Annotated in this window: 39 protein-coding genes (1 of these 39 running past the window's edge); 33 read left to right on the plus strand and 6 right to left on the minus strand. The window is 47.1% G+C overall.

Going from position 1 to position 47,650, the window contains the following annotated elements; all coding sequences use genetic code 11:
- From nadB to AAV90_RS02380, 13 genes are all read left to right on the plus strand, one after another.
- Window positions 1–362, plus strand: partial view of an L-aspartate oxidase gene (nadB, locus tag AAV90_RS02320; RefSeq protein ID WP_046495383.1) — the final stretch only. 1,237 nt of this gene lie to the left of the window's left edge; the window shows 362 of its 1,599 coding nt (coding positions 1,238–1,599); its start codon lies beyond the left edge, outside the window; its stop codon occupies window positions 360–362.
- A 260-nt stretch (window positions 363–622) separates the two neighbouring features.
- A complete protein-coding gene (gene nadC / locus AAV90_RS02325; protein ID WP_046495385.1) occupies window positions 623–1,456 on the plus strand; it encodes a carboxylating nicotinate-nucleotide diphosphorylase in 834 nt (277 codons plus the stop codon).
- A 78-nt stretch (window positions 1,457–1,534) separates the two neighbouring features.
- Window positions 1,535–2,308: a type III pantothenate kinase gene (locus tag AAV90_RS02330; RefSeq protein WP_046495387.1), complete on the plus strand. Its 774-nt coding sequence runs from the start codon at window positions 1,535–1,537 to the stop codon at window positions 2,306–2,308.
- A gap of 373 nt (window positions 2,309–2,681) precedes the next feature.
- Complete coding sequence (gene dusB, locus AAV90_RS02335) at window positions 2,682–3,692, plus strand: tRNA dihydrouridine synthase DusB (protein WP_046495388.1); 1,011 nt, start codon at window positions 2,682–2,684, stop codon at window positions 3,690–3,692.
- A gap of 42 nt (window positions 3,693–3,734) precedes the next feature.
- Window positions 3,735–5,078 (plus strand): ArnT family glycosyltransferase, encoded by a 1,344-nt coding sequence (locus AAV90_RS02340; protein ID WP_052729547.1) that lies wholly within the window; start codon window positions 3,735–3,737, stop codon window positions 5,076–5,078.
- Window positions 5,075–5,938, plus strand: coding sequence for a decaprenyl-phosphate phosphoribosyltransferase (locus tag AAV90_RS02345; protein WP_046495394.1), 864 nt, complete (start codon window positions 5,075–5,077; stop codon window positions 5,936–5,938). Before AAV90_RS02340 ends, AAV90_RS02345 begins: the two co-directional genes overlap by 4 nt.
- 36 nt (window positions 5,939–5,974) lie before the next feature.
- Complete coding sequence (locus AAV90_RS02350) at window positions 5,975–6,331, plus strand: DMT family transporter (RefSeq protein ID WP_046495397.1); 357 nt, start codon at window positions 5,975–5,977, stop codon at window positions 6,329–6,331.
- A 349-nt stretch (window positions 6,332–6,680) separates the two neighbouring features.
- Window positions 6,681–7,211, plus strand: a complete 531-nt coding sequence (locus tag AAV90_RS02355; protein ID WP_046495400.1) for a hypothetical protein — start codon at window positions 6,681–6,683, stop codon at window positions 7,209–7,211.
- Window positions 7,212–7,239: 28 nt separating this feature from the next.
- The gene (locus tag AAV90_RS02360) at window positions 7,240–8,154 is read left to right on the plus strand and encodes a hypothetical protein (RefSeq protein ID WP_046495403.1); all 915 of its coding nucleotides are present in this window, start codon (window positions 7,240–7,242) and stop codon (window positions 8,152–8,154) included.
- Window positions 8,147–9,115: a hypothetical protein gene (locus AAV90_RS02365; protein WP_046495405.1), complete on the plus strand. Its 969-nt coding sequence runs from the start codon at window positions 8,147–8,149 to the stop codon at window positions 9,113–9,115. The genes AAV90_RS02360 and AAV90_RS02365 overlap by 8 nt, the downstream gene beginning before the upstream one ends.
- Before the next feature lie 238 nt (window positions 9,116–9,353).
- Window positions 9,354–9,839: a transcription elongation factor GreA gene (gene greA, locus AAV90_RS02370; protein ID WP_046495408.1), complete on the plus strand. Its 486-nt coding sequence runs from the start codon at window positions 9,354–9,356 to the stop codon at window positions 9,837–9,839.
- Window positions 9,840–10,151: 312 nt separating this feature from the next.
- Window positions 10,152–11,636, plus strand: a complete 1,485-nt coding sequence (lysS, locus tag AAV90_RS02375) for a lysine--tRNA ligase (protein ID WP_046495410.1) — start codon at window positions 10,152–10,154, stop codon at window positions 11,634–11,636.
- A 131-nt stretch (window positions 11,637–11,767) separates the two neighbouring features.
- Entirely contained in the window at window positions 11,768–13,312 is a 1,545-nt protein-coding gene (locus tag AAV90_RS02380; protein ID WP_052729548.1) for a glycoside hydrolase family 26 protein, read from the plus strand.
- Between the two features lie 454 nt (window positions 13,313–13,766).
- On the opposite strand, the gene AAV90_RS02385 is transcribed toward AAV90_RS02380, so the two are convergent.
- The 3 genes from AAV90_RS02385 to csaB all read right to left on the minus strand — a co-directional run bounded on the left by AAV90_RS02385 (window position 13,767) and on the right by csaB (window position 18,676).
- On the minus strand, window positions 13,767–15,776 hold the full coding sequence (locus AAV90_RS02385; RefSeq protein ID WP_046495413.1) for a DUF5693 family protein: 2,010 nt from the start codon (window positions 15,774–15,776) through the stop codon (window positions 13,767–13,769).
- Window positions 15,776–17,287 carry a murein biosynthesis integral membrane protein MurJ gene (gene murJ / locus AAV90_RS02390; RefSeq protein ID WP_046495415.1) on the minus strand — a complete coding sequence of 504 codons (1,512 nt, stop codon included), beginning with the start codon at window positions 17,285–17,287 and terminating at the stop codon, window positions 15,776–15,778. The genes AAV90_RS02385 and murJ overlap by 1 nt, the downstream gene beginning before the upstream one ends.
- Before the next feature lie 309 nt (window positions 17,288–17,596).
- A complete protein-coding gene (csaB, locus tag AAV90_RS02395) occupies window positions 17,597–18,676 on the minus strand; it encodes a polysaccharide pyruvyl transferase CsaB (protein ID WP_046495417.1) in 1,080 nt (359 codons plus the stop codon).
- A 248-nt stretch (window positions 18,677–18,924) separates the two neighbouring features.
- On the opposite strand from csaB, the gene AAV90_RS02400 reads away from it, so the two are divergent.
- Both AAV90_RS02400 and AAV90_RS02405 read left to right on the plus strand, forming a co-directional pair.
- Window positions 18,925–19,992: a glycosyltransferase family 4 protein gene (locus tag AAV90_RS02400; RefSeq protein ID WP_046495418.1), complete on the plus strand. Its 1,068-nt coding sequence runs from the start codon at window positions 18,925–18,927 to the stop codon at window positions 19,990–19,992.
- A gap of 124 nt (window positions 19,993–20,116) precedes the next feature.
- A complete protein-coding gene (locus tag AAV90_RS02405) occupies window positions 20,117–21,187 on the plus strand; it encodes an LCP family protein (protein WP_052729549.1) in 1,071 nt (356 codons plus the stop codon).
- Window positions 21,188–21,575: 388 nt separating this feature from the next.
- On the opposite strand, the gene AAV90_RS15575 is transcribed toward AAV90_RS02405, so the two are convergent.
- The gene (locus AAV90_RS15575) at window positions 21,576–21,701 is read right to left on the minus strand and encodes a hypothetical protein (protein ID WP_278279291.1); all 126 of its coding nucleotides are present in this window, start codon (window positions 21,699–21,701) and stop codon (window positions 21,576–21,578) included.
- A gap of 308 nt (window positions 21,702–22,009) precedes the next feature.
- Between AAV90_RS15575 and AAV90_RS13910 the strand changes: the two genes are divergently transcribed.
- The 7 genes from AAV90_RS13910 (at window position 22,010) to AAV90_RS02440 (ending at window position 28,655) form a co-directional block, all read left to right on the plus strand.
- Window positions 22,010–24,433: an N-acetylmuramoyl-L-alanine amidase gene (locus AAV90_RS13910; RefSeq protein ID WP_052729550.1), complete on the plus strand. Its 2,424-nt coding sequence runs from the start codon at window positions 22,010–22,012 to the stop codon at window positions 24,431–24,433.
- Window positions 24,434–24,524: 91 nt separating this feature from the next.
- Window positions 24,525–24,917, plus strand: coding sequence for an HD domain-containing protein (locus AAV90_RS02415; protein ID WP_046495420.1), 393 nt, complete (start codon window positions 24,525–24,527; stop codon window positions 24,915–24,917).
- Window positions 24,866–25,459, plus strand: a complete 594-nt coding sequence (locus AAV90_RS02420) for a hypothetical protein (protein ID WP_278279292.1) — start codon at window positions 24,866–24,868, stop codon at window positions 25,457–25,459. The genes AAV90_RS02415 and AAV90_RS02420 overlap by 52 nt, the downstream gene beginning before the upstream one ends.
- Entirely contained in the window at window positions 25,446–25,991 is a 546-nt protein-coding gene (locus AAV90_RS02425; RefSeq protein ID WP_046495426.1) for a hypothetical protein, read from the plus strand. The genes AAV90_RS02420 and AAV90_RS02425 overlap by 14 nt, the downstream gene beginning before the upstream one ends.
- A gap of 63 nt (window positions 25,992–26,054) precedes the next feature.
- The gene (locus AAV90_RS02430; protein WP_046495428.1) at window positions 26,055–26,720 is read left to right on the plus strand and encodes a sugar transferase; all 666 of its coding nucleotides are present in this window, start codon (window positions 26,055–26,057) and stop codon (window positions 26,718–26,720) included.
- 61 nt (window positions 26,721–26,781) lie between these two features.
- Window positions 26,782–27,441 carry an acetyltransferase gene (locus tag AAV90_RS02435; protein ID WP_046495429.1) on the plus strand — a complete coding sequence of 220 codons (660 nt, stop codon included), beginning with the start codon at window positions 26,782–26,784 and terminating at the stop codon, window positions 27,439–27,441.
- A gap of 62 nt (window positions 27,442–27,503) precedes the next feature.
- Window positions 27,504–28,655 carry a DegT/DnrJ/EryC1/StrS family aminotransferase gene (locus AAV90_RS02440; RefSeq protein ID WP_046495433.1) on the plus strand — a complete coding sequence of 384 codons (1,152 nt, stop codon included), beginning with the start codon at window positions 27,504–27,506 and terminating at the stop codon, window positions 28,653–28,655.
- A 191-nt stretch (window positions 28,656–28,846) separates the two neighbouring features.
- Here AAV90_RS02440 and AAV90_RS02445 read toward each other — a convergent pair whose 3' ends face one another.
- Both AAV90_RS02445 and AAV90_RS02450 read right to left on the minus strand, forming a co-directional pair.
- The gene (locus AAV90_RS02445) at window positions 28,847–29,380 is read right to left on the minus strand and encodes a DUF4411 family protein (RefSeq protein ID WP_046495435.1); all 534 of its coding nucleotides are present in this window, start codon (window positions 29,378–29,380) and stop codon (window positions 28,847–28,849) included.
- Window positions 29,373–30,515, minus strand: a complete 1,143-nt coding sequence (locus tag AAV90_RS02450) for an ImmA/IrrE family metallo-endopeptidase (RefSeq protein WP_046495438.1) — start codon at window positions 30,513–30,515, stop codon at window positions 29,373–29,375. Before AAV90_RS02450 ends, AAV90_RS02445 begins: the two co-directional genes overlap by 8 nt.
- A 257-nt stretch (window positions 30,516–30,772) precedes the next feature.
- On the opposite strand from AAV90_RS02450, the gene AAV90_RS02455 reads away from it, so the two are divergent.
- The 11 genes from AAV90_RS02455 to AAV90_RS02505 all read left to right on the plus strand — a co-directional run bounded on the left by AAV90_RS02455 (window position 30,773) and on the right by AAV90_RS02505 (window position 47,364).
- The gene (locus AAV90_RS02455; protein WP_046495442.1) at window positions 30,773–31,729 is read left to right on the plus strand and encodes a ParA family protein; all 957 of its coding nucleotides are present in this window, start codon (window positions 30,773–30,775) and stop codon (window positions 31,727–31,729) included.
- Window positions 31,730–31,732: 3 nt separating this feature from the next.
- A complete protein-coding gene (locus AAV90_RS02460) occupies window positions 31,733–32,518 on the plus strand; it encodes a hypothetical protein (protein WP_046495445.1) in 786 nt (261 codons plus the stop codon).
- A 191-nt stretch (window positions 32,519–32,709) separates the two neighbouring features.
- Window positions 32,710–33,168 (plus strand): hypothetical protein, encoded by a 459-nt coding sequence (locus AAV90_RS02465; RefSeq protein WP_046495449.1) that lies wholly within the window; start codon window positions 32,710–32,712, stop codon window positions 33,166–33,168.
- A gap of 275 nt (window positions 33,169–33,443) precedes the next feature.
- Window positions 33,444–34,028, plus strand: a complete 585-nt coding sequence (locus AAV90_RS02470) for a hypothetical protein (protein WP_046495451.1) — start codon at window positions 33,444–33,446, stop codon at window positions 34,026–34,028.
- Between the two features lie 96 nt (window positions 34,029–34,124).
- Complete coding sequence (locus AAV90_RS02475; protein WP_207642029.1) at window positions 34,125–34,916, plus strand: REP-associated tyrosine transposase; 792 nt, start codon at window positions 34,125–34,127, stop codon at window positions 34,914–34,916.
- Window positions 34,917–35,194: 278 nt separating this feature from the next.
- Entirely contained in the window at window positions 35,195–37,510 is a 2,316-nt protein-coding gene (locus AAV90_RS02480; RefSeq protein WP_046495453.1) for a copper amine oxidase N-terminal domain-containing protein, read from the plus strand.
- A gap of 142 nt (window positions 37,511–37,652) precedes the next feature.
- On the plus strand, window positions 37,653–38,756 hold the full coding sequence (locus tag AAV90_RS02485) for a TolC family protein (RefSeq protein ID WP_046495456.1): 1,104 nt from the start codon (window positions 37,653–37,655) through the stop codon (window positions 38,754–38,756).
- Between the two features lie 185 nt (window positions 38,757–38,941).
- A complete protein-coding gene (locus AAV90_RS02490) occupies window positions 38,942–40,072 on the plus strand; it encodes an efflux RND transporter periplasmic adaptor subunit (RefSeq protein ID WP_046495459.1) in 1,131 nt (376 codons plus the stop codon).
- Window positions 40,072–43,215 (plus strand): efflux RND transporter permease subunit, encoded by a 3,144-nt coding sequence (locus tag AAV90_RS02495; RefSeq protein ID WP_046495462.1) that lies wholly within the window; start codon window positions 40,072–40,074, stop codon window positions 43,213–43,215. Before AAV90_RS02490 ends, AAV90_RS02495 begins: the two co-directional genes overlap by 1 nt.
- A 336-nt stretch (window positions 43,216–43,551) precedes the next feature.
- On the plus strand, window positions 43,552–44,127 hold the full coding sequence (locus AAV90_RS13915) for a TetR/AcrR family transcriptional regulator (protein WP_052729551.1): 576 nt from the start codon (window positions 43,552–43,554) through the stop codon (window positions 44,125–44,127).
- 39 nt (window positions 44,128–44,166) lie between these two features.
- Window positions 44,167–47,364: a S8 family serine peptidase gene (locus AAV90_RS02505; protein WP_046495466.1), complete on the plus strand. Its 3,198-nt coding sequence runs from the start codon at window positions 44,167–44,169 to the stop codon at window positions 47,362–47,364.
- The last annotated feature ends 286 nt before the right edge of the window (window positions 47,365–47,650 follow it).

The raw sequence follows: 47,650 nt of genomic DNA on the forward strand, positions 1-47,650 counted from the left end.
AAGCCGCCGAAATTTATAAATCATTTCAAAAAGGTCTTATATATACTCCGCTTAGCCCCAGCATCAATCCGGAAACTGCCCGGACGCGCTTACAGGCGGTTATGTGGGAAAATGTGGGCATAATAAGGAGTGAGCAGGGATTAAAGGAGGCCCACCAGGAGATTGAATACCTCTACAACCACCTGGCCGATGCTCAAGACCCGCTGGCCTACCTGGAAATGGTGAATATGCTGACCGTTGCACATGTTATCATCCAGGCCGCTCTGTGGAGGCGGGAAAGCCGCGGCGGACACTTTCGCTCTGATTATCCCCAACGCGATGACATAAGGTGGCTCAAACATACCAGTTTTGTAAACTGCTGACCGGTTACAGCCAGTCCTTAGAGGAATAAGACAATAGGATTTTTGACAATGAAGGGCACTGATTTTTATAATAATAACACTGTAAATTTTTATAAAAGACCGCAAGCCAAAGCTTTAAAGACGTATTAACCCCCTGCTCGCAGGACCCGACTTTGTATGAGATTGCGTTACTGCGGGTTTTTAAGACTTTAGAAGCCTTGCCATAATTAAGGTGGCAGTGTTGTCTGAGACTATCTTTTGTATTTAAGGAGGTAAATCAGTTGATTTATCCAGGATTACATGATTTAATAAAGCGCTGTTTAGAAGAAGATCTAGGCCACGGGGATATTACCACCCAGAGTCTGGTTCCCAACGAACAGGTCTCCCAAGGTGTAATATATGCCAAGGCAGAAGGGGTTATTGCCGGAATAGAAGTCTGTCGGGCCGTTTTTTCGTATCTGGATCCTGCCCTCAGTATGCTGGTCTTAAAAAATGACGGCGATGAAGTAAGCTTTGGCGATACGATTGCCCAATTGGAAGGTAACAGCCGCGCTCTGCTTACCGGGGAGCGAACCGCCCTGAACTTTTTGCAGCACCTATCCGGTATTGCCACCCAGGCCAGACAGATGACCGAATTGATTAAATACAGTAAGGCGGAGCTTTTGGATACCCGCAAGACTACTCCCGGGTTAAGGATACTGGAAAAATATGCGGTATCGGTAGGAGGGGCCCGCAATCATCGTTTTGGTCTGTATGATGGTGTCATGATCAAGGACAACCATATAAAGGCCATCGGCAGCATAAAGAAAGCTGTCTCCCTGGTGCGCCAAAAAGTGCCTCATACCGTCAGGATAGAAGTCGAAGTGGAAAACCTGGAGCAGTTGCAGGAGGCCCTGGAAGCCAAGGCGGATATTATCCTGCTGGATAACATGGATACAGCCACAATGAAAGAAGCCGTAGCTTTAACTAACGGTCAGGCCTTGCTGGAGGCATCGGGCAAAATTACGGCTGCCAACCTGGCCGAAGCTGCCAAGACCGGGGTTGATTTTATTTCCATGGGGGCATTAACCCATTCCGCACCTAACCTGGACATAAGTTTTGATATCCTGGTATAGTTTCCCCCAAGATTAATTAGGATTATCCTGATCATTAATAAGGCTGAGCCAATTCTATCAAGATGGGGAGGGATTTTTTTGATCCTGGTTTTTGATGTAGGCAATACCAATATGGTTATCGGTGTCTTTGAAAAAGAACAACTGCTTAACCATTGGCGTATCCGCACTGATGTGCAGCGAACCTCTGATGAATATGGAATCATGCTGGAGGCACTATTTCATTATCATAACCTAGATTCCAGCCTTATTAAGGCCGTCATTATTTCGTCGGTAGTGCCCACTCTGAATATGGAATTAGAGTGGATGAGCCAGCGTTACTTTAACTGCAAGCCCATTGTGGTCGAACCCGGTATAAAGACCGGCCTGCCGATCAAATACGATAACCCGCGTGAAGTAGGTGCCGACCGGGTCGTAAATGCGGTGGCGGCTTACCATAAATACGGAGCTCCATTAATTATTGTGGATTTTGGAACCGCTACAACCTTCTGTGTCATCAGCAAATCGGGCGAATATCTGGGAGGAGCCATTGCACCCGGAATCAGGGTTTCCACCGAAGCTCTGGTATCTCGCGCCTCCAAACTGCCGCGGGTGGAGCTTAACATCCCTAAAAGCCTGATTGGCAAAAATACTGTAATGAGTATGCAGGTAGGCATTATGTACGGCTTTGTAGGACAGGTGGAAGGCATAATAAATCGGATGAAAAAAGAAATAGAAGGTCAGGTGAAAGTTATCGCCACCGGCGGCCTGGCGCAGCTAATCGCCAGCGAAACCGACTGCATCGATGTAGTGGATGAGTTTCTGACCCTGGACGGATTGCGCCTCCTCTACGAACAAAACCAACCCCACAGTTAAAAAAATAGACGCGGATAACGCGGATTTACACAGATTCACGCGGTTAAATTAGACACTGACATTTTAAAATAGACACAGATAACGCAGTTTTTTATTGATTAAAAAAAGTTTTCCGGTGAATAATCTAAAAAAATTCAGGGCAATAAGATCCTCGTCCTTCAGAACTGCCGGATAATACTATCTATCTCAGCCCCAACGGTTGAATAAATAGAAAAAATCCCCCTGCGGGGACTACTGGTGCTCCCTAACGGTCGCTATTAAGGTTGCACCCTACGGGTACTACTGATATGAACTGCGTTCATAATTAAGGTTGCCGCGTGAATCCGCGCAAATCTGCGTTATCCGCGTCTATTAAAACCCAAAGGAGATTAAGATGTTTAGGATTGGTGGAGTTGAGATAGAAAATAGGGTAGTGGCGGCGCCCTTGGCCGGGGTTACAGATCGGGCGTATCGCCTGATACTAAAATCCATGGGCTGTGGGCTGGTATTTACTGAAATGATCAGTGACATGGGGCTAGTCCATAACGGTACTAAAACCCAAACGATAGCCGACACCAGCGGGGAAAAAAGGCCGGTAGCTGTGCAGATATTTGGCTCCCAGGCTAAAACCATGGCTCAGGCAGCCCAAATTGTTACGGCTATGGGGGCCGATATCGTAGATATCAACATGGGCTGCCCGACTCCTAAAATCGTCAAAAACGGCGAAGGAGCCGCCCTTATGCTGGACCTTAAGCGCAGCCGGGAGATAATACGCGCGGTAGTGGAGGCTGTACAGGTGCCGGTTACCGTAAAAATGCGCACCGGTTGGGATGAAGATAATATCACCTGCCTGAAACTGGCCGAAATCGCTACAGAAGAAGGGGTAAGTGCGATTACTTTGCACCCCCGCACCCGGATGCAGTTTTTTTCCGGTCAAGCAGATTGGAATATGATCCGCGAGCTTAAAAAACGAGCTGCTGTTCCGGTGATCGGCAGCGGCGATATATGGAAAGCGGAAGACGCTGTGCGCATGCTTGCTGAAACCGGCTGTGATGCGGTTATGATCGGTCGGGCTTTGATGGGCAATCCTTTTCTTATCCGGGAAGCGGTTGAACTGGTGGAGAACAATCGCATTATAGACCCTCCCGGCTGGGAGGAGAAATTCGCGCTGATCCATCACCATTTGGATCTGGCCATAAAGTATAAAGGCGAGCGGATAGCCGTAAGGGAAATGCGCAAACATGTGGCGTGGTACATTAAGGGTATGCGTGCTGCCGCCCGGCTCAGGGAAAGCGTCAATAAGGCCTGCACTCGAGAAGAAATGTTGGCTGTGCTTTATGTTTTGTCGGTAGCATCTGGGAATGGTATAATGCCTGAAGATACTTACAGTTGGCGTAATGCCTGAAAATCACTTAAATTCCTATAAACATAAAAGGATGAGATGTATTTGCAGCCAAAAAGACGTACGGCCTATATTTATTGGGTGTATTTTGCGCTGGTAACCGTACTGGCGGTATATTTGCGTTTCTGGTTTGTAGCCTCTATACCGACCGAACAGCTATATGATTTTAATACATATCAGGAAATTGCCGCCAATATATTCAAATACCATAGTCACAGCCTCTGGGGACAGCCGGTGGCTTGGCAGGGTATGGGCTATTCCACAGCTCTGGGGATATTTTATATCTTAATGGGTAATGCCCAGGTACAGACCGCCCAGCTTTTTAATTGTCTGCTATCGACACTGTCGTTGCCCTTAATGTTTTTGGTATTTAGAAAACTCAGTTCCCATTTTGGTGTCGTTTTGGGGGCTTATACGATAGCGGCTCTGCTACCCAACCATATAGCCTATAACAACGTGGTAGGCACGGAAGTGTTTATTACCTTTCTGTTTCTAATCATCCTGGTACTACAGCTATATGAATTTGATAACCGTTTTCGCTATCCGTTGTTGGGCATATTTATCGGCCTGGCCGCCCTGACGAAACCATTTTTCCTGGCCTACCCGGTGGTTTTAGCCCTCTGTCATTGGCTGCACAGCAAGGATCTGCGCCGGACTGCGCTGATGCTTATTTCGACCAGCCTCCTTATGGCAGCGGTCGTATCACCCTGGACCATACATAATTATAAGAATTTTAACAGCTTCATTCCGGTATCCTACAATTCCGGCTATGTGCTTTTCATAAACAATAACGACCAAAACGTCAACGGTATGTGGATGCCCCTGGAAAATGTTCCCGCCTCGCCGCAGCTAAAGAAGGATATTAAGCGGGAGCTGAACCGCAACCAGGACAATGTCAAATTAGCCCCCGGCCTGGATAAAGTTTTAAAACCGGCCGCCAAACAATGGATCGGCGAGAATCCTGGTGACTTCATGAAGCTGGGTTTACTGCGTCTTAAGCAGACCTTCTTTTCCGGTGCTCAGGATATCAGTGCCTGGGCAATGAACGATTTCCAGTCCAATCCGGGGCAAAAGGAATCACCGCGTTTTAAACGCAATCTAAACTTTTTTTACGGGGCAGCCGATATACTGGTCTATATCCTGTGCTCAGCCGGGATCCTGTACCTGCTTTTAAACCTGGGATCCATATTCAAAAGCCTTTTTTCCCGGGATCTAACCCTTAGTAATGCGATACTTGTGCCCAGCATCAATACGGCTTTTTTCCTGGCGGTATATTTTGTTTTTGAGGGCCAACCTCGCTATAATTTCCCCCTGCTCTTTCTTTTTGCCATTACTTTAGGCATAATTATGCATAAAACCAGCCAAGGTTTACAAAGGAGCGAATCATGAAAACTATCCGCCTGATTATAAAACAGATGCGTCCCAAGCAGTGGACCAAAAATTTATTGGTCTTTGCCGCCCTGATATTTACCATACCCTATATTGATGCCGCCATGATTTATTTGGCTGTGGCGGGGTTTTTCTTATTCTCCTTCGTTTCCGGGTGTGTATATATCTTAAATGATTTTATCGACTTGGAGCTGGATCGGCAGCATCCAGACAAAAAAAACCGCCCCATGGCTTCAGGAGAACTATCCCCCACCCTGGCAATCAGCCTGGGGATAATAATTTTAAGCGTTTCCTTATGGGTCGGTTCAATGCTTAATATTAGGTTTGGCCTGGTTCTATGCCTGTATTTTATCCTTAATGTGGCTTACTCCCTGTATTTAAAAAAAGTCGTCATTATAGACGTAATGGTGATAGCCACCGGCTTTGTACTGCGGGCGGTGGGCGGAGCTTATGTGATTGACGTTCCCGCCACGCCCTGGTTTATTATCTGTACTGCGCTCCTGGCACTCTTTCTAGCCATAAGCAAACGCCGCCATGAATTAATCCTCTTTCAAAACCAGGAGGGCGATTATCGGCCGGTATTAGACTCCTACTCACCCAAACTCCTGGACGAAATGAACGGCATTGTAACCACGGCTACTATAATAAGCTACGCTTTGTTCACGTTTACCTCCGGAAGAACCATCAACCTGATGTGGACGATTCCTTTTGTCATTTACGGTATCTTTCGCTATCTATATTTAATACATATAGAAAATAAAGGCGGACAACCGGATGAAATACTATTAGAGGACAAACCCATTCTCATTACCGTACTGCTGTACTCGCTTACCCTGATAGTGATACTGCTTTATTTTTAGGGGACAGTCCCGGCCGAAATTGAAAGGAGCCGAACCATGCATCCTTATTTTTTGATTATCATTTCCGTTGTTCTAGGGGCCTGCGGGCAAGTCGTTTTGAAGATGGGAACGTTAAAGCTTTCAGTCGCCGGTTTGAGCCTGCTGGAGCAGTTTGTAAAATATTTTACCAGCCTGCCTATCCTGGCCGGTTTGCTGCTTTATACTCTGTCGGCTGTGGTATGGGTGTTTGCCATTGCCCGGGTGCAACTTTCCATCGCCTACCCCATGGTGGCCTCCGGCTATGTACTGGTGGTTCTCCTCTCCTACCTGCTTCTTCATGAACCCGTATCAGGACTAAGAATCCTGGGTCTCCTCATAATCGTTACCGGTGTAATAATAATAGCCAACTCCTAACCCGGCAGGACTTAATAGACACAGATAACACAGATTGACACAGATTAACACAGATTTTTTCTATTTATTCACCCGTTTGGATTGGGATGGTAAAGCTTTATCCAGCGGTTTTATTTATTTATAAAGCTATTAAGCGTAAATTTGCGCAACAAATCCGTTTAATAACGCTAAACACGCTCGGCAGTATTATTTTGCTTATCAGGCATCTGACCTAGTTTGCCAACTATTTAAGGAAGAAAATCTGTGTAAATCCTTTAAATCTGTGTTATCTGTGTCAATTACCCCACTTGTATTGCCATTGGACGGATGATAAAATACCTGTATACAAAGTTGTGCGCAAGGAGGCCGTATGGATTTTATCCGCATTCAGGACAAGATTATTAGCTGGCAAAAAATCGAAAACACTCTGCAAAAGGTACTTAGCATGAGGGCCAAGGGTTTTTCACAGCAGGAGGTGGCTGACCGTCTTTCTATCGACCGTACCTTTATCTCCCGCCTGGAAGGGATAGGTGAGCTGCGCAAAGGTCAAAGCATAGCCTGTATAGGTTTTCCCTTAAGCAACAAGGAGGAGGTAAATGCCATCCTGGAAAGGGAAGGCGTTGATTTTATTCTGCTGATGACTGAACAGGAAAGACTGGACTTTGTAAACCAGCGATCCGGCAAGGAGCTATTAAACGAACTAATGGATCTTATTGCCGAAGTCCGCCGCTATGAAGTGGTTATCTGCATCGGTTCGGATGAACGCCTGAAATTGATGTCCGGGGTTTTGGACAGTCAGGTGATCCGTATTGAGATCGGTACCTCACCGATTACCGAGGATAAATGGCTGGATCCCGGTGTGCTGCACAAGGTCTTAAGGTCGATTCGCTCGGCCCGCTAAGCAAAACTAATCAATGGGAGGTTTTTAAATGAAACATATCGTAAGTGTCAGCCTGGGTTCTTCCAAACGTGACCATGCATTTGAGACCGACTTTTTAGGCGAACAATTTCGTATTGAGAGAATAGGAACTGATGGAGACTGGGACAAGGCCATCCAATTGATCCGTGACCTGGATGGCAAGATTGATGCCTTCGGGATGGGAGGCATTGATTTATACATTCATTTAGCCGGAAAACGTTATGTTATCAGGGACGCCAAAAAGCTGGTGGCTGAAGCCAAAAAAACCCCCATGGTGGATGGCAGCGGTTTAAAAAACACCTTGGAGCGCAAATGCATCCTGGATATACAGCGCGAAGGGGTCTATGATCTGCGCGGCAAAAATGTGCTTATGGTATGCGGCGTAGACCGCTTCGGAATGGCGGAAGCCTTTGAAGACGTAGGCGCGCATCTGACCTTGGGAGATTTTATATACACGGTGGGGATTCCTATGCCCATCCACTCCTTAAAAACGATGCGGATTGTAGGGGGATTGGCAGCGCCAATCATTGTGAAAATGCCCTTTGATAAACTATACCCGACCGGAGAAAACCAGGAAGTCATAATTCCCAAGCATTCCAAATACTATTATAATGCGGATGTGCTGGCGGGTGATTTTAACTATATACGCCGTTACCTGCCGGAAAAACTAAACGGACAGGTGATAGTTACCAATACCACCACCCAGGACGATATGATTATGTTAAAAGAGCGCGGGATCAGCAAAGTTATTACTACCACTCCGGATATGGGCGGTCGTTCCTTTGGCACCAATGTTATCGAGGCCTTAATGGTTACATTGATGAACAAACCGATTGATCAGATCAAGCCTGAGGATTATTTTGGCATGTTAAAGGAATTAGACATGAAACCGGGTGTGGTTGATTTGGAGAAATTTAGTGCTTGAACTTGATTTTGCCTTTTTGAATATGATGGCTCACAACCGGCAGGGGCTGGCCGCCCGGAAATATTTCCTGGACAGGCTGGCTCCTTTTTTATATTCACCCCGAATAGAGCACCTGATTTATTTTGGCGATCTGGGAGTAAAAGGCTGCAATATTTTTATACCCTTGGGGGAAGGTAACTTCAAGCAGCTAGAAGCCGGCAACCGGGCCCTGATGCTGGGAAAATCAGAGGTAATCCTGCGGGAATATGATATAAATAAATTGGCCGCTGATCGCAGTTTGAAAAACACCCTAGCCGCTACCAGGGTGGAATTCCCTCTGTTTTTTGGAGATCAGTTTATTAACGCCCTGGCGGCGGTATTGGTCAGACAGGTGCTGGAACTAAGAGACATCAAAAAGCTTATACTAATAGGAGATATGCCGGAATTGATGCCTCTATTGGAGAATCTGAGCGCTTATCAGCTGCCCATTTCAGTACAAAATATTAATCCCACTCATTCTGAGACGACGGCCTATCAGTTGCTCTACGCCAAAGGACTGGCTGTTACCAACAGTTATATATCCCCGCAGAGTTGGAAAAAAGATGATTTGATCATGCTGTTTGAGTCCCGTTATAAACGCATGACCATGGCTTCTCCGCAGCGTTTTTATATAGAGTTAACAGATGATAGCCAGGGTTTAGCCCCGAGTTTGGAGATGGCTTTAAGCCTGGCGGGGTTGGATAACCGCCTTAAGACCTTGGCGCCGATTTTGGAAAGCTGTTTGTATGCCCAAGCAGGAATTTCTAAGACCAATACCGAAAGAAAAGAACTTGACTACTGCATGTTAAATAATGGTGAAGATGTAAAGATGCTCATAGCCAGGGGGGATGAGATGGGCATATGGGAGCCTTTCCTGTTTAACCGCCCGGCCGGCTTCCTTGACAAGGGCATAGGAGGTCTTTATAATACCATAAAGGATTAGAGAATAGATAAATATAAAATAGCTGCGGATAATGCGAATAACAGGCTTTACACGGTTATTATTTATCCACACCCTAAGGACACTTAACAATAGGAATGACACTGATTTTGACCATAATAACACAAGCAGCGTCAAAAAAACCAAGCGAGCTTCGTCTCGCTTTTAAAAATTAACATCGCTTAGCAGGTAATAATGCCGGGATGGCTTTAAAGAACTTAATGCAGTTAGGAGAGATTATATGGCTGAGAGAGAAGAACGCGAGATTGTCTTAACTAAAGAGGGACTGGCCAAACTGGAAAATGAATTGGAACTCCTTAAATCCAGCCGCCGCGAAGAAGTAGCGGAGAGAATCAAGCAAGCCATAGCTTTTGGCGATATAACCGAAAATTCCGAGTATGAAGATGCCAAAAATGAACAGGCCTTTATTGAGGGCAGGATTCTTACCCTGGAGAAAACCTTAAAAAACGCCCGCTTAATGACCGATGACGAGATCCGTACCGATGTCGTTTCTTTAGGAGCCAAAGTTACCTTAAAAGAGGTAAAATCCGGCCGGGAAGTAAATGTTACCCTGGTTTCATCCGTGGAATCAAAACTAAAAGACGGAAAAATATCAGATGAATCCCCGGTAGGCAAAGCGGTTATGGGACAGCGGGTAGGAGCCCAGGTAAAGGTCGAAGCTCCGGCGGGCATTATCAAATATAAGATTATAAAAGTGGAAAAATAAATAGACAAAGATAACCCAGATTTAAAGGATTAACCCAGGTTTTTTAGAATATTATTAAGAGCCAAAAGAATATGTATTACCGCAACGCAGAGGCTAAAGCCTCTGCTACGGGTTGCTACTCTGTTGCGGGCTGCGTCTATTATAATAGAGAAAAATCAGTGTAAATATGCGCCCGCAGGGACAGTGCTATCAGTGCAGTGTCCATTAAAGCACCCTACGGGTACTACTGATATGAACTGCGTTCATAATTAAGGTGGCCGTGGAAATCCGCGCTAATCCGCGTTATCCGCGTCTATTTAAAAGAGGTGAATTATGTCTGAGCACGAAACAAGTCAGGAAACCAATATAAACGAGCTTAAAAAGGTGCGCTTGGAGAAGCTGGAGGAATTGCGGGAGATGGGGATTAATCCCTTTGGCAGCCGGTACATAAGAGATACCGACACCGCAGCCATCCTGCAGAATTATACCGCTCTGGAAGGTCAGAAGGTGAGCCTGGCCGGTCGGATCATGTCCAAACGCCGCCACGGCAAGGCCGGATTTGCGAACTTACAGGACTTGACCGGTAATATCCAGCTTTATTTCAAGAAAGATGATATTGGTGAGGAAAAATACGAACTCTTCAAGAAGATGGATATCGGCGATATCCTAGGAATCAAGGGCTTCGTATTCCGCACCCAAAAGGGCGAAATCACTGTCCATGTGGAGGACATGCAGTATCTGGCCAAATCCTTACATCCCCTGCCGGAAAAATGGCACGGTTTAAAAGATGTGGAACTACGCTATCGTCAGCGCTATGTAGACCTAATCGTCAATCCCGAGGTAAGGGACGTATTCATTAAAAGAAGCCGCTTTATAAAGGCTTTGCGCAACTATCTGGATGACAGAGGTTTTCTGGAAGTAGAAACCCCCATGATGCAGCCCATTGCCGGGGGAGCCGCCGCACGTCCTTTTATTACCCACCATAACGCCCTGGACATGGATCTATACCTGCGCATTGCCCCGGAGCTTTATTTAAAAAGGCTTATCGTGGGAGGATTGGAAAAGGTCTACGAAATAAACCGCAACTTTAGAAATGAAGGCCTTTCCACCCGGCACAATCCGGAATTTACCATGCTGGAACTTTATCAGGCTTACGGCGATTGGCAGGACATGATGGAACTCGCCGAAGATATGATATCGTCAGTAATATTGAAGGTCAACGGTTCCATGCAAACTGAATTTGAAGGAAAGATTATTGATTTTACCCCTCCCTGGCAGCGGATTACCATGCTGGAGGCTATCAATATACATACCGGACTCGATTTTACAGTTTTACAGACCGCTCAGGAAGCCCAGGCAGCAGCCGCCCGGCTGGGACTCAAGGTAGATGCCAAGAGTACCCGCGGAGAAATAATAAATGAAGTTTTCGAGGAGTATGTGGAGGCACATCTGGTGCAACCCACTTTTATAACCGGGCATCCCTTGGAAATATCCCCGTTGGCTAAAAAGAACGCTGAGCATCCCGAGTATACCGATCGCTTTGAGCTTTTCATCATGCAGCGGGAAATAGCCAATGCCTTTTCCGAACTGAACGACCCTTTGGATCAGCAGGAACGCTTTATGAAGCAGGTGGAAAAGCGCGCCCAGGGAGACTCCGAAGCCCATATGATGGATGAAGATTATATCAATGCCTTGGAGTATGGCATGCCGCCCGCCGGGGGGATGGGTATAGGCATCGACCGCCTGATCATGCTTATCACCAACTCGCCCTCCATTCGTGATGTTATCCTCTTTCCCACCCTGCGCAGCCGGGAATAATTTCTAGCGGGCCGAGTTTATTGATGGGTAATGGCCCCCGGAAATTTTTCCGGGAGCGGGCCTAAAAAATACTGCCCTTGGTTTATGAGGTATTCTTGCCAGCTTTAATAAACAGCGAGAGGAAATTATAAATGCCCAAGATTTTATTTTCAGCACTCATAATCATTGCACTTGTACTTAACGGCCCGGCAGCTATAGGCGTTGCTTTAGGGGATACCTTTATAAATAACGGTGTGATAGCAAATGAGGCCAGTTTTGATGATGCCCGCGATATTAAAAATATCCAGCATGTTTCCCCTTACTGCAATCGTTTGACCGATCATGCCAACGGCTACGCCATCACTTATCCCAATCATATGTGGGTAGACGTGTCGTTATCCAAGGTCAGAACCGTTATAGCCGATAATAATACCCGCATAGAAATATACCGCGATGATTTTACCAATACCGTACATAGTCCCTCGGGGTATATCAGTTATAGCAACAAATACATCCCGGCACCGGAAAATACCGTCCAAGTGAATCGGCAGACGACCATTAACGGGCTGAAAGCCCATGTCCTGCAGTGGCAAAGAGCCCCTTTAAGCGTCATTGACAATGACCGCAACCATTACCTTAGCGCCGAATTTACGGCCGGGCCAAAGGTAGTCTACACTGTTTTGATTAAATCGAGCCAACCGGTCGGGGAACTCATGTGGATCATCAACAGCTTTAAACGGGTGCCCATCAAGGGACAGGCATTAATCAACAAAAGCTATGCCCCGGTAAAAAAAGATTTCAACGAGGAAACGGCGGAATTCTATAAGAAGTACTTTGGCAGTGAAGCCGATCAATGCTGGGGAATTTTTGAAAATTCCGCCCTGTATGATATAAATTTTTTAAAAAGCCTGGAAAACCGGCTGGATTACAAATTTGATTTTCTTGTCTGGTACAAATCCTGGGGAAGCGATTTTCCCCGCCGGGAACTGGAATTAGCCTATAAAAACGATAAATATGTGGAATTATCCCTGCAGTACCCGCTGGGTGAAAACTTAACCTATGCCATCTTAAACGGACAGTATGATGAATATCTGCGCAAGTACGCGGCTGGGTTAAAAGATTTTGGACATCCGGTGTTGTTCCGTTTAAACAATGAGATGAATGGAGATTGGTGCAGCTACTCCAGCCTGTATACCTCGAAGGATACCGAACTCTTCAAAGCGGTTTGGCGTCATACCTACGATATATTCAAGGCGGCCGGGGTGGATAATGCGGTATGGGTATGGAATCCCAACGATGATTCCTTCCCGGGTTTTCAGTGGAATCATGCCTTAAACTACTTCCCCGGTGAGGAGTATGTGGATATTATCGGACTGACGGGATATAACACCGGTAATTACTATCCCGGCGAAATCTGGCGGGATTTTGACAGTATCTACCGCCCCCTCTACGCTGAATACAGTCAGGTATTCGATTATCCCTTCATGATTACCGAGTTCGGCTGCAACAGCGTAGGCGGAGACAAAAACCAATGGATTAGGCAGATGTTCAGCAGCCTGCCCAATTATCCCCGTATAAAAGTCATCATCTGGTTCAACGGCACTGATTTAGATGCCCAAGGCAAACCCGCCCGCATCTACCGCCTGGATGAATCAGCCGCCACCCTGGAAGCCTTTAAAAGCGGCCTGGGGAAATAGACGCGGATAACGCGGGTAACGCGGATCTCCGCGGCCACCTTAAAATAGATAAAACCGCGTAAATCCGCGCTAATCTGCGTAATCCGCGTCTATTAATCGCTATCGGTAGTGCCCGCAGGGTGCAACCTTAAATATGAACGTAGTTCATATCCGTAGTGCCCGAAGGGTGCAACCTTAAAATAGATAAAACCGCGTAAATCTGCGCTAATCAGCGTAATCCGCGTCTATTAATTGCTATCGGTAGTGCCCGAAGGGTGATTAACGCGGTTTTGGCTTTTTAAAAGGTTTGCTATTTTGCTGAAGGGTACAGGTTTAGGTATTATTGTTTTTTAGGTTAAGATTTTAACCCATATCTGCATATCTAGTCCTACCTGCCAGATTCTTTACCAAGCCCACGCATATTTAAATAGATAAAACCGCGTAAATCAGCGCTAATCAGCGTAATCCGCGTCTATTAATCGCTATCGGTTATCCAGATAACCAACAGGAGTGCGCTGCCGACAATGAGGCCGGTTAGGAGTCCGGCCAGCGTACGGTTTACCGAGATGGTTACCGCAGTAAACACGTGGCAGAAGGAGTTTACCATGGAAATGCTGCCGATTAGCACCCCGAAGCCCAAAACCAGCAGGAGCAGATCCTGTTTATACTTCCGGTACAGGTAAACCATGGCCATCAGGGCAGGATAGCCGATAATAAATTCCTTGAAACGGGGACGGGCCAGGAAGACCATCTCCAGTATTTCCCGCAGACGAATCTCCAGACTGGAAACCTCGATACCCGATTCATTACCGCTGCGCCCGATATATACATAAAGAGCCACCAGAGCCACCAGGGAAAGCCCCAGCACCAGATAGCTGGGACTTTTTCGTAAAAAACCCCTTACGAAGTCCAGCCAATCCTTACGCTCAACCGTGGCACTCAGATAGTTAAGCGGGAAAAGCAGCAGCGGCACTAAAAAGGCCACCTTTACCCCGCTGAAATAACCGATATTCATTATATAGCGGATATCTGCCAGCGTCGTTACAATCGTATACATGCCCAAGGCGTTAACCGCAAGGAGAATCGCCAGAGATCCCAATAGCTGTGACAACCAGGACCGGGACGAATTTCTCTTTAAGTATAATAGCAGGAGCAGGCTGGAGAAAGTAGGATATAAAATCGCGGCGGCCAAGGCATAGACCTTGGAAAAATCAGCCCCCCACAGGAGGTTGATGGCAACACAGGCCACAAGGCCTATTCCGCCCAACCCCAGTATCCATTTGCGCTGCGGCCGCAGGAGATATTCCAGATATAAAAGGGTCGCCAGCAGCAGGCTGATTGACACCAGCAGCCGGTGTACGGCCCCGGGGATACTACTGTCCAGGTGTTCCAAAACCGCCGGTTGGCTGAAAACGAAACCCTTGGCAGTAATCGTCTCGTGAAACCTGCCTACGGTGTCAATCGTATCATTAAGGTTTTGGGATATGTCCTTTTTATCATCCTTAAAAGGAACCAGGTATACAATCCGGATGCCCCGGTCAATAACGCCCCTGACCCAACGATAATACCTTTCATCCACGGTTTTAACAAAATCGTCATGGGAAGTTGAGTAAACCCGGTTGATAGGATAGTTAGTTTTTTTGATTAGCTTATCCAGACCTTCCTGGGGGATATAGCCTAACTGCTGAGAAGTTTCGGCAACGCCGATAGTCAAATCGTATTTGTCCACCAGCTTTTCCATCACATCCAGATGATCAGGATAGCCGGTTACGCTGTTATAACCGAAAATCAAAGTTTTCACATCATAACGATCAATAAGCCGCTCATATTCTTGCAGATAAGCCGTATTTGATCCGGTCGTATTGCCCGGACGCAATATAATGCTGAAGCCCTGCTCCTTAAGGCTGTCTAAAATATTTTCTTCAAAACCCAGCAGGGTATCCCTTTCTTTAATTGCGTTCTTGGACTTGTCCAACTGCGGCAGTTCAGCATTTACAATAAAATAATGCTGGCCGCCGGCCGCAAACGTTACCAGTTCCTGAGGCGTAAAACGGTTCTCCAGTCTTTCCTGCAAAAACCGGGTGGTTGCTTCATCGGCAGAAACGACTACCAGATTAGCCGGGCTGATATACCGTTGTCCTATGGCCCGGTCAGCTGCACCCCAGACATCCGGTCGATAAGCCTTGCTGAAAGCGGTAAAGTCAGCCAAGGAGCTAATGTATACGGAGCCTCGGGCGGCCAGATCCCGCAGGCTGGTTTCCTTGACCGCGATTGCATTTACGCCCTGATCCTCCAAACGCTTCAATACCTCATTAATAGGCATATTTGATATTTCCGCGTTTTTTTCAAATAACTGATACTCGGCAGCTGTAATAAGGGTTTTGTTTTGGGCTTCGTTAGCGGTTCTTAAAATAAAGCCCTGCATGGACAGCAGCAAAGCCACCAGCAGAGTAATCCACAAGACGACACGCAGACGGTTTTTCATTAAACGGGTTCCTCCTTAAGTTTGATTTCATCGGCCAGTCCAATCCACCAGGCCAAAAGCAGGTAAACCGTACCGCTCACCAGGAGCGGCAGCAGGAAAGATGTCCATATACCAGCCGGCAGTAAATGTCGGCCTAAAACGATACATAAAACCATGCCGCCCACCGGCAGCAGCAGATGCAGGAGAAATTGCCAAAAATCTGCGCCCAAAAACGCACCGATGACCCGGTATACCATAAAGCCCATTATAAGGGCATAAACGAGTAAGGCAATCGAGGTTGAGACAGCCAGTCCAACGATCCCGAGCTGTCTAAACCAGAGCAGGTTTAAGAGCAGATGCAAAAGGAGACAGAACAAACTCGCATACATGGGGGTATGGAATTTTTTAAGGGCATAATAAACCCGGTTAAAGAGTTCCTGACAGGCATAGCCTACCACGGCGAAACTGTAGCCTAAAAAGGCCGTAGCCGTAAGCTGGGTAGACGCTGCGTTAAAGGCTCCCCGTTCATAGAGCAGGGAGACAATATCCTGGGAATAAGCCACGACCAGCAGCAGATAGGGCAGGAGGATAAAAACCAGGATTTTAAAGCCGTATCTGAGTATGGAGCGCAGCTGACGAAAATCACCCTCCAGGCAGTAGGCGGAGATGCGTGGGAAGATTACCGTAGACAGAGCAATAATAAAAATCCCGGTGATGGTCATAAAAAGCGTACTGCCAAAGCCCAGTGCCGCCGTGGTGCCTTCTTCCAGATGGGTACCAAAGGTTCTGTCGATAACCAGGCATAATTGCAAGAGCGAATTACCCAGCAATATAGGCAGAAGCTGCTTGAACATATTGACGGTATGCTCATTTTTCCAATCGATGCTCAGGGGGAATTGATATTTCTCCTTAACCAAGATCGGCAGCTGAATCAAGAACTGCAAGAGCCAGCCGATAGTAGTTACATAACCCAGGAAGATGATATCTTGCCCTTTTAAAAAGAGCGCAGCGATGATCAAAAGGTTAAAGGGTATGCTGATTGCCGCCGACATGAGAAAATAACCATGCACCTGCAGCACCCCGGCCGTAATATAGGTCAGGGTTACGAAAAGCAGGGTCGGTATCATAATTCGTGTTAACAAGACCGCCAGGGAAAAAGCCTGGTCGGCCATGCCCGGTACGATCAACCGAGCCAGAGCCGGAGCAAACACAATCCCTAGAAAAGAAATTAAAGCCGCCCCCAGGGATACCTGGGCGTACAGATTAGCCAGGTAGCGGTTGCGTTCCTCCCGGGTCTTATGCTTCAAATAAAAAGTTAGATCCGGGATATTTACAAATGACAGGGCGTTGCCGATACTGGAAAACAACAGGCTAGGCAGGCTGAAAATGGCCTGAAAAAGATCGGTTAAAAGCGTAGTGCCAAAAACAAACGCCATAACGATATCTCTGACAAAGCCCAGCGCCTTGGAAAAAAATATCACTACCGAAACACCTATAAAAGTTTTACCAGTTTTAGCACTTTCACGATCCATAAAAAACAATCCTCGTAAAAAGTAATCAGACCCCAGGTTCTTAATAGACGCGGATAACGCGGATAACGCGGCAACCTTAATTATGAACGAAGTTCATATCAGTAGTACCCGTAGGGTGATTAACGCGGTTTTATTAGATGTTTAAACCACCGTAGCGGAAGCTCATAGGTGGTAGCGGAAGCTTTAGCTTCCCCCATCCATTAGTTGTTGTAGCGGAAGCTTTAGCTTCCGCAGGAAAGCAAAGCTTCCCCCTCCATACCCTGCAACATTAATGATCTGTGTCCATCATCCCCAAACAATAAATCCGCGTTAATCCGCGTCTATTAATACCTGCAGCGCCAAGCGGGCGTTTTCTTCAGATTGTACCCGCAATTTATGGGCAATCCTGCGCATATTTTCCAGTTGGGCCTCGTTGCCCAGCAGTGATTCGATCTCCCCTAGCATATCCCCGGCCCCGGTCGGCAAAGGCCGCAGGCCAAACAGATCCAAAAAGGCATCAATCTTAGGGTCATAAGAAATGCCGACAAAAGGAATCCCACAACTGGCTGCGAAGATCAAGGCGTGCAGACGCATGCCGATCATCAGATCAAACTGAGAAATAACCGCCAAGTGTTGGGCGGTGGTCAGATTCTGCTTAAGCAGCCGGGCCGGCTGACGCATAAAGCCCATAACCCTTTCCGACTCACGAATATCTTGCGGATAATCCATGGGAATAAACAATATTTCAAATCCCTTTTCCTGCAGGCGATCCAAAACCAGGGCCAGCTCCTCTTGATAGCCTTCCAGGGCTGACCACTGCCGCACCGCCACCCCCACCTTTTTTGTATTTTTATTATGTAGAAAAGGAAATAAAGTCAAAATTCCCTCTATTTCCGCGGCAGAGGTTTTAAGAGCAAATACGGGGTCGGCTGTTACTTGCAAAGGCGGGCGGCAAACCCCCAACTGCTGCAGAAAATCCCGTGAAGCCTGATCACGCAGGGTAATAAGATTTACCCGGTTGGCAACCCGTCCCAATAACCAGCGGTTAAAAGGCCTCCTGACCGGGCCCACTCCCTGGGCGTAAAAAACCACCGGCTTCATAAACAAACGAGCCAGGACTACTACGCTGATATAATAAAACAGGGAGCGCGAACTGGTAACATCCTGAAATATGCTGCCGCCGCCGCTGATTAAGAGGTCGGCTTGCCAGAGTTCCCGTACCACAGCCCAGGGATTCATGTAGTAGACGGCGCGCAGATTATGCAGGCGGGCAGTTTTAGCCGGGTTCCCGGAGAAAACCACCAACTCGCTATCCGGACTAAGCCGTCTAATGGAAGAACTAATGGCTAAGAGTAAGGCTTCATCCCCGGCATTGTCAAAACCATAGTAACCTGACAGGACAATTTTCATAAATGACTCCTCTTCCATAAAGAGTATACCTTAATAATGATAGATAACTTGGCACCATTTTTCCAGTACCCTGCAAACACCAATTTATGTAAACCTCCTCGCGATGCCTAATCCGCGTCTACTAAAAATCCATTAAGACAAATAAACAGAAAACCATACTCATTATGACTAAAAGTTGGTATATAGACAAGCCCCAGGCGCGATGTTAGAATTAGCCTAGACAATATTTTGGGGAGGTTTGTTTAATTATGCCCTTTTATACCTGGGCAATCGCCTTGGTGTCGGCATTTGTCGTGGCTTATTTTTCCATGCCCCTGGTAATCAAACTGGCCTACCGCTTGGGTGCCATAGATCAACCTGACAAGCGCAAAGTCCATCAGACCGCCATGCCGAGAATGGGAGGTATGGCAATATTTGCAGCATTCGTCATCATAATGCTTTTGCTGGTCAAGGTTTCCGGCCCCTATGCCGGGATAATTTTGGGAGCTTCCCTGGTGTTTATCGTTGGCTTGCTGGATGATATCTACCAGCTGTCTGCTTGGACGAAACTGTTGGGTCAGATAATTGCAGCCTCGGTGGCCATATATTTCGGCGTGGTTATTCAGTTTGTCAACAACCCCTTCGATGGTATGTTGGCCCTGGGTTATCTAAGCATACCCCTGACATTTTTATGGATTGTCGGTATTACCAATGCGATTAATCTAATAGACGGACTGGACGGCTTGGCAGCCGGGGTATCCACCATCGCCGCCTTTACCATGGGTATTGTAGCCCTGATGCAGGGACAGCAAATGGTAGCCATAACCGCTTTTGTTCTGGCTGCGGCTATCCTGGGTTTTTTACCGTATAATTATCACCCCGCCCGTACCTTCATGGGTGACAGCGGCTCGAATTTTCTAGGCTTTACCCTGGCATGTCTGGCCGTTACCGGCGTAGCTAAAAGCACGGCCGTTATATCTTTACTGTTGCCCATCGTTATTTTGGGAATACCTATTTTCGACACCTTTTTTGCGATATTTCGCCGGATTTATAAAAAAACCCCTATATTTATGCCCGACAAGGATCACCTGCACCACCGGTTGCTCAAATTAGGATTTCCGCACAAAACTACGGTTTTAATCATATATGGCATAAGCGCCCTATTTAGCCTGTCCGCCATTGTTTTAAGCTGGCTGAGTAATCCCAAAGCCACCTTGATCCTGCCCCTGTTGCTATTGCTGCTGGTGGTAATCGGGGCCAGCCGAATCGGCATGGTGACCGGTCAGGCTAAAATACCGGCCCGGGTAAGGAATCAGGGCCATGAAGCCAAACTTTAAAAAAGTCCAACCAAAAGAGTTTTTACGAAGTTATTTACTGGAACAAACTGCCGAATAAAGGTTAACAACCTTACCCAACGGTTTTTTAGTCAAGAGGAAATTTTGGAAAGTTAGAGGATTACTTATGTCCAAAATAAGAACATTTTTTAGATTTGTGATCGTAGCCGGACTGGTTTTCGGCATCTCGTTTGGGATGGGCGCATCCCTGCAGACATATTTACTGGGCCGCACAACCGATGACGATCCCGGAGACAAAGTTGCCCAGGAAGCGGAAGGGAAGCGTACCAACATACTTTTATTGGGAACCGATGCCCGTCCGGGAGAAACCCAAACCCGTACCGATACGATTATCCTGGCTTCGATTGATCCTAAAAATGACCGAGCTGCCATTATATCCATTCCCCGCGATACCAGGATAGATATTAAAGGCAGTCCTTCCGATAAAATTAATGCCGCCAATACCGTGGGAGGGCCTAAGCTGGTGGGCGAAAAGGTAGAGGAGATACTGGGCGAGAAGGTTGACTATTACGTGGAAATGGATTTTAGGGGTTTCGTTAATATTATTGATGCCTTGGGAGGAGTCGATATCGAAGTTGACCAGCGAATGTACAAGCCATCTGAAGGCATTGACCTTAAACCAGGCCAGCAGCGCTTAAACGGCAAACAAGCCTTGGCCTTCGTGCGTTACCGTGACTATCGTTTGGGGGATATTGAAAGGACCGCCCATCAACAGGTGTTTATCAAAGCCCTGAGTCAGGAGATATTAAAACCGAAAAACATCGCCAAACTTCCTAGCCTGGTTCGGGAAGTCAACCGCAACGTTGACACCAACCTGCGGCTTACCGATATGCTGAAAATGGCGACCTGGGTGCCCGGCTTCAGTACCGACTCCGTTGTCGCCCAGACCTTGCCCGGTTATTTTATGGAAAAACGCGATGAATGGGGTAACCTGACCCAAAGTTACTGGGTAGCCGACCAGGAAAAAACCTCCGGCCTGCTGGAGAAAATGCTGGCAGGCGAAACCGTTGCCGTAGTATCACAAGCCCCGGCCGACTCCAGACAGACATCGCCGAAAACTAACCAGAACAGTACCAGCACAGCAAATTCCTACCGCGATCAACGCGATCAGGAAGAAGACGAAGAAGAACTCAACTGGGAACGCAGCCACCTCTCCGATTCCGGCCACGAAATATAGACTATTAGGGAATAGACGCGGATAACGCGGTCTTATTAGATATTTAAACCACCGTAGCGGAAGCTTTAGCTTCCGCAAGCAAGCCCACTACCGCAACATGTACCGGAACAAAACAACTTACGAATATCTACCCTGGTATCGGAACGAAAAACTTACGATTCTCTTACCCCGGTAGCGGAAGCTTTAGCTTCCGGTGGGAAGCAGAGCTTCCCCGTTTGCTTATAACGAAATTCACCTCTAACGCAGCCACCTCCCCAGCCCCGGCCACGAAATACAGACTATTAGGGAAATAGACGCGGATAACGCAGCAACCTTAATTATGAACGAAGTTCATATCAGTTGTACCCGTAGGGTGATATACGCGGTCTTACGCGGTCTTATTAGATATTTAAACCACCGTAGCGGAAGCTTTAGCTTCCGCAATCATGCCCATTACCATAACATGTATCGGAACGAACAACTTACGAATATCTACCCCGGTAGCGGAAGCTTTAGCTTCCGCAAGCAAGCCCACTACCGCAACATGTATCGGAACAAAACAACTTACGAATATCCACCCCGGTATCGGAACGAAAAACTTACGATTCTCTTACCCCGGTAGCGGAAGCTTTAGCTTCCGGTGGGAAGCAAAGCTTCCCCATTAGTATCACGCCACCATTCACCACGTATATTAAAAATCATTAAAAGAGGTGCAAGAAAACCACCGCCGGCATGGTATATACTAATAACGACATTTACCTCTATTATCCTTAAGAGGATAGCAGGACTAATAGAGGAAAAAGTCGAAAGACTATTTAGCATACCAGAGAGGTGGATTTTTTTATGTTACGCAGCAGCCAACCTTCATTTAACCATCCCGGTCGGATGGGTCGGATGGGTCTGTGGACGCTGACCGTTTTTATCATCCTGGCCCTTTTACTGGTTCCGTCCGCTCAGGCCGCTCCGGGTAAGATCACCGGCAGCGTGGTCAATATCCGATCCGGGCCGGGCAGTGGCTATGATGTCGTAGGAACCCTCCTGATAGACACTAAAGTCGAAGTTTTGCAATCCGGCGCCGACTGGAGCAAAATCAGATACAGCAATATAGAAGGCTACGTAGCCAGCCAATATATAAGCACCGGGCAGACAGTCACGCCCCCGGCAGTCCCGAATACGCCTGCTAAACAGGTAAAGGTTATAAACGGCCCCATAAACAGCCGCAGCGGGCCAAATGCCAGCTATGACAAAGTGGAAATCCTGCCGGATCAGGCAGTATATAACGTAATAGGCCAAAAGGACGGCTGGTACCAGATTCAGCTCAGCGGAGGAAAAACGGCCTATGTAGCCGGTTGGCTGGTACAGGAGATCGGCAGCAGTTCACCTGCCCCCGCCCCGCAGCCGCCGACCCCCGCACCTCCGGCCGGAACCGGCAGCCACGCTGTATCCAGCGTACTGTTCAATAACCAGCCCCTTAAGTTTGAAGTGCCGCCCCGCATTGAAAACGGCCGCACCCTGGTGCCTCTGCGGACTATTTTTGAAGCTATGGGAGCTTATGTGGAATGGAATGAATCTACCCGTACGGTTATCGCCCGCCGCGGCAGTACTACCGTTATACTGCCTTTGGGTTCGACCAGTCCGACCGTCAACGGTCAAACCTGGCAGTTGGAAGTACCGGCCAAGATCGTAAATGATCGCACCCTGGCGCCATTGCGTTTCGTGGGTGAAGCCTTCGGAGGAAAGGTAGCCTGGAATGAACAGACCCGGGTGGTTACCATTGCCTACAACCCTGCGCCCACCCCGGCAGTCGTAGCTGTTAAGGAAGGCGCGGTCAACCTGCGCGAAAACCCGTCAACGACTGCTGCCCGGGCAGGTGTAGCCAATGCCGGAGAACGCCTGAACGTCTTGTCAGAAAAGAACGGCTGGTATCAGGTCAGCCAAGGCGGAAGAACTGCCTGGGTAGCCTCCTGGGTGGTGGAACCCGCAGCAGGAAATTCCCCTGAGCCAGTTCCCGTTGAACCGGTAATTCCGCCGGTAGTGGAGCCAACCCCCCAGCCGCCTGCTCCACCAGCCCCGGTGCCAGATCCGGAAAATGCCCTGCGCCTGTCCCGCAGCCGGGATGCCAGCGGTATAAAAGTCGTCATCAGCTCCAGGCAGAAGCTGGAGCCGCAGATCCAGGAAAGCAGCGGCAGTATTCGCTATGCATTTACGAATCGCCCCCTCTTGGGCCTGAATTATTTTGAAGAAAAGATGGGCAGCGAACTGCTGAAGGTAAAGGCCAGTGACTATGACAAAGATACCCAGATTACGATTAGCCTGCCCTCCGAGGTAGAATATAAAACGATGGTGGAGGACGGCGGCAAAAAGCTGGTGTTATACATCCCCAACTACCTTATTAACATAGAAAAGAGTCCCTTTGGTAGCGTAGGCGAACGTTTTGTCATCAGTACCCTATGTCCGGTAACCCCGGCCGGAAAAGCAAGCGGCGACCGCTTGGAGGTAACCTTGCCAGGTCTTAACCTGAAGAAAGGTATCAATTACAACTACAGTTCCGATCTGGTTAAGAGCCTGCAGGTGGAAAAAAACGCCAACAACCTGCTGATGACCTTTGATATCCAAGGGCAGTATAAACACAGCTTTGCCGTCAGCGGTAGCAACAATGATCTGAACATAATATTGATGCGCAAAACCACCAACCAGAACCGTGAAAAATTGGTGGTACTGGATGCCGGGCACGGGGGCAAGGATCCCGGAGCCTGCGGAACCCTTATCAAAGAAAAGGAAGTTACCCTGCCGGTTACGCTGAAAGTCGGAGAATTGCTTAAACAAAAAGGTATCCCGGTAGAATATACCCGCACAGATGACCGTTTCGTAGAATTAAACGAAATAAGTAATATAGCCAACCGGCTCAATGCCACCCTGTTCGTGTCCATACACTGTAATTCCTCGACTTCGCCAGACCCCAGCGGAACCGAAACGTATTTCTATGCCCCGCTGACCACCCCGGAACTCTATGTGCAGCGGGATGAACGGCAAAAACTAGCCACCCTCCTGCAAAATGAGCTGATGTCCAAACTGCAGCGCATCAACCGCGGGGTAAAAGAGAAAAACCTAGCTGTGCTAAGAAATGCTCAAATGCCTTCGGCCCTGGTAGAATTAGCCTTCATCAGCAACCCCGCCGAGCAGGCCCTGCTGATGCAAGACGACTTCCAAAACCTGGCCGCCCAGGCCATAGCCAACGCCATAGAGCAGTATATGCGGGAAATGTAGAAAACTTATGTAGAAAAGAACATACCACAGGGACTGGGGCATATATATTCACCCCAGTCCCTTTCTTTACCAAAAAGCAGAATCTCATTACATGGCTAGGTATTACATGTATAAACATGTGTATTTTCATAAGACTACCCGTAGCGCAGAAATTATCACCAGAAAGATTCTTAATAGGGCAAAGGAATTGATAACTAGCAAAGAAATGGAATGTCCTCCGTATCTGGATGTTTTGTTTTTAAGCAAGCCGGAAGATAAAGAGAAATATCTGACATCCTATTTAGAACTGGATGATATGATACTTTGGTACTGGTTCCATCAGTGGGTTAATAGTGATGATAAATTACTGAGTGAGTTATGTGATAGACTATTAAATAGAAAACTATTAAAGAGTATAGATATTTCTGGGATTAATGTGGCTGAACTGATAAGATTGATTATCTATGTAAGCTCTATTCCTACGATGGTTCTCCTGAATTTTTAAAGGAATGGTTAAAATGGAACGATGAAGTGTTAGTAACTACCATTTGCTCTGACCAAACTCCTGAAGGGTATTGCAAAGATATATTTCAAAGATTGGCGGCAAGAAAGCTGTTTAAGAGGATTTTTACCAAAAGGATAGGGGATTTTAAGAGACCGGTTATACGCCAAAGAATATCTGAAGAATTTAATAAGTATCGAAAGGATATTGAAAAAGCTATTGGGCTAAACATCAGTATTGAACCATGTCTGGTTATTGCAAATAAATTTACTATTCAGTCAGTAAGGGAGCAGTCAAGGAACTCAGAAGGTTCTATATTAGTTTTACAGGGCAATACTCCCAATATATTTGAAGAAGAATCACTATTATTTCGTTCTATTAATGAGGCTGAAAAAGACGAATTTCTTGAGGTTTATGCCCCCATTGTATTTAAGGATGATAAGGACAAGAAGATCAGGCTCCGCGAGTATTCGGAGCAGATTGAAGTTTTAATTGAAAATGTGATTAATGATAGTGGTGAGGAGGGAAACAATGAAAGCATCTGAGGTTTTCCTGTTGATGTTGGGGGAAGCGGGAGGAACGATGCGAGGGAAAACATTGATCCAAAAAAAGGCCTACTTCTTAAATGTCTTATTAGACTTGGGTTTACCATATAACCCTCATTATTATGGACCTTATTCTCCGGAATTGGATAATTCAATTGGTAAATGTAAAGCTCTGGGATTGGTAGAACAGAATACAGTTGGTTTTGGAGTAGATGGGGAAACGGGTTTTGAAAAGAAAAGGTTTGATTATAAGCTTACCGCCGATGGCGAGGAAGTATTACGTGATTTGGAAAAGCGAAAACCTGAAGAATATAGGGAAATTAAGGATTGTTTAAAAAAACTCTCCCTTGCCGGGGATGAGGATTATGTTTCACTTTCTATTGCGGCTAAGACTTATCATATACTGAAAGAAAGCGATACAGATATACGATCTGATGAGGTTGCTAATGAGGCCAAACAATTAGGATGGGAAATATCCCAGAGTTCAATTGATAAGGCGGTAGGTTTTTTATCTAAGATGGGAATGATTTAGTCTCAATAAGTCCGGGGACTATCCCTGGAATTAGTGAGGAATTATGTTCACGGAGGGGAGAGCATGTACCCGGTTATAAAACGATGTTTAGATATAGTAGTAGCCGGACTGGGGCTGATTGTGCTGTCTCCTTTATTAGTTGTTATAACGGTTATAGTTTGGCTGCGGATGGGGCGTCCGGTTCTGTTTAAACAGATGCGACCTGGTTTTCATGGCAGGGCTTTTGGCATGTATAAATTCCGCACTATGACTAGTGGAAAGGATGACCAGGGTAATCTGTTGCCCGATGAACAAAGGCTTACCCCCCTGGGGAATTTCCTGCGTACGACCAGCCTGGATGAATTCCCGGAGTTATTTAATGTGTTAAAGGGTGACATGAGTCTGGTAGGGCCTCGCCCTCTCTTGATGCAGTATCTGGATAGATATACTCCTGAGCAGGCCCGGCGGCATGAGGTTAAGCCGGGAATTACTGGCTGGGCGCAGGTGAATGGGCGCAATGCACTTAGCTGGGAGGAGAAGTTTGCGCTGGATGTCTGGTATGTGGACAATCAGTCGTTTCGGCTGGATATTAAAATATTGCTTTTTACCATAGTGAAGGTATTCCGGCGGGAGGGGATTGCGTCTTCAGGGGAAGCCACCATGCCGGAGTTTATGGGAAATTATAAGCAGGAAGAATATAGAGAAGTACGCCAAAGTGCTATACAAGCTGCAGCGGTTAAGGAAAAATAATTACCTATTGATTGCCGAGGTTCCGAAGGAAAAGAATATTTACATTGGGAGAATACAGATAATGGTTCATGATTTAAAGCCTTTAATAATAGTTGGCGCAGGCGGTCTGGGGCGAGAGGTGGCCTGGCTGGCAGCGGATATTAACCGGCAAAAGCCGGAGTGGGATTTTATCGGTTTTGTGGATGATGGGGTGCAGGGAAATACGGTGGAAGGATATCCGATTATTGGCCCGGTGGAGCATCTTTTTAATATGCCTTCAGATATTTGGACGGTGGTAGCCATAGCCGATTCCCGAGTCAGGATGAAGCTGGTCAGGCAAATTCAGGAGCAGGGAAGGAAAATGGCTACTCTGGTGCACCCGTCAGTCAGTATGTCGGACTATGTAAAAATCGAGGCCGGCTCAATCATTTGCTCCGGGACTGTTATAACCACAAACGTTAGTCTGGGACTGGCTGCCATAATCAATCCCGGATGTTTTATCGGACACGATACCGGGTTGCAAGACTTTGTCAGCCTGATGCCGGGAACCAATCTGGCCGGGGAGGTCAGGGTAGGTGAAGGCTGTTATTTCGGGCTTAACTCGTGCGTGATCAATCGCACCACCATTGGCGAATGGAGTGTAATAGGAGCGGGGGCTACGGCGGTAGACGATATTCCTGCTTACTCACTGGCGGTTGGGGTACCGGCGCGGGTGGTTAAGAAGCTTCGAAGTGAGGTGTGAGGCGAGGGGCAGGCGTTTCAGGGCTGTTTACCAATCTGTCAATTTAAGGAGAAAAGTTATATATGCAATCAAACCATAAGCGTATCTATCTATCCCCGCCGCATATGGGCGGATATGAGATGGGATATATAAAGGAAGCTTTTGAGACTAACTGGATTGCTCCGTTAGGGCCGCAGGTGGATGCTTTTGAAAAAGAAGTTGCGGTCTATACCGGGGCAAAATCAGCGTTGGCACTTAGCTCTGGGACAGCAGCTATTCATTTGGCCTTGCGATTACTGGGGGTGGAGCCGGGGGACATCGTTTTCTGTTCCTCGTTAACCTTTATCGCTAGTGTAAATCCGGTTCTGTATTTAGGAGCGCAGCCGGTTTTTATTGATTCCGAGCCGGAAAGTTGGAATATGTCGCCGGTGGCACTGGAAAAAGCCTTTATGTGGGCTAATAGCAGCGGACGAATGCCGAAGGCGGTAATTATTGTAGACCTGTACGGGCAGAGTGCGGATTATGAGCCTTTGCTTAATTTGTGCAATGAATATAGAGTGCCGGTGGTTGAGGATGCGGCTGAAGCCTTGGGAGCTTCTTATAGAGGTAAAGTCTGTGGCACCTTGGGGCGGCTAGGCGTATTTTCCTTTAACGGCAACAAAATTGTTACTACTTCCGGTGGGGGGATGCTGGTTTCCGATGATGAAGAGGCACTGAAAAAAGCACTTTTTTGGGCTACGCAGGCCCGGGAACCGGCCCCCTGGTACCAGCATGCAGAAATGGGGTATAACTACCGCATGAGTAACATTGTGGCTGCCATAGGTCGAGGGCAGTTGCAGGTATTGGATGAACGGGTAGATGCTCGCCGGACTGTTTTTGAACGTTATGAGAAGACTCTGGGGGATATACCTGGGGTAGATTTTATGTCCGAGGCCAGCTACGGCAGGTGTAACCGCTGGCTGACGGTGATGACTTTGAACCCGGAAATATGTACAGTTAAGCCTATGCAGATTATTGACGCTCTGGCGGCAGAGAATATCGAGTCCCGCCCGGTATGGAAACCTATGCATCTACAGCCGTTGTTTGCCGGGTGCCAATACTTTCCCCATGAGGAAGGGAAAAGTATCGCAGATAGGTTTTTTACTACCGGTGTGTGCTTACCTTCGGGTTCCAGCATGACGGCAGAGGAACAACAGCGGGTGATAGACGTAGTGCTAAGCACCTTATCCGGCTAAGCAATATGCTGCACCCTTCGGGGTCCTAAGGGTCAGTGCTATTTGTGTCTATTAATGCCGATTTTTTCTTGCCGCGGAAGCTGAAGCATCCGCTACGGTTTTTTTTGAACCGCGTAAATCCGCGTCTATTAAAATAATTTTAATAATTTTCCGGCACTTTTATAAGTTGCATCTTTTACCGGATATAAATTCTACAATATCATTTGCATCCGTCTCATAAATTCATGCAGATTAATATAATCTACTCCGAATTCCTTGCATACGACTGGTATTTTTATATTCTTCTTATTTTTTGGATCATATGTTTCAAATGTAACTATAGTGTAATTAAATATTTTTGCATAAGCGACCAGCCAGGCATCAGCATTACTGCCCCTGGCAAAATCCGCCTTGGCGCTTGTTGAGTAGTGAGACATATAGGGGGTATCCTGGGTCATTTTCTGAATAATTTGACTATACATGTTAACTACTTCTATATTCCTGGTTGTATGGACTTCTCCTTTATATTCTGTTCTAATCCAAAAACTAAGTTCATCTTCATTTTCCGGTTTTTCTTTATTTACAAAAACCAGTTCATCGTATACCCGATCTATTATGCTAAATAAATTTCTTTCTGCTAACTCATTAAGCTTTTGCCAAAAACTAGGAGCTATATCAAAACTATAAAAGGTATTGTTGGCAGTAATGAAGGGGTTGGCGTCAAATAAATACTTTTTCCTAGTCATTATACATCTCCATGAGCGCATTAAATGCTCCACCGTGAGAAACGTTTAATAATTTAAATGCATCGTCATGTAGGATCTGCCCTTCTAAAGTTGAATTAATGACTGCTTTTGCAAACGTTTTGCTAAGGTTGCTTTTCTTTGTTATATAGTAAGAACCACCGCTATCGCCATCTAATTTCCTTTTGAAATTTTCCATAGATATTGCGTAGATTTTTTGGTAAGTGGGATAATCTATCCTTTCCATGTCAAAATAACGTTTGGCTAAGGCTAAAGCACTCACTTTGAGTTTTTTAGATTGGCGCTCTATGAAATCTATTTGATCAGCCGGATTTTGCCAAAGTTCCAAAATCAATTTTTCTGGCATTAATACTTCGGAGGTAATTTTGTTACAAATTATCTCGTTATCTGTATTATCTTCAGTAATAACGTTATCGTCCGTACTGATAAGCAGATGGGTAAATTCATGTATTAAGGAAAATATTTTAGCTGCGGCACTATCTTTATTATTAATAAAAATTAGTGGGGCGAACTCGTCAAATAGTAAAAAAGCCCGGAATTCAGTAATATCAAGAGGCCGGTGGGTATTGTTAATTACGACCCCATTCTTCATTACCAAGACTCCTGCATCTTCTATCTTTGTCTTTAAAAGATTAAACGCACTATCATAATCAGAGCATTTATTATACCAATCTATCGGCAAATCTAAGATTTTTCTAATTTCCTTAACAACTTCAGGCATTTTATTTAAACTACTACCTTTAAACATTCCTATAAAAGGTAATGCTTCGGCATTTATAGCAATTCTATATTCCCTCATCCACAACATTTTTTGCTGCATGTCGTTTATAGTGTCAACTAAGTCACGGCTAGGTTTATTCATTACCGCACTATTAATCGTACGATAATCCGTTTTAATCAGGCCATCTTCGGGGGGGCTTTTAAGAAGTAAATATCCAAAAGGTATATTAATTCTTTTGCTGAATTTCTCCAACTGATTCAATGTGGGGAGTTTTTCTTTAGAGAGCCATTTTTGTAAATTATCGTATTCAGATGAAGTTAGTTTGGAAGTATAATTTGAATTATTAATAGCCCACTCTAAAACAAGCGGGTTAATATCGATATTTACAGATGGCATACTAAAAACCCCCTTTCCTAAAGTTAGTAGCTGGATTATCTTAATGTATTTCAATAATAGCACAGATTTTATTTTCCAAGAAAGCAATGTTTATAAACAAACTACTGAAACACCTCCGTTAGCTTTATCACCCGGCCGGGGAAAAGTGAGCTAAAACCAGCCTCAAAAAAGCTAATAATCCTCCCTGGGTATCATGCAAATATAGTAAAAATTTGGTATAATCGCTCTAGGCATATTATGCGGAAGGGGCGGTTTTTTTGGGGGCGAAGGTAATTAGTATTATCAATTGGAAAGGCGGGGTAGGCAAGACTACCCTGACCCATCATTTAGGAACGGGCATAATGCACCTGGAGCCGGAGGAACGGGTGCGCTATTTCGGTCGGGAGGATATGCCGCGGGTATTGTTGGTGGACAGTGACGCCCAGTGCAGCCTTTCGGTAGCCTGTTTGGATGTGGAAACCTATGAGCGTCTGATTTACCGGGAGAAGCGGGAAACCTTAAATGACATCTATTTGCCATATTTACAAAATGACCGGTGGGAGAGCGATGTAGGCAGCTGTATATTAAAATGGCAAGTACGCGCTTCCAACCGGGGAACCTACCCCACGGTAGACCTGCTCCCGGCGCATCAGGAACTTATCTTTATGGACATGAATATTGCCGTTTATAAACGGGCCAGTATGGTGGGCAGTCTAATGGAGTCGGATGTTTATAAGTTTCAGGTACTAGATCAGATCTTGCTGCAGGTTAAAGATGACTATGACTTCATTTTTATCGACTGTCCCCCCAGTTTAAATTTTCTTACCTTAAATGCCTTTTATGCCAGTGATTATTACTTGATTCCCACCCTCTTGGATTTATTGGCTATATATGGTTTATCCTCGATTGTATCGCGAGTAGAAGAAATGAACGGGGTTTTTCTGCGCTCAGCGGACGGTTATACGCCCACTAAGCTGCTGGGGGTAGTAGCCAACAACGTCCGCGAATACAAGCAGGAGCCTAAGGAAAGTCAGGCAACTATTCAGCAGCAGTTGTTTAATATGGTAGGAGATCAGCTTTTCCAAAATTATGTGACCATGGGTGACGGCATACCGTCTGCCAACCAAGTTGGATACCCGGTTTATGCCTTAAGCGGCACCAACAGCAAAGCCAAAAAACAGGGTCAGGAGATGCTGGCGGTATTGACTGAAATGCTGGAAAGGATGGAGGGCTAAGCGTTGAAGGTTGGACAGTTGCACCGGGTGATGGAGCTTCTTCTTCCGATTCTGGAGCACTACCGGGAATGGACAGTAGAGGCTATGCTTAAAGATATTGCTGAACACTGCCAAACAGAGGGGGCGGTACTAACCGGGGAGATCCAGCCGTCGGATAAGGCTCAGCCCAGCGCACAGGCGACCCCGGTAAGCCGCCCACTGACCGGGCAGGCTAAAGAGGAAGCCAAGGCAGCTGAACAGGCTAAGCTTGTCAGCCGCTCGCAGCTTCCTTATCGTCCTTCCCAGACTGAACTGCTGGAAATCCTGCCGGAATTATCATCTGAAGAATTGATAACGGTCATAAATGGATATACTAAAGAGCAATTATTAGCCCTGGCTAGAGGAACGGGTATGAAGGGTTATAGTAAACTTAACAAAGAACCACTAAAAATGGCAATTTGCAGCTTTTTAACCGCGACCGGGGAGGCGGGTCAGGCAATTAACCAATCGGTGCTGCGGCGTGACAAAACTGCAGCAAATCCGGAAGCACAAGCACAGGGACGACCGCCGCAAGCAGTGCCAGACGTTATCAGCCCCGAGCTGAAAGCGGCTGCGAAAGCCCTGCCTGAACTTAGTCCCGAAGAACGCATCCAGCTTTTAAAGAGTTTTACCAAAAAACAGATCGAGATGATCGCCCACTATCACCAGTTGAGAATCCCGAAAAATAACAGTAAAGATAACGCAATTCGCATCCTGGCTAACCAGGTCGGTTTTTTAAACGTGCACCGCAACATGGGAAAAAGACCGTAATCTAGGAATCTAAGACGACAATAAGCATGGCATGACCAGAAATACTCGTGGAGGTCTGCCATGTTTTTATTTTGTAATTAGAGCAAAATAAAAGTTTATACAACTACACATAACAAAAATATTATACAATGGTTTACAACATATCCATATTATGTTAAATTATAAAAAACGGACAGGAAAGAGGGGTAAGGATGGATTTGGAACGGCAGCAATTAATAGAATCAAACCGCCGCTGGCTGGAAACGGCGCGGCGGGAGTTGGCAGAACACCAGGAGGAAGTCAGGCGGCTGCAGCAGGAGATCCATCACATGGAAATATGGCTGGAGTCCGTAGAAAAAAGCCGGTCGGCAGATGACAGTACAGCCGTTTTAACTGAGCCTGGTGAATATCCGGTTAATGAAGCAGAATCAGACATAATCGAACCAGAATTAAAGGGGGACCGCTTGAGAGAGGAAACGGTGCGGATTTTAACGGAGGTATTTCCGCAAGAGATGTATTACCGGGAAATCCTGCGCCAGCTTACCCTGCGCGGCTTTGAGGTAGGGGGCAAAGACCCCGGGCTTAACCTTTTAGCCCACCTGGCCCGCGAGCCGCGCGTCAAACGAGGTTTGAAAAGGGGTGTCTATACCTTAAGCCAAATGCCGGAATAGCCTGGCTGAGTACGCTTAAAAACCTAGCGCAGAAGGGTGTATTAGAATCTAGTAAGAGTTTTGATTATATTTAACCACCGTTACGGATCCTTTAGCTTTTGCAGGCAAGTAAGGCTGTTCCTGTCCGCAGCGTAGCTGTGATATCTGGTTGTGGTCGGTACTTAATTTATTAACAGCCGTAGAAATTCGGATAATTGAATACCAACTATAAGGTTTATTATTATGGGTTTACTGCTGATTTGTGCGGCAACGCCTAAGAATGGAGGGAAAATACCATGGATATGGGGAAGGTTGAACAATTAAGGGATGAGGTCATCGGTTTACGTCCGGTTTATTGTGAGATAGGCAATGCGACCGAACTACTGCTGAAAGACGGTACCATTATATTGGACAAACGCACCCTTAATTCCGTAGTCAAAGCCTTGGCTGCTGCTTATGCAGTAAATCTTAAGGCTCAGCGCAAACATCTCCAGGAAAAACTCGACCGTAAAGGAATACTACCTTTTTATCTAGGGGACGGACGAGTATTTATCCCCCTTAAAATGCGCCAGGCCGTAACAGCCAATGACGCAGTATACGGATATATTGATCTAAATTATATGACCGAGCCGCGCCCGCAAACCGGCAAGGAATGTGCGATTGAATTAATAAATGGAATCAAGCTGCAGGTCTTAAGCGGTCAATCAACAGTACTGGGAGTCCAGCATACCGGTACGGTAGTGCGCTCCCTCCTGCAGCCGGACAAGCCTAAAGATGTAATAGAAGAATTAATCATCCAAGCAGTCCACGCCGTAGTCAACACCCTGACCGATCAGCATCGACAATTACGGCGCATAGAAGAAAAGCTGGATCGCAGATAAAAACAAGGGGACACTCTTTTTGTTTGGTTAGAGCCTGGACAAATAAAACAAAAAGAACGTCCCCCTGTTTGTGATTATTGGTATAATAGGAAGAAAATGGCGGATGTGATACGAATGGCCAGAACGGCGAGAGAAAAGTGCGATAGTGGGATATACCATGTTATTTTACGGGGTATTAATCGCCAGGACATCTTTTACGATGATGATGATTTCCAGCAGTTCTTAGAAACAGTCGGGCAGAAAAAAACAGATAACCAGTTCGCGCTATATGCTTATTGTCTGATGAGTAACCATGTGCATTTACTATTACAAGAACATACCGATAACATATCACGCATCATGAGCCGCATAGGAAGCAGCTATGCCTGGTGGTACAATCAAAAATACGACAGAAGCGGCCACGTATTCCAGGGAAGATACGGCAGCGAATGTGTCAAAGATAACTCCTATTTATTAACGGTAATGCGCTATATCCACAACAATCCGGTAAAGGCAGAAATGGTTGGTAAGCCAGAAGAATACAAATGGAGCAGTATGCTGGCGTATTATAGCGGCAGAGAATACCCGGTCAAACTAACCGATACCGATTTTATTTTAGGAATAATTCATTCCGAACGAAGTAAAGCGATTGCGGGATTAAGGGAATTTATGAGCCGAAAAAACGATGATAAATGCTTGGATGAGGAGATAAAAATACGCAAAAGTGATAGGGAAGTCAAAGACGAGATCGAAGCACTGATGAATGGAGAATTAATTGGAAAGCTACCAGGCATGGATAAAGCGCAGCTCAACGAGATATTGCGGAAAATAAAGGAGAGTGAAGGGGTTACCCTACGCCAGATAGCCCGAGTAACCGGGTTGAGTGTAAATATTATATATTCAGCGTAACGGAAACCAAACAAAAAGAACGTCCCCCTGTTTTCTGTGTTTTCTGTTTTCTGCACTTTTTTTCATAAACCTGGAACAAAACCCGGAAAGCTTTCGTCACAAGAAACAGCCATGATCATATGGTGGAGGAAAAACATGGTTATGATTTGCACCTCTACTGATTACCTGAACAACAAATCAGAAAAAATGAAAGGGGGAATACCACAAGTCATTAGTTTGACCGAATGGTCGACCACCTGAAAAGATTTATTTTAACTTATATTTAAGGAGGAAAAAGAATGTTAAGAAGACAAAGCAAACCGCTGTCAATAGCGCTGATATTCGTATTCTGCATGAGCTTCATGTTTGCAGGCTTTGCAGCCCCGGATTCAGCTAGTGCTGCAACCACTAACTTGATAACAAGCACTTCTGCTTTTGATGGAAACGCTGGAAATCAGAATTTAGGACAAGTTTGGATTTATGAAAATACTGATCAGGCAGGTAGTGTATTTTTTGATACCACAGCAGTGCCCGGTATACAATATGACATTACTGTAACTATTTTAACATCAGGCGTTGAGTTTCAAGCAGCACCGACGGCAGGTACTGTGGGTACCTTTGTTGCACCGCTAGTTACAATTCCTGTAGGAACAAATAAAATAGTTGCGGGGGATATAACTCTTCTGGGTACAGGTACGACCAAAACCTATACAATACGTGTTACCCCATCAACCGCAGCAGGTACTAGAAGTGGTCTGCAGTTTATGTTCCCGGTTAACATTGCAGGCGCAAGTGCTGGCCCCATAGAAGTGGAAATCACGGCACCTGATACCGGAATTACCAGCGGTAAATTTACTGTTGGACAAATCGCTGGAACCGGTACTCAAACGGTTGTTCTGGATACCGCTACTGTTCAAAATGGTGCTGTAGGAAGTGCTTGTGGGTTACTCAGAATCCAAGAATCCGTTGTAGATAGTCTGGCAGCCGGAACCCAGGTACGCCTTGACCTACCGGCTAACATGACCTGGAACGCTGCTACTGTTGTTACACCAGTTGGATTAACAATAGCCACACCTGCTGGCACAACACCTGTGGCTGGAGGCAATGCAGGTATTTCTACAAATTCAGCTGGGAATTCGAGACTGTCATTTAATGTAACAGCCAATCCGGCAGGTGGCAGCAGAGAAATTATTACGATAACTCCTAGCATAGATGTTGATGATTTCGCAAGTGCTGGTGATATTACCATTTCCGTAAGTGGCAATAATAGTAATGTTACATCTGCAGATGTTGTTATCGGAAAGGTAGCCGATTTTGGTATTAAGGTAGAAGCAATTGGCGATCCGGCGATTATTGTTCCTGGTGTTATTGATGTACCGGCTGGCGGTTTTAAGATTATAGAATCTGTTAACGGAAGCTTGTTAGGCGGTCGCAGTGTCCTCATGGAATTACCTTCATATGTTCGCTGGTTTACCGATCCGTCAATGACTACTGAAAAAGGTACGGCTGCTTTACTTGCTACTGTACCCAACAACACTATAGATGATTCCAGAAATACAAAGAAATATACGGTAGCACCCGCTGGTAGTGCTAGTGCTACTACTATCAAATTTGATAGAATTCGTCTAATAGTTGATGCCGATGCACCAGAAGGCCCTGTAGAAGTTAAATTCTCAGGCACAGCAGGTGCTACTGGTTCGGTTGTAATTGCTAATGTCGTTAAATCCCTAAAAACAGAAGGTGGCAGCAATAAGGTTATTATTGGTGCTGCAAATCAAAAGGCCAGTGACTTTACAATTACTGAGGTTGCTAAAGGAATTATGCATGGAAACCCAACCTTGCTTAACTGGGCTACAACTAGCAAAACTGCACTCGGCATAAACGCAAATCAGCAGGGATGGTTAAATATTATTGCTCCTCCAGGGGTCACATTTACCAAAGCGCCTACAGTGTCTGTAGAAGAGGGTAACATAAAGGTTGAAAAAGATTCTATCAGATTAAATGCAGGCAAGAATGTCGTTCAGATTAGAGTTAATGTAGCTTCAACGGCACCTTCAAAGCTTAAAGTATCTGATGTGTATCTTACTGTAGACAGAACAGTTCCGGTTGGCGATCTTAAGTTTGATATATCGGGGACTTCAGTTGATCGCTCCAGTCGCGCTAATGACGTAGCGGTAGCAACAGTAAAAGTCGCAGATGTTATAACACCTGCTCCCGACCAGGGAACTGAAGGTGCAGTAACTGGGCAGTTCAGAATTGATTCTAATATCTACGAAGTAAACGGAGTATCCAAAATTATGGACGCTGTTCCTTATATTAAAGCCGGACGGACTTATGTACCGGTTAGATATCTGGCCTATGCCCTGGGAGTAGCCGAAGCTGATGTAGTATGGGATGAAGCAACTCAGAAAGTTACTATGACTAAGGGTGACAATAAAGTTGAACTTACCATCGGCAGCACCACCTACGCTATAAACGGCGAAGCTAAGACAATGGATGTAGCTCCTGAAATCAATAATGGCAGAACCATGTTGCCTGCTCGTTATGTAGCAGAAGGCTTTGGATATGCAGTGGGCTGGGATCCTGGCACACGCACAGTTTTGATTTCCAAATAATCTGTAAAGATTAAGAAAAACCGAACCCCACCGGGGTTCGGTTTTTTGTGACTATTGAGGATTATATTGACACTGCGCCGGGCAGTTTATATAATGAATTTATACTGACCGGTGAGTCGGAGCTATATGCGAGGTGTTATGAATGAATCTTAAGCAATACATCTTAACAGGTATACTATGTATGAGCCTGGTATTTCCCAGTGTTGGTTACGTATATGCAGCCAGCCCTGCTGATAACTCCCTAAGTATCGAGCAAGCTTTGGAAAAAGCGTATAAGACTAACCCCGACCTTCGAAAGGCTGCATTAAATGTTGAAAAAGCTGAAATCATTCGCAATGACGCTGCTGACAGGGTAAAATGGATACCAACTGAAGGTATGGTAATGCCGACTTACCAGCAAGTTGTAAATGGATACCAGCAGGCTGAAATCGGCTATCAAACTGCCAAGAAGGTTGAAAACTCTGCGCGGGATGGTATAACCTGCGGTGTGGTTAGTGCCTATTCCAGTGCGGTAACCAATTACAATAACATGGAATTGGCGCGGATAAAGCTGGGAGATGCCAAACTGCAGCTTACCATGAGCAGTGTAGCCCGGGCGGTAGGAACGCTGTCTGATTTTGATTACGAAAAGGCCCAGGTAGGGGTAAAACACCTGGAGGAAGGATATGAACTGAGCAAGGCTAAGTATGAGGGGTCAATATCAAAACTGAGGTCATTACTGAACGAAAATGCGAACTGGAAGCCTGACTTGAACAGCAGACCGATTCTGGCTCAGTATAACAGGAATGAGCTAGGTATAGAAATAGCTCGGGGCTTGTCAGAATCGCGGATTGTTTGGAGTGCGGAAGCCCAGCTAAAGATAGAAGAAAGCCAACAGTATTTAGTAATTCCAGGACAGCCATTTGAATTGCAGAATCTAAATCTGGAACTGGCTCAGGTGGATTACGAGAAAAGTAAACGAGATACCCGGGCGACTATCGAGGAGCTATATTATATATTGGACACCATGGAAGGGCAGATAGCTGTGGCTGAAAAAGCCTATTTAACTGCTAGTAAAGACGTGCAAATTGCCCAGCTAAGATATGACCTGGGTTTGATCGCCAGAGCGGATTTGTCTACGGTGCAAGCCGCTGAACAAAATGCCCGCCTAAGCCTGGAAAATGCCCGAGCTACCCTGGCTCAATATAAAGCTCAGTATGCATATTTGACCGCGCAGCAGGTTTATAGTGCTGACGATTGGAATTAACCAAACAGAATCAAATAGGGGGACGTTCTTTTTGTTTGCTTGTGCCAAGCAAACAAAAAGAACGTCCCCCTATTTGCAATCACATTCTCCCCTTGACCTCCATTTCTATTTATCGCTATAATGCAATTATGATCCCGACCGACTGGTCGGTTATTTTAGGCTGTAATTAAATGGGAGGGGACGTAGTGGATAGGATTAAACGGTCGCTCAGTATTTTGCTGGTTTTGGTGTTACCCCTGGTGTTTTTAGGGGGGTGCGGGAAGGAAAAAGAGGTTATCAAGGAGACGCAATTAAGCGTCAGCACGGTTAAGGCGGAGAAGCGGGATATTGCCCAGGCCGTCAAGTATCCGGGGACGGTGCGGGGAGTTAATGAAGTATACATAATGGCAAAGATACCTGCCCGGGTAACCGGTGTATATGTGAAGCCGGGTGACCGGGTAAGTGCCGGGCAGACCCTTATGACCCTGGATAGCAGTGATTTTCAGGCCGGTATACGCCAGGCTGAAGCGGGGGTAGCCGCGGCTGAGGCGGGTAAGCGTCAGCATGACATTCAGTTGGAAAATGCCCGCCTGAACTATGATAGAACGAAGAAGCTGTTTGAGGCGGGCGCGGCCTCGCAGCAGCAGTTGGAAGCTGCCGAGAGTGCGGTCAGGGCTTTGGAGACCGGGAGTATCGAAGCTACTTTGCAGCAGGCGCAGGCCGGTCTGCTGGCTGCCCAAAGCCAATTAAACAACTGTACGGTAACTTCCCCTATCAACGGCACGGTAGGCAGTGTGGCTCTGTCTTTGGGCGAAACTGCCAATCCTTCCTCCCCGGTGGCTACTGTCAGTGACACCTCCCGTTTGGAAATAGAGACCCTGGTCGGCGAATCAGAAATCAGCTATATAAAGCCCGGCAATTCAGTGGATATACTGGTTAAGGCGGTAAGTGACGAGCCTTTTAAAGGTACGGTAAGCAGTGTTGCCGGTGTGGCTGATCCTATGAAACGAAATTATTCGGTCAAGGTAGTCTTGGATAATCCGGATAATAAGATTAAGTCGGGCATGTTTGCCGAGGTGCTAATCAGCACCGAAAGTAAAGCTGATGTCTTGACGGTGCCTTTAGCGGCGGTTCTTCCCCGCGGCGGTCGGGAGATTGTATATGTCGTGGACAGCAAAAACCGCGCCCGCGAGTTGGATGTTAAAACGGGACTCAGGGACAATAAATATGTGGAAATCACATCCGGTTTGAAAGCCGGGGAGCGGGTTATAACCAAAGGCAATACCCTGGTAAATAACGGTACCCTGGTCAGGGTCATTTCCGGGGGGGCTAAATAATGAAAATTATCGACTTCTCCGTAAAAAGGCCGGTAACTATGATTATCCTGGTGACGGTAATTATTATCATGGGCTTTTTCACCCTGTCCAAGATGGCGGTTGACCTGATACCGGATATGAAATTTCCCATCGCGGCCGTTATGACGGAATATCCCGGTGTAGGCCCGGAGGAAGTGGAATCCCAGATTACCAAACCGTTGGAGGGTACCCTTAATACCCTGGGCAATATTAAGGAAATCCACTCCATGTCTACCTCGGGTTCCTCTTTGATTTTGATTTATTATAACTGGGGAACCAATATGGACACCTCGGTCAATGAGATCCGGGAGAAGATTGGTTTAATCGATAAATATCTGCCCAGCGGCAGCGAGAAACCGGTGGTTCTAAGGATGGATCCTACCTTGATGCCGGTTATTCAGATCGGCATTAAGAGTGATACCATGAGCCTGGGTCAGCTGCAGGAGGTGGCTCAGGACGTGGTGGAACCGCGTTTGAGCCGGATTACCGAGGTGGCTTCGGTAGTAACAACCGGGGGAATGCAGCGGGAAGTGAAGGTGGAAGTAGACCCGGTCAAGCTGGCAAATTATAATCTTTCCCTGGGGCAGGTTACCCAGGTTCTGCGGGCGGAGAATTTTAATATGTCGGCCGGTCAGGTAAAAGACGGCGGACGGCAGTATTTTCTGCGCAGCCTGCAGCAGTTTGAATCGGTCGAAGATATCAAGAATGTTGCCATAATGACTCCTACCGGCGGTACCGTGTATATAAATGACATCGCCACCGTAACCGATGGTTTTAAAGATGAAAGTCAGATGACCCGGGTGGACGGGCAGGCCGCGGTGGGGATTCACTGTTTGAAGCAAAGTGATGCCAACACCGTCAAGACTTGTAAAGCGGTACGGGAGGAACTGCAAGAAATCGAAAAAGAGCTGGATCTGGATTTGGAACTGAAAGTGGTCATGGATCAGTCCACCTATATCAACCAGTCTCTTAATACTACTAAACGGGTCATGATCGAGGGCGGCTTGCTGGCTATGCTGATTCTGTTCCTGTTCCTGCGTAACCTGCGCAGCACCTTGATTATTTTTACTGCCATACCCCTTTCCATTATCACAACTTTTATTCTTATGTATTTTAACCACGATACGATTAACCTGATTACCCTGGGGGGGCTGGCCCTCGGCCTGGGGAGGATGGTGGACGACTCAATTGTGGTATTTGAAAACATATACCGCCACCGTTTGTTGGGGCTGTCGGCGATGGATGCGGCTGTTACTGGTGCTTCCGAAGTGGGGCGCGCGGTGGTGGCTTCAACCCTGACCTTAATGGCGGTTTTCTTTCCGATATTGTTAACCGAAGGCCTGTCCTCGGTCTTGTTTAAGCCTCTGGCAATTACGGTTATGTTCGCCATATTCTGCTCTCTGATGGTGGCATTAACGGTCGTGCCGCTGATGGCTTCGCGTATGTTAACCGATAAATCCATGGCCGCCCGCGACCGGGGAGAAGGCAAGCTGGCTCGCATTACCACCGGTTTTGGGGATTGGATAGACGGCCTGGGCGAACGCTATAAGGTTTTGCTGCAGTGGGCACTGGGTCATCGCCGCAAGGTAGTTATCTATGTTACGCTGCTCATGGTCGGCTCCCTGGCTTTAATTCCCCTGGTGGGGGCTGAGTTTATGCCGGCTATGGATTCCGGGGAAATTTCTATTACGGTGGAGGGCGACAAGGGCAGTCTTTTAAAGGAAACCGATAAAACCATAAAAAGGATGGAAAAGGAGTTACGCGAAATTCCGGAAGTTGATACGATATTTGCCAGTGTCGGCAGTTCAGCCAATATGTTTATGGATTCTGGGGTACAAAGTGATAACGGCACCCTCTACGTTAAACTGGTTCCCCGGGCGGAACGTCAGCGCGGGGTGGATGTGGTAAGTGAGGAAATACGTCAGCGGGTAAGTGATATTCCGGGTGCTAAAATCAAGGTCACGGTTATGGATATGACCGCCAACATGGGTTCGGCAGCCGGGCCGATTAACGTACAGGTGCGGGGTGATGATCTTAAGGTGTTGCGGGAAATATCCGACCAGGCCGCCGAGGTTATCAGGAAAGTTCCCGGCACCAGGGAGATAACCTCTTCCATAAGCGATGGCAATCCCGAGGTTCAGGTACGGATTGACCGCACCAGGGCGGCGGCATTTGGATTGACTCCGGGTCAGGTGGCAGCCGAAATCCAGAATGCCCGCCAAGGGACGGTGGCTACCCGCTACAAAGTCGAAGGTGATGAAGTCGATGTGCGGGTGCGCTATTCCCCCGAAGGGTATGATGAATTTTCCTATATACAGAACCTGGGCATATTGAGTCCGAGCGGTGCCGTGGTGAAATTATCCCAGATTGCCACTTTCGACATGGAACCGGGGCCGATTCAAATTACCCGCGAGGATCGGGTACGCAAAGCGGAGATCAACGGCTATCTGCTTAACCGCGACCTAAATGCGGTCATGACTGATATTCAGGCTGAATTGGGTAAAATAAATCTCCCCTCCGGCTATACGTTTGAGTATGGCGGGGAGCAGAAAGAGATGACGGAGAGCTTTGCCTCGCTGGGATTGGCATTGCTGCTGGCTATTATTCTGGTCTATGCGGTTATGGCAATCCTGTACGAATCATTTTTTAACCCCTTTGTTATTATGTTCTCAGTTCCTACGGCTATTATAGGTGTTGTATTGTCCCTGCTGCTGACCGGTAAGCATTTCAGTGTGGTTGTCTTTATCGGGGTAATAATGCTGGTTGGTATAGTGGTGGCTAATGCCATTGTCTTGGTGGACTACTTAAAACAACTGCGGGAGCGGGGTATGGAACGTAATGCGGCTATCGTGGAGGCAGGCCGGGTAAGGCTTAGGCCTATACTAATGACGGCCCTGGCTACGATTCTGGCTATGTTCCCCCTGTCGTTGGGATTGGGTGAAGGCGGGGAATGGAACTCTCCCCTGGCTATAGTAGTTATCGGCGGCCTGCTGGTATCGACATTGATTACCTTGGTATTAGTACCGGTGGTCTACAGTATTTTCGACGACTGGGGCCAGAAGCTAAGCCAACGCCGCAACCAACCCCAGGTGCAAACCGACTCCGGCGAATCGGTAGAATTCTAAAAACAGCAGCTCTACGAGGGGGAGGGGTTAAATAGACACAGATAACACAGATTTACCACAGATTTACACAGATTATTCCTTTTTAATTGTCTGTAAGATTTGCTTAGGCAATTGCCAGATTTAGTGTAGACGTGTATATTACCCAGATTTTTATCCTTATCGTGAACCCGAAAAGGTGTCCAAATCTGTTAAATAAGATATTCCATGTCTAGCCAAATCATAAATATATAATCTAACCTGACGTCTAATTAAAAAAAATAATCTGTGTAAATCTATCTAATCTGTGTTATCTGTGTCTATTCCTCCCTTCGGGTTGCAGTTATCATAGGAGGGAATATGGTTACGAAGCGGGATATGATTTTAGAAGCGGGGATTAAGGTTTTTTCCCAAAAAGGGTATCATCATGCCAAGATGGAAGATATTGCGGTAGCGGCCGGGATTGGCAAAGGTACTATTTATGAGTATTTTTCCAGCAAGCTGCAGCTCTTTCAGGAGATTATGGAAGCCGGACTGCGGCAGTATCAGGAAAGTGTCAGCACGGAAAAAATCAGCCAGATGGGCATCGCGGAGCGGATTCAAAAAATCACCGCCGGACATTTTTATTTCTGCCAAAATTACAAGGAATTATCCCGAATCCTCTTCTGGGATACGGATATAATTGACGATGAACTGAAAGACTGGTTCTACAACAAGCGTAAAGAGAAAGAAGGGGTATTGGAAGACTTGATCCGGGAAAGTATCCGCAGCGGGGAACTGCGCGAGGTAGATGCCAAGCTGGTTACCCTGATGATCGGCGGCATATTGGGTCAGATCTGGATGCCGATTGTCCTGGAAGGCTGGGAAGCCGAAGCGGAAAGTACCGCCTGGCAGATTACCGACCTGATTATGAACGGCATCGTCCCTAGTACTTAATTTAACCGGGGAATGTCCCGGTTATGAGGCGGAATGTTGATGAAGGATAAAAAAATCCTATTGGGTCTTTGGGTTGGCATATGGCTGGTCGTATGCTGTCAGCCGGTTCTGGCATTAACAGATATCAAATCGCATTGGGCGCGGTTGCAGATAGACCATCTGCACAGCCGGGATTTAATCAGCGGTTATCCGGATGGCTCCTACCATCCGGATACCTATGTCACTCGGGAGGAATTCGTAACCCTCCTGGTAAAGGCGATACATAAAGAAAACGAAGCCCAGCAGTTGTCAAAAGGGGAAAGTACCTTTGCTGATGCCGCCGGGCGGTGGTCGATGGGCTACATTGAGCTGGCTCGGGAGTTAGGCATTGCCCAGGGCAGCGAGTCGGGGCTGTTTTTACCCGGCAGTTATATCAGCCGGGAAGAAGCGGTGACGATGCTCGTAAACTGTCTTAAGGCCGACCATCGCGATCTTAACCCGGCTGATCTGGCCGACTCCGGACGGATTTCCCCTTGGGCGCAGGGGACAGTGGCCTATGCCCGCCAAAAAGGTATAATCTCGGGTTACCCGGACGGCAGTTTCCGTCCCCAGGCTAATATCACCCGGGCCGAAGTGGCCTGCATATTGGAAGAAATGCTGGGGTTACAGGGAGAGCGGCATCATTTTTACGGAACCTTGCAGGATATAAATCTTCGCTTAAGACAGATGATTGTAAGGCTTAACGGGGTCGAGCAGACATTTGAAATGGCTGCCAATGTTTTAGTATATGCCCGGGGAGAGCGGGAGCCGGTCAAGGAACTGGAACTTCCCCTGCCTGCCTATTTCGACCTGAACGCTAACGGCAAGCTATCCTTCGTATATATAAACGACACCCCTGCCCACGGCAAGGTAAATCTTGACATTAGAACCCTGCCGGATTATGCTCGCCCGGCGGATTACCAGCCGATAAACATCTACAGCCTCCAGGATGAAGAAGATATGACCCTTGTAAATCAATTGCAAAATGATCCCGCCAACAGTTTGAAAATCAGCCGGGATGCCATGAAAGGCGGGGAGTTCATGCAGCTTACCGGGGCCAGTGGACGCGGACAACTGGTAGCCGTAATTGACAGCGGCATAGATTCCGGTCACCCCGATCTGCAATATACCCAGGATAACTTCAAGAAAGTAATTGATTTTGTGGATTTGACTAATGAGGGCCAAGTGGCTCTTAACCAAACCGCCTGGGCTGTCAATGGCTCCATCAGGATAGGGGAGCGGGACATTAAAGTCGACAATTTGTCATCGGTGAATGGGGAATTTCGTTATGGCTATTTTGAAACATGGCGTCTGCCCCTTAATCCGGCGGTGGCCTATCCAGATGGGCAAATACTGGTGGTTGCCAGCAAAAGCCGCTATATAGACCGTTTTGACACCGTATATATGGATTTAAACGGAGACGGGCAGTTAAACGCTGAACAGGGTTTGAAAAAATACAGTGAGACTTATCAGCTAGGCCAAATAAAAGGCAGCGGCAATCAGGTTTTTAATTTTGTAGTGGCGGAAATGGCCCGGGACGGCAGCTATGTGAAGCTGGGTTATGACGCTTTAGGTCATGGAACCATGGTGGCCGGAGTCGTGGCGGCCGATGGAATAATCGCCGGTGTTGCCCCCAATGCGCAGCTCCTGCCGGTCAAGATCATTAACAGCGCCGGTACCGCCAGGCTGGACAACTTGAAACTGGCCCTGCGGCTGTCCGCTGAACGAGGGGCTAAGATAGCCGTAGTCAGCATGGGGCAAATGGTTTTAAACGAGACTGAGCGGCAGTCGCTGGCGGATATGGCCGCCAAGATCTGGCAGGATTTCGGCATGGCGATATGTATAGCCACCGGTAATGACGGGCCAGGAATCGGCACGGCCGCGGCTACCTCGGCACTTAACAATGTTATCAGCGTGGGAGCCTATGCCACACCGGAAATGTGGCAAAATGATTTTGGCTGGCAGGTAAACGAACCGCGCCTGTGGTATTTCAGCCCCGGCGGACCTGGCCGGAATGGCCGGGCCTCCCCTCTGGTAGTGGCTCCCGGCAGTGCCGTATCCACTTATCCCCTGTGGGCAGATTCCCCTTATCAGCTCGATCAAGGTAGCAGTATGGCAGCCCCGCATGTAGCCGGAGCCGCCGCGCTGTTAATGGACGCCGTTTCCCATCAGCTCTACCGGGATGATGTGCGGGCGGTATGGATGGCATTGCTGGGCGGAGCGGAGCCTCTTAAAGGTTATCAACCGGCCGAGCAGGGCTATGGAGCCATTAATCTCCTGCGCTCCTGGCAGGAGATTAAAAACCTTACCCAGAATCCCCTTAATTACGAATTAAGCCAGTACAGCCCGGAATTTGGAGCAGGGAGTGGTTTTTATTCCCGCACCCTGCCGCCCGGTAAATTGTCACTTACCATAAAAAACCCCAACTATGTCAACAGCCGTCTGGCGGTAGGCAGCCTGTCCCCCTGGATCATGCCCGGGCAGATGGTGGTACAGATTCCGGCTAATAGCGAAAGAACGATTGATTTGGATTTTGCTGAGTTAAAGGAACCCGGATTATATAGCGGTTTTGTGCTGGCTGATAACGCTTTAACCCCCGGCTGGGATGCCGCCGCGCTGCAAACCGTAATTGTGCCTTATAAATTAGCAGAACTGCCTGAAAGACAGTTCGTGGAACAGTACGGGCTGGCAGCGGGCGAATATAAACGGTATTTCTTCGAAGTGCCGCCGGGAAGTACCCAGCTGAGTCTGGCCTTGCAGGCCGGCCAAAAAGGCCGGGTGCGCATGCACCTTGTAGCCCCGGACGGCAGTCAGACCACCAGCCATTATGCCGGGGTCGGCGACCTGCAGCCACGGGACAAGGCGAACCTGGTGTTTGCTAATCCCCTGCCGGGAACCTGGGAAGTAGTCGTATACAGTTCCCTTACTTTAAGTTCTCTGGGCTTAGAAAACAGCATCTACACCCTGACCGCGTCTTTGGAAGCCGATACGCTTAAGCCCTGGGGAAGGGCTTATAAATATCTGGTATCTGCACTGCCGGAGCCCTTCAAAGCCGGGGAAAAATCCCTTCTCAGTCTGCATTTCTATAATGCCAGCAGCAAAATGCCGGTTAATGACCTCGTATACATCAATGGCCGCCTCTATGAAGTAAAAGACGGCCGGGTCCAATTAGAAATAACCCCGCCAAGTGACGTTCTCAATCTGAACATAGCCTATTAGCCCCGGAAATGGTAGTAATCGTAGGGGAGGCTTCAGCCTCCCCCGGGATATACGTCAATCGCCCGCCGATAATCGTAGGGGAGGCTTCAGCCTCCCCCGGCAGATCAGCCTCCCCCGGGGATATACGCTAAATGCCTGCGGACAATCGTAGGGGAGGCTTCAGCCTCCCCCGGGTAGACCAGGCTCCCCCGGATATACGCCAAATGCTTGCGGATAATCGTAGGGGAGGCTTCAGCCTCCCCCGGGTAGACCAGGCTCCCCCGGATATACGCCAAATGCTTGCGGA

This window comes from Syntrophomonas zehnderi OL-4, assembly GCF_000983115.1.
In the GTDB taxonomy this organism is placed as follows: Bacteria; Bacillota; Syntrophomonadia; order Syntrophomonadales; family Syntrophomonadaceae; genus Syntrophomonas_B; species Syntrophomonas_B zehnderi.

Excerpts from the sequence above, each read along its gene's own strand:
- dusB (WP_046495388.1), top strand. The coding sequence starts at position 2,682 with ATGTTTAGGATTGGTGGAGTTGAGATAGAAAATAGGGTAGTGGCGGCG.
- AAV90_RS02345 (WP_046495394.1), top strand. The coding sequence starts at position 5,075 with ATGAAAACTATCCGCCTGATTATAAAACAGATGCGTCCCAAGCAGTGG.
- AAV90_RS02350 (WP_046495397.1), top strand. The coding sequence starts at position 5,975 with ATGCATCCTTATTTTTTGATTATCATTTCCGTTGTTCTAGGGGCCTGC.
- AAV90_RS02355 (WP_046495400.1), top strand. The coding sequence starts at position 6,681 with ATGGATTTTATCCGCATTCAGGACAAGATTATTAGCTGGCAAAAAATC.
- AAV90_RS02360 (WP_046495403.1), top strand. The coding sequence starts at position 7,240 with ATGAAACATATCGTAAGTGTCAGCCTGGGTTCTTCCAAACGTGACCAT.
- greA (WP_046495408.1), top strand. The coding sequence starts at position 9,354 with ATGGCTGAGAGAGAAGAACGCGAGATTGTCTTAACTAAAGAGGGACTG.
- lysS (WP_046495410.1), top strand. The coding sequence starts at position 10,152 with ATGTCTGAGCACGAAACAAGTCAGGAAACCAATATAAACGAGCTTAAA.
- AAV90_RS02380 (WP_052729548.1), top strand. The coding sequence starts at position 11,768 with ATGCCCAAGATTTTATTTTCAGCACTCATAATCATTGCACTTGTACTT.
- AAV90_RS02385 (WP_046495413.1), bottom strand. The coding sequence starts at position 15,776 with ATGAAAAACCGTCTGCGTGTCGTCTTGTGGATTACTCTGCTGGTGGCT.
- murJ (WP_046495415.1), bottom strand. The coding sequence starts at position 17,287 with ATGGATCGTGAAAGTGCTAAAACTGGTAAAACTTTTATAGGTGTTTCG.
- csaB (WP_046495417.1), bottom strand. The coding sequence starts at position 18,676 with ATGAAAATTGTCCTGTCAGGTTACTATGGTTTTGACAATGCCGGGGAT.
- AAV90_RS02400 (WP_046495418.1), top strand. The coding sequence starts at position 18,925 with ATGCCCTTTTATACCTGGGCAATCGCCTTGGTGTCGGCATTTGTCGTG.
- AAV90_RS02405 (WP_052729549.1), top strand. The coding sequence starts at position 20,117 with ATGTCCAAAATAAGAACATTTTTTAGATTTGTGATCGTAGCCGGACTG.
- AAV90_RS13910 (WP_052729550.1), top strand. The coding sequence starts at position 22,010 with ATGTTACGCAGCAGCCAACCTTCATTTAACCATCCCGGTCGGATGGGT.
- AAV90_RS02415 (WP_046495420.1), top strand. The coding sequence starts at position 24,525 with ATGGCTAGGTATTACATGTATAAACATGTGTATTTTCATAAGACTACC.
- AAV90_RS02425 (WP_046495426.1), top strand. The coding sequence starts at position 25,446 with ATGAAAGCATCTGAGGTTTTCCTGTTGATGTTGGGGGAAGCGGGAGGA.
- AAV90_RS02430 (WP_046495428.1), top strand. The coding sequence starts at position 26,055 with ATGTACCCGGTTATAAAACGATGTTTAGATATAGTAGTAGCCGGACTG.
- AAV90_RS02435 (WP_046495429.1), top strand. The coding sequence starts at position 26,782 with ATGGTTCATGATTTAAAGCCTTTAATAATAGTTGGCGCAGGCGGTCTG.
- AAV90_RS02440 (WP_046495433.1), top strand. The coding sequence starts at position 27,504 with ATGCAATCAAACCATAAGCGTATCTATCTATCCCCGCCGCATATGGGC.
- AAV90_RS02445 (WP_046495435.1), bottom strand. The coding sequence starts at position 29,380 with ATGACTAGGAAAAAGTATTTATTTGACGCCAACCCCTTCATTACTGCC.
- AAV90_RS02450 (WP_046495438.1), bottom strand. The coding sequence starts at position 30,515 with ATGCCATCTGTAAATATCGATATTAACCCGCTTGTTTTAGAGTGGGCT.
- AAV90_RS02465 (WP_046495449.1), top strand. The coding sequence starts at position 32,710 with ATGGATTTGGAACGGCAGCAATTAATAGAATCAAACCGCCGCTGGCTG.
- AAV90_RS02470 (WP_046495451.1), top strand. The coding sequence starts at position 33,444 with ATGGATATGGGGAAGGTTGAACAATTAAGGGATGAGGTCATCGGTTTA.
- AAV90_RS02475 (WP_207642029.1), top strand. The coding sequence starts at position 34,125 with ATGGCGGATGTGATACGAATGGCCAGAACGGCGAGAGAAAAGTGCGAT.
- AAV90_RS02480 (WP_046495453.1), top strand. The coding sequence starts at position 35,195 with ATGTTAAGAAGACAAAGCAAACCGCTGTCAATAGCGCTGATATTCGTA.
- AAV90_RS02485 (WP_046495456.1), top strand. The coding sequence starts at position 37,653 with ATGAATCTTAAGCAATACATCTTAACAGGTATACTATGTATGAGCCTG.
- AAV90_RS02495 (WP_046495462.1), top strand. The coding sequence starts at position 40,072 with ATGAAAATTATCGACTTCTCCGTAAAAAGGCCGGTAACTATGATTATC.
- AAV90_RS13915 (WP_052729551.1), top strand. The coding sequence starts at position 43,552 with ATGGTTACGAAGCGGGATATGATTTTAGAAGCGGGGATTAAGGTTTTT.
- AAV90_RS02505 (WP_046495466.1), top strand. The coding sequence starts at position 44,167 with ATGAAGGATAAAAAAATCCTATTGGGTCTTTGGGTTGGCATATGGCTG.